Below are 57,671 nucleotides of genomic sequence, written 5' to 3'. Positions count from 1 at the left end.
CTTCTACAAACAGAAAGCTCCTCCGGAGCTAAATGCCCGGCCGCGGAGCGGCCACCTGTTTATAGCGATAATCAATGAAGTGCTAAATGTAGATTTGATGAAATCTCCTCATACATGTAAGAAACCAGGCGGCTCCTCCGGAGCCAAAAAATCATTGCACCACCCCTGTTTTCTACAAACAGAAAGCTCCTCCGGAGCTGGATGCCCGGCCGCGGAGCGGCCACCTGTTTATAGCGAAAATCAATGAAGTGCTATACGAGGCCCCTCCAGGGCCTCATACGATTTTGAAAAGAAAATACCTATTTGTTTAGAAGGCACAATCTTATTTTAGTCTCGCTTTCAGTCAGATGCGCCAGATAAATAATCATATAATTGCAAGTCACTTCTATAAAATCAATAATCCAGTCCTTCTTCAAAATCAGAAGTGCAGCACGGTATTCCTTTGCGTTCCTTGTATACCAGAAATCCCGGGCTTGGTAAATTTCGGTTAATTCCAGGTCGATAATGTTACCTGCGTCCGGGGCAAGTTCCTTATCAAGTGCAATGTATGGTTCTAAAAGATCGGCAACATGCTCTTTGAAAGGTACTGAAGTAGGCTCATATTCATAAATCAGATCAAGGTACATGCGTATAGAGTCCATTTTTAGGTAGTATTATTTACGTATAATAATAACGTATTTTACTATATCTTAAATGCACGGATTCCTAAACTTGTAAAGTATTTGGACAAAATTCAATAAAATTACTAATGCGTTCCATAAGATGAGCAGGTAGGTCCGTTGTATCCTTTTTTCCTCAATGGCTTATTGCAGCAAAACAACAAACTGCATTGACAGAAGGTTTTTGTTTCAGTTTAACTCAGGCATAATTATTTATCAACCGATAAAAAAGCCATTCAAATAATTGGCTGATAATGTCTTACAATATTTTTTTGGGTGCATAAAAGTTTTTATATACCAAAATTTAAGATCGGAATAAAAAAGAACAATAACTGCGTTCATCAACAGCAGCCGCTTTGATTACTGCAAATTGATGGATGGCTGATGGAAGATCTTGAAGTGATTTTTCCCATGGACATAGATACCATAACCCTCTCGTAAAAGCCGACAGAAAATTTATAGTAGAATTGTTTTTATATTGTTACAAACAAATTTTGATAATAACTTCAAGTTAATTTGTAATTTTAGTATTTGCACTGTAACTATTTGTGGTAATAGCAGAACAAATGGCCTGATAAGTAATGTGCCTGTTTTAATACAATTGAATACTAATAATTTATCCTCTATATCCAAATGAAACAAACACTACATTTCCAACCGCTGCATTGCATTTGCCGCAACATGCTATTCGGGTTAATGATGCTCTGTATGGGCATGCAACCCTTGTTTGCACAATCAGAACAGGTCCTTTTAAGAGATGATTTCAATGGAAACGTACTCGGTACAAACTGGAATGCCGATGAAACCTGGTCTGTTTTAAATGGCGCTGCCTACAATCCGTTCGATGCCGGCTCTCTGATCACGGCCGAGAAGCACAATGCAGAATCATACGTTATAGAAACAGCTGCGATGGGCTTGAATGGAAGCTACTGGCGTGAATTCAGGCTTATTTTCGGACAGGCAGATGCAACGGAGCAAAAAGCGTATGTGCTCAGTTACAGTCCGGATACGGGCGGACAACTGGTATTGGGTCTGGCTACGGATAATGTTTATCACCCCAAAGTCCTGGATGAGATCAGTATTTACCCTGAACTTACCAAGACCCAATGGTATAAGTTTAAAATAGCCCATTACAAAAGCGGATTGATCCAGGTTTTCCTCAACCGGGGTGCCGGATACCGTTCCAAACCGGATCTGGAAACCATTGACATTACCTTCAAGCAGCTCGGGCACTTTGGCTGGATGGTATCCACACAAACTGCCGGCGATCAATTTTATGTAGACTGGATAGAAGTGCGTGTTCCTCAGGGCATCAAACCGCCGGTTCCGGAAAAAACGGAAGAAGACAATCTGATCACGCAGGTTTCCAACGCCAGGGAAATACCTTATCAGGTTACCAAAATGCGCACCGGAAGCATCATGTATACAGATCGTGACTACCGCATTACTTCGGCTCCCTCCTATTTACAAGGTGCATCCTTCATCCAGATGGCTAATCAGGACAAAAATGAAACACAAACGGCATGGCTGACCACTTTCATTAAAAAGTCGGCCATCGTTTACATTGCCTATGATAAAAGGGCCGCCGCCTTGCCGTCGTGGTTAAGAAGCTGGCACAAAACAGGCGATTTGATCCGCACGACTGATCCCGGGTCCAATGAAATGGAAATTTACAGCAAGTCGGTTGATTACTGGCACCAGTATCCGCGCCCATTTATTCTGGGGGCCAATATGGAAGCGCCAGCCGAAGGTTCCAGAATGAATTATCTTGTGTTTGCCGTGGCGCAGCCGGAAATCCGGAACCAGGAAGCAGAAGAAGCCAAACTCTATGGCGCACAGCCAGCAAGAGACCATAACGGATATAGCGGCAAAAGTTATGTTGACTTTATCAATCCGAAGCATGATTATATCGAATGGACCATCCGGACGGAGTTACCCGGCACCTATACATTGGGTTTTCAGTTTTCCAACGGAAGCAATGGTGCACGCTCCATGCGCCTGACTGCGGACAATGAACTTGTTGAAATAACTACTTTTATTCCTACAAACAGCTGGAACAACTGGGCATTTTACTCCGGAGCCAAAGTGTATCTACAGCCGGGAACCCACAAAATCAGGCTTACTGCGATCGGTGACAGCGGCCCGAACATAGATTACCTTTCCGTCAGTTTCAGGTCGGAATACCCGGAACTTCCAAGAGCAAACAGCCTGGCACGAAATGGAGAAAAGGAACCTGAAACAATCTACTCCAAAGCCGATTATCCTGCTGTTGCTTACCCGAATCCTTTTCAGCAGAGCACAACCATTGCCTACGAGCTGCCGGAAACCACAATCGTAAACCTGACCGTGTACACAATCCATGGGCAAAAGCAAGCTGTTCTGGTAGACCAAATTCAGTCTGCCGGAACTTACCGGATCGAGTTTAACGGCCATCATCTGGCAGCCGGAACATACATTTACCACTTAAAACAGGGAAATACGTTCCGCTTCGGCAAAATCGTAAAGCAGTAATGATCAACCCGGACTGAATTGCATTTTAAAAAAACCCTGCGGGTTTTACTGTCCACTTTTCACATGCTATATCTCACATGCAGCCAATTTCCACCGGCTGCATGTGAAACTTTTGATTCAGCCATTCACCAGCGTCATCATACCTGCGTCATAACGGTTTCCTGCCGTTGTCCCGACTTCGACAATGGATTCCAGTGCGGCCAGCTCTTCCGTTGAAAAGGTAATTTCTCCAGCAGATGCATTTTCCTCGATATATCTGATCCGTTTTGTTCCGGGTATGGAAACCACACCTTTCACCATTACCCATGCAAGTGCAAGCTGTGAAGGCGTAACCTGTTTTCTTTCAGCTATCTTGTTGATTTCTTTCAGCAATTCCAGGTTTTTGTAAAAATTTTCTCCCTGAAAGCGCGGTATGCCGCGTCGAAAATCATTTTCTTCAAAATCATCCGGTGATTTCAACTGACCGCTGAGAAATCCGCGGCCCAGCGGCGAATAAGCAACAAAACCAACGCCCAGTTCTTCTGTTGCATCCATGATGCCATTCACTTCCGGCTCGCGTTCAAAAAGCGAATACTCGGTTTGAACGGCTGTGATGGGGTGAACCGCATGTGCCTTGCGCAGCGTTTCTGCAGATACTTCCGAAAGGCCGATGTATTTTACTTTTCCGGATTTCACCAGTTCGCCCATTGCTCCCACTGTCTCTTCAATCGGAGTCTGCGGGTCAACGCGGTGCAGGTAATATAGATCAATGTAATCTGTTCCCAGGTTCCGCAATGAACGATCTATTGATTTGGCAACATATTCCGGACGGCCGTTTATGGCCCATGTCAGCTGTTCGTGATCGTCAATTTCAAATCCGAACTTGGTCGCAACGGTAAATGCATCGCGATTGCCCCGGATTGCTTTTGCAACAAGCCGTTCATTCAGCAGCGGTCCGTAGAGATCGGCCGTGTCCAGGAAATCAATTCCCAGTTCAAGTGCGCGGTGGATGGTGGCAATGGATTCTTTTTCGTCGGCAAGTCCGTAAATGTTTCCGCCTGCAATGGTGGTCATGCCCATACAGCCCAGTCCCTGTACAGGCACTTCAAGGCCCTGACTTCCTAATCTGGTTCTTTTCATTTTACTTCTGTTTTTTGTTTTTGACAGGAGCAAATGTAGGCGGATGATTGAGTCAGGCGGCTAAACGTTTCAAACGGATTTTTATACTTTTCAAAGTGATTTGCGAAAAGCCAAAGGTGTGATGCCGGAATGCTTTTTAAAGAAGTTGTTGAAGTAGGATGCATATTCAAAACCGAGGCTGAAAGCAATATCGCCCACGCTCCACTCGGTATAGATGAGCAGCGACTTGGCCTCCGCAAGCAGACGTTCGTTGATATGCATCGTTGTAGACTTGCCCGTTACTTCCTGCACGGCCGCATTCAGATGATTGACATGTACAGAAAGCTGGGCCGCGTAATCGCCGGCACGTTTCAGAGGCAGCATTTTGTCGGATGAATCCACGGGAAATTGTTTTTCCAACAGATTCAGAAAAAGCTGCGCAATGCGTTCGGAAGCGTTTGCGGGTACAAAATAAGCCATGGCCGGCTGCATCTTGATCGCCTCGTGAATAATCAGGCTCAGCTGGTTACGGATAATATCATTCTTGAAAACATACTCTCCGTCCGCTTCCAGTTTCATCCTTTCAAAAATACTTTGCAGGTAATCGGTCTGATGCTGGTTCAGCAGATAAATGGGTTCTCCCCCGACTTTGAAGAGCGGGGATTCCTGAAGATTTTCCATTCTGCCGCCTGTATGCAGGAACGTATCGCTGAAAATGCAAAAGAACCCGGCCGGGCTTTCGTCACCGCTTTCCCACGAATAAGGAATCAGCGGATTGGTAAAAACCAACGCCGGCGCCGGAATGTCAATGCCCCGGTGTGCATACAGCAGGCGGCTGCGACCTTTGAGCACGAGGGAAATCTTGTAGTAATCACGACGGTTGTACGACGCCAGCGTGCACTGGTTATCCCCGATAACAGAGAAGCGGAACTGGGTTGGCGATATCAGCAGTTCCGGCATGCTTCGGTCGCCCCGGGTTATCATTTCAAATTGCTCCATCCTCAAAATTAAGGATTTCAAAGGATTCAGCAAAGCGTTGTATCATATGCAAATAATGAAATGCTTCCGGAATTCACATAAACGCATGCCGCATTGACTTACATCATCCGAGATGCAGCTTACTCTTTTGCAGCAGCTGTATCCGTTTTGTCCGGATCGACGCCTAGCTTTTTCAGAATCAGGCCGGTCACATTGTTTTCTTCCGAAGCTGTAAATAAAATGAACGGAATGGTGCCTTGCCCGGCATCCATATTAAAGATGTAAACAAAACCGTTTTCCTTGCCAACTTCCTGAATGGCAGCATTAATCTTTTTAAAAATAGGCTCAATCAACTGCTGCTGCTTGTGATGCAGCGATTGCTCCGCACTGGCCCTTGATTCCTGAACCCTGGCTTGCAGACTTTCCAGTTCTTTTTCCTTGTCGGCACGGATAACGTCGCTCATTTGCGCTCCGTCTTTCTGGTATGCAGCCAGTTTTTCCTGAAATTCCTTTACCGTTTCATTTATGGCTTTTTCAAGCTGTGCTTTGTTTACTTCAAGCTCACTTTGCATGACTTTGCTTTCCGGCAGCCGGCTCAGTACTACATCGACATTAGTATAACCAATCCTGAATGGACCGGTTGGAAGGTTGGCTTGTGCATGAACAGCGGCATTCATAAACAAAGCTGCGAAAATGAAATGAAACAGGGTACGGTTTTTCATCTTAAAAGTACATGACTGTTGAAATGTGGTTCTTTATCTTTTTTGCAGGAAAAGTCTGGGTTCGCGGCCCGGATGGTGCTCAATAAATGCAGGATGATCAAAAAACAACAAATCCACGGACCTGTTTTTTTCTTCCAGCCTGACGATCATCCTGCGCTCTTCCCTGACTCTTTTCGCATGTTCGAACATCTGAAGCAGCGGCGCAAGGGTATCATGCGGCGGAGGAACGACTGCTTCCAAAGCCGGCTCCTTTTCCAGAATTCCGGCATCCGCAAATACATGCACTGAATCAATTCCGGACGGATTTACGTTAATTTCCGGCTTGTTTACAATTTTATGTGCACTTCCGGTACGTTTTTGCCGGATAGCCTTGTGTATCGTTCTACTTCTTTCCTCGTGTTCGGCTACAAAACTTTTACCATCGGCCGAGTCAGCGGCATTGCCTTTTAATAGCTTCTGATTCTGAGGCGGATATGCTTTATGACCTGTTGCCGCGATGTTGTTTTTATGAATATTTGCCCGTGAATCTTCTTTCAGATGAATGAAAATCAATGCCGCCAAGCCAAGAATAAAAACGGCGGAGGCTGCTGCGTATGGCATCCACCGGCTGAACGGATTGTTCTGCTGGCGCTGTTCTATTTTCGCCCAGATCTTTTCAGCATTCCAGTCCTCGGGTGCAGCGGACGGGCGCTCAGCTGTTTGCTTGATTTTTTTAAACAACCTTTCGTTTTGCATAAACCGGGTCCAGTTCAATAATCCTCTTTTGTAACAGACTTTTTGCCTTGCTCAGCTGCGACTTGGAAGTTCCGGTGCTGATTCCCAGCAACTCGGCTATTTCCGCATGCGAGTATCCTTCGATCTCGTAAAGGTTGAAAACCGTACGGTAACCGACAGGCAACGCTTCGATAACCCTGAAAATCTCTTCAGCTGACAAGTTGTCAATAGTTGCATCATCGACGTAACCGGACTCTTCTTCGGCATCCGTGATGATTTTAAACCGCTTTTCCTTTTTCAGGACTTTCAGACATTCATTCACAACAATTCTTTTCATCCACATTTCAAAAGGCGGAATGGCAACAAAACGGCAGGTATGCATTTTCTGAAAAATAACAAACACGGCTTCTGCCACTGCATCTTCTGCCTTCACGGTGTCCGGAATATACCTTCGGGCCAGCCTGTACAGCATCTTTCCATAGCAATCGAACAATATCCGTTGTGCACAAACATTTTTGTTCTGGGCTTCATGAATGATGGAAAGTGTAATCAAGGTCTTTATGGATAAACTATGGTAATAATATTCCGGAAGACCAAACGGTTGCCTGTCATCAAAAACTTTTATGGACTTCTGTCTATAACAGTCGCAAGAAGGGATGGGATTTGTTGCAGGAAATCAGGATTTGATGCATTCGGAAATGCAAACCGATACAAATTTGCTATGTTTGTAACCGGCAGTTAAATGAGGATCAGACTGCTTCATTTTATGTCTCCCATTCTATTTTCAAATCCATGAAAACCATCAAACTGCTGTTGTTCTTTCTGGCTGCATGCTTTCTGAATGCATGTATTTCCAACAACATAGCCTGGAAAACAAACGAAAATATGAGACTTGTAAAGATTGGAATGACCAAAGAGGAAGTCATTCATTTACTCGGCAATAAATACATGATTACTTCTTCGTCCAATGATGCTTACGGAAATCCGGTGGAAGTACTGGGTTACAAAAGTGATGCGGATGAGGAATACAAGCTTAAATTCGTCAGCAACCAACTGAAGGAATGGAACCGGGAACATGTAAATAAATACACCGTCAAAGATCCTTCCATTTTGAATTGAAAAGAATGAGACCATCTGTGTTCTAGTCAAATGCGTCGGCATGCGAACAATGCGGCCGTAATAATTTCGCTGCCGGTCAGTTTGCCCGGCTAACGCAAAACTCCCAATTCACGGAATTTATTTTCAAGTTTTTCTTTATGCAGATTTTTTGCAACGATCCTGCCATCCGGCCCGATGATAAAGTTGGACGGGAACATATCTATATTATAAGTCTCTATGATTTTGTTAATGCTGTCGGAAAGAACCAGTGGCCATGGAACCAGCCTTTTCTTCAGAAAACGGCCCAGACTTTCAGGTGTATCCTCGCTGGCAATTCCCAGAAACGCAATCTCTTCCTTGTTGATCTGCTGGTATAAGCTGGTCAATGCAGGAAATTCCTCGACACAAGGCTTGCACCACGTTCCCCAGAAATCAACAAAGAGGTATTTACCTTTAAAATCTTCCAAGGAAACGGGTTTGCCGCTTGTAAATTCATTTCCGGAAAAAGATCTGAACAGAAATCCGGGCTGTGTCGAATAGCTGCTGGCTGCTATAGATCCGCCTTGTAACTGCAAAACACCCCGTTGCGGATTGTACCCAAGGTTCTTGTATCTTTTCTTACTATTGCCGGTTCCAAAATCGATGAACTCGCCAACGGCAATCCCATGCCCGAGACTTACTTTCTCCGTTGACTTTTCCGGCTGGTTCCTGTCAACCAGCAGCAGTTCTGTATCTTCATCTGTAGCCGGAGCAGTAAAGCCATTGTTAAAAGCTATCGGATACTCCTGACCTGAAACCTTTATGACCGCTTCGGCATATTGCGGAAAAGAATAAAGAAAAGTTGTCTGGGACGGATTCTCCGGCAAATGCTTGATCACCATCGGAACATGCGAAACCAGTACTTTGCCATCTCTGAAAACGTCGAACTCGATGCGATGCGATTTTTTGTAATACCTTAATGTATCCTGCTTGGACGCAGTTTCAGGATAAAAAGGGACTTCATCCGCAAAATCGAGATTGTTATTGGAATCGATCATGACGGCTGTTTTTCCGGATTCATCCATGCCTCTGATTACATATACATAACAACGCACAGGAAGTCTGGATAAACGTGTGGAGTCCGGCTCCCAATCCCAGCTTTTCTGCAAATCAAAATACATACTCGAATCAATATTTCCCTGAAAAAAGTTCTGGTAAACCAGTTGCTTATAATCCAGCACGACCATCGACCTGACAACCTTTTTCCACTTTTCCGGAATGCCACGAACCGGCAAGTATGTTTTCACCCAGCCCGCACCGCCTGCATTGTCGAGCGTGTATTCTGCCGCAAGCACTCCGTAGCTGGAACCGAAAGGCCCGAACCCCTCCACAAATGTAACCGGAAGCTCCACTACATTCCCGGCAAGTTCATTGCTGTTTTGCCGGCATGCGTACAAGCCAATCAGCATGCAGATCATTATTGAGATAGGTTTCATGAGGATGTTGTGAAATATGTTTTTCGTGCAATGGAAAGGGTATGGATCAATCTTTGTTTTCACCGATCAAAAAAAATGCTTTATGCACCAGCAGATTTGATTTTCACTGATGCGTAAAGCATTTTTTGTTTACTCGGTTACAATATGCTGCGTTTTTCAGAAAGCTGGATAAACAAGCTAATCCTGAACGAGTGCTTTATTCCACAATAACAATCTTCTGCGTTTCCGTTCTTGCATCATCACCTGTCAACTGAAGAATATAGCTGCCCGGTGTCATTCCTTGTACGGATACGCTGATGATGCCGTTGTCTGCGCCTGCACTCAATTGCTTTGCAACGGTGCCGTCCATTCGAATCAGTTGTACATCATACCGGCTTGCTTCCCTGGTCACAATATTCAGCTGATCTTTGACCGGATTCGGATAAACCATCATGCCTTGTATGCTGCTGGATGCGTTTGCACTTTCTGCAGTTTCAGTAAATTCAGCCAGCCGGCTCCGCTCATTCTTTTGTTTTCCGGCGTCCACATTCATGTAGGCAATGCCATTTACACTGAACTTTGCCCTTCGGTACATCAGCGTGCCTTTGTATTTGAACGATCCGCTCATTCCGAAGTCTTCATCCCAGCCATTTGCGCCAACACCTAGCTGAAAGCCTGTACTCCGGTTGGTTGGTGAATGCGCAATAAAAAGTTTACCGGAAAGATCGCCTGTGCCTTTCAGGTAACTTTCGTTGCTCAGCTCCCAGAACAGCCAGTCTTTGTGGTTTTTGGCGGCTGACTCAATGGAAGCCTTACTCAGTGCCGTATACGTTCTTCCTTTGGCACTCCAGCTTTTCCAGTCATGCTTATAAATCAGCTTGAAGTACACGTCAAAACCAATATCCTTGTTTTCGCGATGAACGATTCTTCCTGTTATGACGGCCGTTTTTCCGTTATCCACCAACTGTGCTTTTCCTTCCCAGACAAATTTCTGAAGTACTTTTTCATTAAACAGAAATGCCCACGGACAATTCAGGCAGACCGGCTTGCTTGGCCGCCAGTCTTTAAGCCAGTATTTGACAGGATAGTTGCTGACAACTCCGGCACGTTCATAAGCGCCCATATCAACTTTACTGCCCTGTATTCTCGCTGCACCGGCATAATCCGTGGCAATACCCACCAGGCCATCTGCTGCATTATTGCCTTTGTCCACCGGAGCTGCCGCTGCATTCAGCCGCAGGCCGTCATCCGAAGTCCCTGCAACATTATCTGCTCCGTCCGGATCGGCAGCATTCACAAATCCCGGATCGGTATCGATGTTACCGCCTTGATCGGTTCCGGCAGTGCCGTTCCATGCGCCGCTTCCGCCCGAACCCTGAACAAGTGAGTAAGATACATCTATAATGCCCGTCGATGAAATCTGTGCCCCGCTTACACCTGCAGTATTTCCCCATAATATAGAATTTTCAACATAAGTATGCAGGAATTCCAGTTTATCAATAATGTATCCCTGATTGTAAATGGCACCTCCGTTTTTGCCTGCATTGTTTCCGGTAAAAGTACAGTTGGTGATTGCCGGCGTCAGTTCCGGCATGTAGCTTCCGTCTCCTTCCAAGCCCATGACCCGGACAAAATTGGCTATCGCGCCGCCTTGATCCGCAGCCTGATTGCCTGAAAAAACACAGCCCACATAACTTGGTTGCAGCTTGCCCGCATCGCTCAGGTGTACGGCGGCACCGCCCCATGCCGTAACATTGCCGCTCGCACTGTTGCCATAAAAGCCGCAGTTAACGAATTTAGGCGCTGAAACACCAAGTATTTCTGTCTGAGATCGGTTTGAAGTCATGTACACGGCTCCGCCTCCGCCGCCTTCAAATGCACCGGTCGGATTGCCTGTAGTTGTATTGCCAAAAAAGAAACAGTTTGTAAAACCGGCGTTGGATGCCACCATACCTACGCCTCCGCCTGATCCCGGAAGCGTACTGTTGTCCGGCGAAACAGCTGTCACTTTGTTGGAGCGGAAACAGACGGAGTCAAGTACTGCATGGTCGCCAACCAGGTAAATGGCCCCGCCGCGCCTGTACGCTTCATTTTCCTTGAATTCCGATTTCCTGATCTGTGGCTGGTAATTGCCGGCATTGAACGAGCCGATATTGATAGCACCGCCTGCAACATTCGATTTGTTGGCAATGAATTTGCAATTTTCGATCAGCGAGGTGACAGTTCCGCCGGTGGGTGCGCCGTTGCAGAAAAAAGCCCCGCCTTCGGAAGCTGCATAGTTCCCCCGGAATGTGGAATTGACAAGGGTCGGGCTGCTGGCGTTTATGGCTCCGCTCAGCTGATTGTACCAGCCGCCGCCATCCTGATTGGCATCGGTGATCGCGGCGGCGCTCATGGCCTGCCCAGCAGTCACCACAAAGCCATCCAGCCTTGTAGCGGCGTCGACATTATTGGTATAAATAACATGATAGGCATTACTGCCAACGATCTGGCCTGTATTTTCAGCGATGGAATTTTCGTCCGCATTCAGATCATTATTGTCAATGTCGCCGCTCAGAACGGTGACATTCGTCAGGAAATTCCGATCATTTCTATTGACTTCAGTGCCGGCAAAGCCGCCGTACAAGGCAACGCCAGAAGGAATTCTGAAAGTGGCTTCGCGTGGTTCCGTGGCGCCGTTTCCATTTACATCAAACAAAGTAACTGGCTTGTATACTCCTTTTTTTACCCAGATTTCATTTCCGTTTACCGCAGAAGCAAGTGCTGTGGACAAACTGGTGTAGGCGTTGGCCCAGCTGCTGCCATTATTGCTGCCAGCGGCAGAAGGATTCACATAAATGATCGTGGCTGCGGATAACAGTTCAGGAAAAAGACAAAGTAAAATGAGGCGGAAGTAAAAGTTGATTTTCATCACTGATAATTAGAAATGAGTGAATTGTTTAACAACATACAGTAATTCTTAAAACCAATTGGTTACCGGAACATTCTGTAATTTTTCGCCAAAAATAAAGTGTTTGATGTGTTACCTGATTACGAAGGATATTGTAATATTCCAAAATTTTATTAAACGGCAACAAGAAGGAATTTGCATCTGAAACGACGCGTGGAATTAATCTATTTGAATGTGATTTCAGGAACCGGCAAGTATTTTATCTGCCGGTTCCATCAGTCATTCGCGGGCAAAAACAACACTTTTATTTAAGCTTCAGTTACTGCTGCAAAGCGGGCAGATTCAGCTATTTATTCCAGGAACTACCCGAATTGTCTTTCACAAGATAAGCACCTGCAATGGCCATCAACCCGAAATAAAAAGGCAATGCTGTTGTATAAGCAGCCTGGCCGGACTCGGCAACAAATCCGTTCCATACACCAATCCGGACAACATTCCTCAGCAGGTTTTTATCAAGAAATATTTCAATCATGAAAGCTAAGACGCTGATTACCGGCGGGGTTAACAATATATATCCAATAATTTTACTGACATTAATCTGCTTCTTGCCATCCATACTGTTTCTTTTAAAGACTGGTTGAGTTTTACCTTCATACTTTCTGGTACCTGAAAACGGCCGTTTTCAGACTGTATATTACGTATTTTATTTACATGCCAAAACAAAACCTGCTTTAACTTTTCCGATTAATTGAATTCGGCATTCAGCATTGTATACGCTGAGGGTTTGTAATAAAGATTCAAGGCAATGTATTAAGCCCGTTATTCCGGTTTTCATTTTTTTATTCAACTGTATTGCAAATACTGCATTCAATTAAATTTAAAACATCAAAACATGGCATTAACACAAAGCCGTAGAACAGAAATAATAGCTGTTTAAAACTCTTGATTCCGGTTTTAATTAAAGTAACCAAGTGTTGACATTACCTGGATTTTAATACAATCCAATTTTATTGTCATCACAATACCTTGTTCCTAAAACAATGCTGGAAAATCGTTTCGTTTCTGCATAGTCCAGCCTGTTAAAACACCAAACAAATAAAAAACCAAGGATTGAAAACGGGATTTATTATGGATATTTTACCAGCAGAAAATCCGCCTTGACCGGTTTGCACGCTTTTTGTGCAGGCAATAGCATTTTACACCAGGAAAACAAACCATGAAAATGTTGAAATTACTGTTGCGGATCATTCCTTTTATGCTGCTTGTACTTACTTTCACAACCAGCTCCCGGGCGCAGCTGAGTGCCGGCCTGCGCGGCGGCGTTCATTTTGCACATATGGGTACTCAAAATACGGTTCCTGATTATAAGACAACCACAGCCCCGGGCTTTGCCGTGTTGTTCCATTATGCCGTTAATCCTTTGTTCAGTATTCAGGTCGAGCCCGGCTATGCGCAATGGAGCACCCGGATTTCAGAAACACAAACCGCACCCAATTACATACGGGATTATACGTCCAGAATATTCCTGAATTATATTGAAATCCCTGCGCTGCTTCAGTACAAACCGCATCTGAGAAAACTGCGGGCCCTGTTTTCCTTCGGGCCGGAAGCAAGGTTTCTTGCAAAACCGATGCATGCAAAGACAAAAGTGATCCAGTATTACAATGGCCAGATTACGGATCAGCTTGAAACAGAAGAGCGTTACACGGGTGATTTGGGAGTGAGAAAATGGGACATCGGGCTTGTGGCGGGTGCGGGTGTTGCATATCCGGCAGGCAGTTTTACCATCCTTGCAGAAGGACGATACCATTATGGCTTTACAGATATATACGGCCATCGTAGCGGCAATTCATCTTCCATTTATGTGCGCGGAATTTCGGCTCATGCAGGATTTCTTGTCCCGATTGGTAAAAAACAGAATTGAAAACATTGCCTGCAAAACGCCTTCTATCATCCGGTTCCCTGTAAATATTTGTATAAATGATTGGGTAAAATTCAGAACGGGAGCCTTTTGGGTAAAGGATCAGAAGCAAGAACTGAAATCAATTTCCCAGCGCATGTTTATTATCGAAAGTTATACGTCCGCCGTTATTTTCTGTGTGATTACCATGATTTGCTGGGGTTCCTGGGCAAATACCCAAAAACTGGCAGCGGGAACGTGGCGTTTCGAGCTTTTTTACTGGGATTATGTTGCCGGAATTTTGATCATTGCAACTTTGATGGGCCTGACTTTCGGCAGCAGCGGAGATCAGGGACGTCCCTTTCTGGAAGATATCAGTCAGGCAAGTCTGGAATCCGTCGGGCATGCCATGCTGGGCGGGATTATTTTCAATGCTGCCAATATTCTGCTGGTCACGGCCATTGCAGTGGCAGGCATGTCGGTCGCTTTTCCGGTGGGTATTGGCATTGCGCTGGTTTGGGGCGTGATTGTCAATTATATGGATAACCCGGTCGGTAATTCGTCGCTGCTTTTTACTGGCGTTGCACTGATCGTTGCCGCCATCATCCTGAACGCTTATGCATACCGCCGGAATACAGGCCGGGCAAAAGGCATGTCGGTACGCGGATTGCTTTTTTCGGTTGCTGCGGGCATATTGATGGGATTTTTTTACAAATACGTTGCCGCCTCCATGTTTGCCGATTTTACTGTTCCGCAGGCTGGCAAGCTCAGTCCGTATTCGGCTGTTTTCTTTTTTGCCGCCGGTGTTTTCCTGAGCAACTTTCTGTTTAATTCCATCATTATGAAAAAGTCCGTGGAAGGTTCACCCGTATATTACCGACAGTACTTCGCAGGAACTTTCCGGAACCATCTGATGGGCATGCTGGGCGGCGCCATCTGGTGTATTGGCATGAGCTGTAATATTCTTGCTTCCGGGCAGGCGGGACCGGCAATTTCCTACGGCCTCGGACAGGGTGCCACGGTAATCGCTGCGATCTGGGGTATTGCAGTCTGGAAAGAATTCCGGAATGCGCCGAAAGGAACCTCGCTGATCCTGAATGCCATGCTGATTTGTTACATGACCGGGCTGGGAATTTTGATTGCCGCCAGATAAATAATCCTTCATAACCTTGCTATTTCAATGCATTACTTATTACTCGGCATACTGTTTTTTGTAAATGTCCGTTCGTCATCAGAAAACCGTTCAGCATCTACTGACTTTTCGGAGAAACCGGAAAAGATCCGCCTCATCATTGACTCGGATGCCAACAATGAACTCGACGATCAGCATGCACTTGCCTATGCTTTTTTCAGCCGTGATCAATTTGATCTGGAAGGCATCACGATTAACAATACAAGAAACGGAGGCACGCTGAAAGGCCATTACGACGAAGCAGTAAGAGTAGCAAAACTATGCAATGCATACCATGATGTTCCAATCTACAAAGGTGCGTCGGGGAATTATGCTGATATCCAAAACCACGTCAATGAAGCGGATTATGACGGAAAAGAGGCTGTTGACTTCATCATAAAAAGCGCAAAATCCAGCGATACCCGTCCGCTTGTGCTCTTACCGATCGGAAAGCTGACCAACATTGCTCTGGCTTTGAAAAAAGCACCTGAAATCGCTGGTAAAATCCGGATCGTATGGCTGGGCTCCAACTATCCGGATGCCGGTGAATACAATCTGGATAACGATACTACATCCGTTTACCCGGTTATTCAATCCGAAGCGCCTTTTGAAATGGCCGTTGTCAGAAACGGAAAACCTTCAGGAACGGCAGCGGTTTGGGTTACACCTGCAGAAATCAGTGCGCGGCTGAAAGGCAAAGGTATAAAAGTGGCTGATGCAGTGCCAGGGCGTCATGGAAACAGTTTCGTGACGTTTGGCGATTACTCTGCTGATCTCTTTGCACATGCCGATCTGCATGGCAACCCGCCTTCCCGCGCTTTGTATGATATGGCTGCGGTAGCCATTGTAAAAAATCCGGACTGGGCTGCTAAAACGATCATCGGTGCGCCTGTTCTATCCGGTAACAAATGGACTGGCCAGACCCAGAGCAGCAAAAAAATAGGAATCTGGGAAAATTTTAAGAGAGACGAAATACTTTCTGATTTTTATAAGACCATAGAAAAAAGCGCTAGGTAAATTACGCTCCTTGTACATAAGAAAAACCCTGCAGAATTGTTTTGCAGGGTTTTTCTTGTGCATATATCTTTCCTTTCTACTTCGGATACACTCCCGGACGACGTTGCACAAACCAAATTGTTCAATAATATATATTCTACTTATTTATAAAAAAATTAGAAATATTACTACATTTCAAAGGAAAATTATTCAAATTTTGCATTTCTTCTGATTATTTTAACGTACAATCCAAACATTGATTGATTATCAAATCATTACCGACTCTGCTTATTTCTGAACGGTCTTTTGTTTCCGAACGACAATCCTTTTTATATCTATTAACCTTTACTACAAAGTATATGAAATTTTTACTCAAAATAGCTTATGTATGCGGCCTGCTCGGCCTTGTTGCGGCTAAATCGGATAACAAGCTTTCTGAAAACCAGACTGCTGTGGCTTCACAGGTCATCTGCGGCGGAAGAACCTGGACCCATGATGAATTTCTTGGCAATTTTATGGGAAAAGGCGTATATACAATCATTCATGAAAACAGGATTTATATCCGGTGGAATGGAAACAGCGATCCTTCGCGGATCAATTCTGCATTTGACAATACAGCCATATTGCTGCATCTGGACACCAACCGGTTCCCGAACAATACTCAGGGAAATGATGTCATAAACCATTGCGTCAATGCAATTGATCCGAGCACCATGTCAACCGGTTATCTGAAACCGGCCATTGGCAATGCAATTCCTTGCAACAACAAGCTGATTACCGACAATCTGCTCCTTGGAACTTATATCGGCACTGACCGCGTAAAAACCTACCAGTATGCAAGAATTATTGATGGCCTGCTGCGGATCAATTTTCGCAGGGAAAACTCCAATTATGATCCGAATGCACTTTCCATGGGGCTTATCCAACAAACCCTTGCAGGTGAAAACGGCAGTTTTATGAACCCGAATCTGGGTTTTCAGTTAAACTATCTGGAAATCCAAAGCTGCTTCTGGGGCGATGCGCCGAAATACCCGGATTCGATTGTAGGCGAAACGCCAGACTGTGCATCCGGCCCGACCCTTGGAACGATCAGCAATATTTCACAAACGGCATTGCGCTTTACCTATTCCGGAAGCGGCGTTCCCAACATAGACTGGAGAATCAAATCCAATGGTACCGTGGTCCGTTCGGCAAAAACCGGCCAGCTCGCCAGCAATACCGTTGACATCCGTTTTGCTTCGCTTGCAGGCGGCAATTACGTACTGGAAATCGAGGGCGGGGATTGTGTCTCCAGCGTCAGTACCAAGTCATTTACAATCAGTACAGGGCCGGTTAACTGTCTGGCCGGTCCCAGTCTTCTGTCTATTTCCAATATTACCCAGACTTCCCTGCGCTTTTCTTTTCACGGAAACGGCGTTCCTATCATTGACTGGAGAATCAAATCCAACGGTACCACGGTGAGGTCCGCAAGAACACCGCAGCTGACAAGCGCAAACGTAGACGTCAACTTTGCTTCCCTGGCACCAGGGAATTATACCATGGAAATACAGGGCGGCGATTGCATATCCAGCGTAAGCAGCCAGAGCTTCAGCGTAGCTGAACCGCTGCCGATCCATATCGTAAGCTTTCAGGGAACTGCATTGGAAAAAGGAGTTGAGCTTTCCTGGACGGTCGTTTCCGAGCAGAATGGCGAAGGCTTTGAAATTTTACGCCTGGATGAACTGGCAAAAACTTCCGAAGTAATCGGAAAACTGGCACTGACCGAACAGCGTGCCGGCGAATACAAGTTTGTGGACGCCAACCCACGCGCGGGCATCAATTATTACCAGTTAAAACAGGTGGATGCAGATGGCACATTCAGCAAAAGCAGGATCATTTCTGTTGAGTTCAGCTACATTTACAAAATGGTTGTTGCGCCAAACCCGGCAAAGGATTACATGGATGTATCTTACAACTCGCGGGTAGCCGGCCATGCTGATTTTGATATTTACAACATGGCCGGCATTCGGGTGTCTTCGGCGCAGCAAAGCCTGAAAAAAGGCCAGAACAGCAGTAAAATCAATATTTCCGGTCTTGCGGACGGGCATTACATTCTCAAAATAACTTCCGGAGACCAGAGCCGGAACCTGCGTTTCATAAAAGTGCGCTGACACTGATTCGGAACTGCTGTAAAAAAGGTAGTCAGCTGGTACCGGCCTTTCTGATCTCGCCGGCTTTCTGAATGGAAGCGGCATGATCAGAAAGGTTTTTTGTTGTCCGATCCATTACAAATCTGAAATACATGATGTAAGATGCTGGTTGGTCAAGTCATTGGCGTATAACTATTAAACCGTTTTGGATATGCTGGCCGCCGGTTCCAGAACCGATCCGGTTAGATTTGGGGCTTTATGTCCTTTTGTTAAACCTTGTTCCTGCTATTTTACAACCTTATTTTAACCGACGTCATTCAGCAATTCAGCCAATTCATGAAAAAGTGGAAATTTTCACTCGTCCTTTTATCTCTGTTGTCCGTATGTTCCGGAAAAATTTTTGCCCAGCAGTCCGGCCACAGCCCCGTTTCCACATACAAAAACCCGGTGATTCCCGGCGACTTTGCAGACCCTTCCGTTATCCGCGTCGGCGACACGTACTATGCCTGCGGAACCTCTTCGGAATGGGGCCCGGCCTACCCTGTGTACAGCTCGAAGAACCTGACTGACTGGCAATACGTCGGACCCGTATTTGCCGACTTGCCGGAATGGACGATGGGAAGCTACTGGGCTCCCGAGCTGTTTTTCCGCAACGGTACTTTCTATGTTTACTATACTGCCCGCCGCAAAGCGGACAAACAGTCGTTTATAGGTGTTGCCAGCACAAAAGATCTGAAAAAAGGATTTCAGGATCACGGTGTCATTATTGAATGGACAAAAGAAGCCATTGATGCATTTGTTGTTGAAGACAATGGAAAATTGTACATCACATGGAAAGCATACGGGCTGGACAAAGGCCGGGAAATTGAAATCCTGGGCGCCGAACTCTCGGATGACGGCCTGAAAGTCACAGGCAAGGAATTCAGTTTGATAAAGGCCGACCCCGAAGGCTGGGAATCCGGCGGAGCAGAAGGACAGGCCATTCTCAAAAGAGGAAAATACTGGTACATGCTTTATTCCGGAAATGCCTGCTGCGGGGACAAATGTGATTATCAGGTCGGGTTTGCAAGGGCTGAAAAGCTCACCGGACCCTGGACGAAATACGAAGGAAATCCGGTTCTTTCTGGCGATTCATCCTGGAAATGTCCGGGACATGGAACGGTGGTGACGACGCCGGATAACCGGTATTTTTATCTGCATCATGCATACAGCGGAACCGATTTTACATTTACCGGCAGACAGGGCTTACTAAGTGAACTTACATGGGACGACGCCACCGGATGGCCGGTATTCAGATACGGTAAAACGCCTCCGGTTCAGGCGGAAATGCCGGTTACTGCACGAGTCGTGGCCAGTTCAAAACCGATGGACAAGGCTGATAAAAAAAGGGTTGGATTTCCCTGGGTTTATGATGTAAGTTTCCCGAAACCGGTATTTTCCGAGCAAAACGGTTCCATTCAGATTGAAAACAGCAACCCGATTCCAGCCGGTAATTTTATTGGGTTAACGGTAAAAAAAGGGGATTACACTTTCTCCGCAGAAGTAAAAACCAGTAAAGACCTGAAGCAGAACATTGTTATTTACGGAGACGCAAACAATGCTTTGGGTTATGGAATCCAAAATCATGAAATTACATTATGGCAGGTAAAAGAAGGCGTTTTTGAAGTGATCAAAACACAGGAAATTCCAGAGAAATACGATCATGTTCGGCTGAAACTGCAAAGCCGCAAAGGCCGTTTTTATGAATTAAGCTGGAATATAACAGGCGAAAAAACAAGCGCTGCGGCACATACCGTTTCAATCCAGGCGCCCTGGCTGCCGCGTTGGGACAGAGCACCTCGAGTCGGCATGAATGTATCGGGAAACAAAGCCGGCAGAAGTGAAATAAGTGCCGTCGAAATGGAATATGATGAATCAAATTCAAACAAATAAAGGTATAAACCCATAAGCGGTTACAGATTGTCTGACATGAAAAAAATCCTTTGGCATTTAAGCGTGCCAAAGGATTTTTCCTTTTTTGAATGTGTAAAAATGACTTTTAAAAACAGTGGAACTCACAAGCTTAACGTATTTGCCACGCAGCAACTGTTCATCTTTCCATACCATTAATTGCTAGCCAACCCGCTTAAAACTGATTTCGGGCAGCACGCATCAGGGATTCATTTGTTCAAACAAAGCTTCCCGTTTAACCCGGAGCCCCGCAGCCTGGCCGATTGCCGCTTCCAGTTCATCCTTTTTTATCGCCTCCATGGCACCGGCAATAAATTCCTGAACCGAAATGCCGCCATGCGACTGGCTTTTATCCTCACGCCTGTCGTGTCCGAGCTCCGTATCCACGGCCGGCGGAGCAATTTCAAATACTTTGATTCCGGTATGTTTCAACTGATGTCTGAGCGATAAGGACAGCGAATGCATGGCCGCTTTTGTGGCACAGTAAACAGGCATAAAAGCCAGCGGAGCAAAGGCCAGTCCGGATGTTATATTAATGATTGCTGCCTCTTCCTTTTCAGCAAAATGCGGCGTAAATAACGAGGCCAGATGGAGTGGCGCAATAAAATTGGTTTCGGTTTCGGAACGCACTCTTTCCAGATCAACCGGTGATTTCAAATCCGTAACCAGCTGTATGCCGGCATTGTTGATAAGCACATTGGTCTCCGGATAATTTTGCAGAATCCATTCTGCGAGACCGGTTCTTTGCGCTGCATCCGAAACGTCTGAAACCCTGGTGATAATACCGGGTAATCTTTTTTTGATCGCTTCAAGCCTGTCTGCTCGTCTGCCGGTTATGATTACACGACTGCCTTCTTTTATCCATTCTTCTGCAAATGCCAGACCAATTCCGGAGGTACCGCCGGTGATTAAAACTGTGTTTCCTGTTACGTTCATTTCAATTTAAATTTATATGAAACCAATTGCTGCAAACTGGTTTATTTAAAATGTAATGCCATGACAGTTGACAACTTCATTTAAGTACAGGTTCTATTTTGCAGTATCATGTTTTCCGGCTTTCGTTCCGTTTACGAGATCAAAAAAACCGAGAGTTAATCCCATTTATTTTCTTCAATATCGCTTTTCAGAATCTTGTTGATGGAAACTCTGGCATCCAGCAAAACATATACGCTTGTGCCGCTTTCCCGTGCATAGGAATTCCTTATTTTACCAACAAAAGCTATTTTACCAAACAACGGCTTTTCCTTTTCTCTGTTTTTATCATCGTCATCCGCAGATTGGATCAGGATTATATTTTTAACTTCTTCCTGTAACGGAAACCAGTTGATGTAATCGGCATTCAACGTGACGGCACCAATATCTTTAAACCTGGAATAGTAATTGATTGCACCGGCCTGACCATAATTGTCGCAAAGTACAAGCGTATGTTTCTTGTCATTTATTTTGGCATAACTGGAATCCACTAGTTGCGCCAGTTCGCGCCATCCCAGCATATCCGCATAATCCTGAGGAAGTTTATGATCTTTTCCATCTTCCCATCGCAGCAAACCAAGTTTTTTGAACACTGCGGAATCCTTTGCAATCACAGACGGATTTTTAATTGGAAATGCAACACGGAACATGGGAATGAAAAAAACTAAAATGAATATAACCGACACAGGGCGCAACCAGAATAATCTTTTTGTAAACACTTTTTCCAGGTAAACCGATCCGAATGCAATGAAAACCGGATATAGTCCGACCGCATAATAACTCTTCGCCCTTAAGTATATAAAAAGCACCAAAGTGAATACAAAAGACCAGAAAAATACCTGATATTTTTTAAATGCCGGATATACAAAAAAAGAAACGAATGCCGCCAGCAGAACAAACAGGGACGTGATGAAAAACAATAATTGTTCCTTCAGAAACCCCCATCTGCTTACGTTGACAAGCTGCGTTTCAGCCAGCAGTTTCATGTGATGCAAAACAGGAAAATGATGCTGATATTGCCAAATCAGATTTGGGGAAATGATCAAAAATGCTGCAAGTGCAGCGATATATAAATGTTTATTGTAAAAAATTTTACGATGTTCTGTCAGCAAAAGTGCCGGCACAAGCCCGGCTACAAGGAAGACAATATTGTACTTATTTAAAAAACTGAATCCGAACACAATTGCAGCAATATAAAGTCCTTTATTCCGGTTAGTCCTGAGATAATAAAGTATCGAATAATACATCAAAGTCCAGCCAAGTATATCCGCTGAATTTGGCTGAAAGAGCATGTTCATTCTTAATAACGTGGAAAATGTTATGGCAGTTGCACCCAGAATAAGTGCAAATACATTTCCATCAAGCAACTCGATTGTTTTCCAGATAACCAGCAATGTCAATGCTCCGTACAGCGCCGGAAAAAACTTTACCCAGAATTCGGAATTCCCTAATTGCAGGATAATAAAAGAATTCCAGGATGTAAAGGGCGGAACAGACAAATATCCCCATGCAAGGTGTTTTCCCTGATCAAGATGCAGGTATTCGTCACGGTGCAAATCATAGCCTGGTGCAATGATCAGGTAATGCAGCACAAACTTTACAATAATAAAAAAGCTGAGGATCAGGGTTCTGTTAATCAAGGCAAACCGTTTTTGGGAATCCGTACGATTTAGTAAGCGGCACAGGGCCGAACTTTACTTGTTGAAACAGTGGAATGAAATGATAATCCGGTTTTCAGGTCGCATGTTACAAAAGAAACAGCAGCATTGTGTCTAATTGAAATGCTTCATAAATTCATTCTGCTTTTCAAATTGTTCAGCATGCAAATATTTTATTAACCGGTATTTATATGCCGGATACCACCGATTTTTATACATAATATTTATCTGAATTGACAAGTTTGAACATGCTGATTTTTGCATGACTTATTATACGGCAATGTATCTGAACAAGCATTTTACATATATTTGATTTGATTGGTTTGGAAGCAGGAATTATTCATTAAACATCAACTAATTAATTTTATATTCAAATATACATTTTGGTTCTGCCCATTCAATATTAAACTATTTACATTCATATATGTACTACAAATCCATCAATTGTTAGCGAACCTGAATTAGCCGAATGTAAACTAATTTTACAAAATTTTTGGTGCTCTATAATTTTTGATGTAGTTATTGCATAAAGTACATTTCAGACGCCTTATTTGTAAAAATAATCATATTTTTTATTTGTATGTTATAGTAAAATAATAAAAATTTGTTTGGCATTTACTTACCATATTTTAATTCTTAATTAGTAAATTTGCAAGCAGTCCAGATTACAACCGCTAATTTGATTGATCATTTCTTCTGTTAAATCATTAGAATAAAGTAAACAGTTTTTATCTATTACTTAATTCTAAAATCATAACCCATATCCATAATTATTATAAATTAATCGTTGCAGTGCATTGTGTTTATCACAATTCCTGTATAGTTCGTTAACTATGTCCATGAACTTAATTTTAAAATTCTGAATTGATAGTAAGCTTATGTTGGTTTATCATTTCAGATCACCATAAAAACCTGATTTATATTTTGATTTTTCAAGTACCATTTAATTATATCTACTCACGTTCTCTTAATTCTTTTCACAATACTCATCCAATTAGTTATGAAAGATTTCTTCTATTTTTTTACTAAACAGAGATACCTGTTTCTTCGGAGCCGGTCTTTGTTTATGTTCATTGGATTAATGGTAAGCATGCAATCTGTTGCATGGAGTACTGCTTCCGATGTCACAAAAAAAGAGGTAAAAAAAGCAATTACACCCAGCCTTGCACCATGCTCTCCCATCAGCAGTCTTACGTGCCAAGAAATTAATGTTCCACTTCCTTATGTACTGAATTTTACCGGTACAGAAGGCGGATTGACGGATGTAAACAATGCGGGTACGGGCTTCAAGATGGCCGACTCGTACTCCGGCTCCAGGAATGCTTCGGACGGCACGCCTTCGTCCCCCGGTGTTATCGGTTACGAACCTTCCCGGCTCACCATTGCGCAGGGCAGGCTGACTATCGCTGCCAACAGAGGGCTTGGTTTTACAACCAGCAACAATCAGATTAATGCCTTGGGTGTTGGATTTCAAGCAAATGGAAAACTGACCTTTGAGACGGCAATCATCAACCCGTTCAATGGCACCGGCTCGGAACAAGCCGGTTTATGGGCCGGACTGAACGATAAAACTTTCTTGAAACTTTCGGTTTCAGCCAATAAAGTAGAACTGCGCAAGGAAGTAAACGACGTTACTTCCTCCAACTCCCCTTCTACCAACCCTGACCAGCGTATTACGAGCACGATTTCCGGGCTAAACAACCAGACGGTCCGCCTGCGGATCATTCTGGATTTCAATACCAATACGGCTGAAGGTTTTTATTCAACGGACGGTATTACTTACCAGAACGTCGGTGCAACGTACACAAGCGCATCCAACCCGGCTGCTATCAATGTAGAGAATATGGCTTTGTCGGGGAATACCATGTACGCAGGTATTTACGCATCAAAACGAAACACTACATTTTCGGGTTCGGTTGATTATACCTTTGAAAACTTTTCTGTCAACAAGCAAATTTACCCGACAGTCTCTGCGCCTTACCGGATTAACGCAGGCGGGATCAAACGCACGGTCGGAACGGATGTTTACAATGCAGATGATACATATGCGGTTGTTCCGGGAGTTGTTGCCAACAGCAGCTTTACATTGAGCGGCGTTGCTGTCCCCGAGCTTTATTACGAGCGTCGTCTGGGAACAAAACTCAGCTATGCCATTCCGATTGCAAACGGCAGGTATACTGTGAAGCTGCATATGGTGGAGAATTACCATTCAACCGTCGGAAAGCGGATATTTGATGTTAATCTGGAAGGTAAAACGGTTTTGGACAATCTGGATTTATTTGTTGAAGGCGGTAACAAGAATAAAGTTGTTGTTATCAAATCTCTGGAAACAAATATTGCAGACGGCGCCCTGAACATTGATTTTAACGCTTCGGTTGACAACGCCATGGTTAATGCTATAGAAATTCTGCCCAGTGTTTCTGCAAATCAGCCGCCGGTTATCACAGTTATTGAGAACAAAATTACACCTGTCGGCAGCCCGTTTACCTTTATAGTTCCGGCCAATACATTCATTGATCCCGAAAACGATCCTTTGACATTGAGCGCTACTTTGACAGATGGCAAACCCTTGCCATCGTGGCTGACGTTCAATGCTTCTTCACGCACTTTCAGCGGCACGCCGGTTTCAGCAGCTGTTTACCCGATACGTCTGACAGCTAACGACGGCAAGTCGCCGGCCGTAAGCACCGAGTTCACCATTACTGCTTCCGCCATGAACCGTGCGCCGGTTGTGGTAACGGCACCAGAAACTCAGGCCTTGATAGCCGGCCAGCTCTTCTCGTTTATGACCGGCAGCTTTTCAGACCCTGACCAAGGCGATGCTTTGACCTACACGGCGGCGCTTGGTTCAGGCGCAAGCCTTCCGGCTTGGCTTCTTTTTGATGCCCAGACCCAGACTTTCAGCGGTACAGCTCCACAGCAGACTGCCAGCCTTTCTGTACGCATCACTGCTACGGACAAGGCGATGGCCACGGCTTCCAGCATCTTTACGGTAACTGTCTCTGCAGCGCCGGTAATTGTGGCCTGCGCACCCATCAGCACACTGCCTTGTGAAGAGGTTGCGGTGAGCCTTCCATTCATGCTCAATTTTGATGGACAGGAAGGTGGTCTGGCAGATAAAAACAAGCTGGGTACCGGCTTTACGATGGCGGATGCCTACTCCGGTACCCGCAATACAGCCGACGGCACGGCTTCCTCCGCACAAGTATGGGGTTATGAGCCATCCAGACTGACAGTGGCAAACGGCAGGCTGACGATCCAGACTCACAAAGGCATCGGTTTTACAACCAGCAACAACCAGATCAATGCGCTGGGCGTGGGCATCCCGTCCAACGGCAAACTGACCTTTGAGACCACGGTTATTAACCCCTTCAACGGCACGGGTTCCGAGCAGGGCGGCATTTGGGCAGGCCTTAACGACAAGACTTTTGTTAAACTGGCTGTTACCGGCAACAAGGTCGAGATGCGTAAGGAAGTCAATGACGTGTCTTCTACAGCATCAGCATCCAGCAATACGGATCAGCGTGTTACCGCAACTATTTCAGGACTAAACACCAAAACAGTAAGGCTTCGGCTGGTAGTGGATCTTGTTACCAATAAAATGGAAGGCTTCTACTCCACTGACGGGGTCAATTACCTGAACGCAGGTGCAAGCTATGCCACACCTGCTGTTGACATTGCAAGTATGTCTTTGGCCGGAAAACCATTGTATGCAGGTCTTTATGCCACGCACCGCAATGCAACCACATCGGTCAGTTTCACTTTTGATAACTTTTCAATCACACAAGATGGCTCGACTGCCAAATTACTGACATTCAAGCCAACTGCTCTTGACTTTTCAGCTGTGCAGGGACAGGCTGTTACCGGCAAGTCCACGATACTTTCTGCGAGTGAAGGCTCACCTGCCATTACTTTAAGCAGCACAGCCGGCAGCTGGCTGACCTTGCCTTCGGCATCTGCGGGCACCATCAGCTTCGGACCTTCGAACTTTTCGACGACCATGGCGCCGGGCATTTATGAAGCCATTGTAACTGCCTCTGCAAATGGTTACCAGCCTGCCACGCTGCTGATCAACCTCACGATTACCACTCCAAGTGTGACTCAGCAACAGATCCAGGTCAACTTCCAGAATGCCGGCACCGTGCCGCCTGCGGGTTGGGTCAGGGATTATGGTCAGCCGCTGGGAGCGAGAACAGGGGCCAATCAGGGTACAGGCCTTGAATACGGATGGCGCAGGCGCTCAAACGGCACACTGCTGGATCTTTCAGGAGACGGGGCGTCCAACCTGGGAAATGGCCGCAGGCGCAGTAATCCGGATGACGTATTGCTGGCCAGTCTGATGCACATGCAGGCGGATGACATCAGCGGTGAATTCAACGGTACCAAAATAGAAGGTTACTGGGAAATCAAAGTTCCGAACGGTTCCTATGAAGTGACGGTTACATCGGGTGACGGCGATATCGGCGTGTATCCAGAAAGCCACACGATCAATGTGGAAGGTGTCAATGCGATCAAGAACTTTGTGCCAAGCGGCTCGGCCGGCAGCAGCACGCGTTTTAAAACCGGCAAAGTGCAGGTAAAAGTAAGCGACGGTTATCTGACGATCAATGCCGACGGCGGTACCAATGCCAAAATCAATACGGCTGTCATTACACCGGTAAATGTTTCGCCTTACCTGATCTGGTCGGCCAGCGAATACAGTCTGGCAGTAGAAAAAGCGACAACTTCTACCGGAAAAACTTTCTCGCTGGACTTAAATCATTCAACGAGTCAGGATAACCTTCCTATTACGCTTACAGCTGATTACGGTCCGGGCGCATCTAACTGGCTGAGCTTTGATGCCAGTCACAACGGTAACGAGCCCAATGTAACGTTTGACTACAAAGCGGCTATGTCGCTGGCAGTAGGCACCTATACGGCGACCATTACGGCTTCTGCACAAGGCTATACGAGTGCCAGCACGCTCGTGCAGGTTACAGTGATTGCATCGGGTGCCAACCAGCCGTATGTAATTTCTTCCACGCCTGTCAACGGTGCCACCAATGTCAGCGTGAACACTGCCAGCATTGCGGCCAATAATATTTATGTTCCTATTGTGGATGGATTCAAAGGCGGTGTGGACAACAGCACCATTTCATTGAATACGGTTAAGCTTTACAAAGTTGTCGGTACTGCCACAGCTGAGATTCTTGGTACAACTCAGGGCACAGGCGGCGGAGATGCCATCAGCTTCTCGCCACGTTATGCACTTGAAGCGAATACCAAATACAGATTCGTGGTTACGGATCAGGTAAAATCGTACAGCGGTGCAGCTTTCAAGCCTTACGAGGCTACCTTCACCACCGGCAGCACCACGACGGGTACCACAAACCCGGTAGCCGCGGAATTTGCCCCCAAACAGGTTATTCCTGGAACAGTCGGCAAGAAATATACGTGTCTGACCTTTGGCCCGGATGGCAAGTTCTATGCTCTTCGCCTAGACGGGGTCATCGAGCGCTTCACAGTCGATCACCAGACCGGCATGCTCTCCGAGCAGCAGGAGATCAAGTCGCTGACAGCCAAATATGGCCTGCGCTCCTCGGTGGGTCTGACCTTTGACCCGGCCTCGACGGCGACCAACCTGATTGCCTGGGTATCGCACTGCAGCGCAGGACTGACCAATGCGCCCGAGTTTGACGGCAACATCTCCAAGCTGACCGGCGCTAACCTTCAGACCGAACAACTGGTGCTGACCAAGCTGCCGCGCTCCAAAGCGGATCACCTTGTAAACAGCATCGCCTTCGGACCGGACGGCGCACTGTATTTCAATCAGGGCAGCCTGAGCTCGATGGGTAATTTTGACCGTAGCTGGCAGCGCGACGAAAGCCTTCTGGCAGCAACTGTGCTCAGACTGGATCTTAAAAAACTTACCGGCATTACTTTGCCATTAGACGTGAGAACGACCTCCAATCAGGCGCTGATCAATGCTGCACCGTCCAGCAGCTACCGCATGTCAGATGGTACTTACAACCCTTATGCAAGCAACTCGCCTTTGACCATTTATGCTTCCGGTGTTCGCAACGCTGTGGATCTTGTTTGGCATACAAACGGACAACTTTATGTTCCTACAAATGGCTCGGCTGCCGGCGGCAATTCACCTGCTTCGGTAATTGGCACCAGAAGACCGGACGGAACTTTCTACAACGGACCTTTTGTCGATACGACCGGTAGTATTAAAGTGCAGAATGACTGGCTTTTCCGGGTGAATCCTTTAAAGAAAGTAGGCTACTATGGCCATCCCAACCCGCTTCGCGGTGAGTACGTGGCCAACCGCGGTTATCTGGACAATCCCAAGTACCCTGCCAGCCAGGGACCTGATGCCAACTACCGGGGCGCAGCCTACAACTTTGAGCTCAACAAATCGCCTAATGGAGCTATCGAATACAAGAGCAATACCTTTAACGGTGCTCTGAAAGGAAGATTGCTGGTTTGCCGTTTCAGCGGCGGAAGTGACATTATTGTTCTCGAACCCGGTTCCAAAGTCAAAAGCCCGTCCGTTACATCGGCCAGCAGTGATGACCGCATTTATGACATTGTCGGTGCGCAGACCGGCTCGGGAACTGAGGGTATTTCAGGTCTTTCCGGCTTTACCAATCCACTCGACCTGACAGAAGACGTGGAGACTGGAAACCTGTATGTCATTGAATACAACTGGAACAATACAAAAGGAAAGACTTCGCAGATCGTACTGCTAAAAGCAATATCAACCACGGTTCAGGCAGGAATTGCCGAAGTAAGTCCTTCGAAAGTCGTTGATAACGATGTTGTAGGCGGAGCAGCCGGAAAGCCACACGCCATTACGCTGGCCAACATCGGAAACAGCAACCTTACTGTAACAGGCATTGCGCTGAGCGGTACGGACAGAAGTCAGTTTCAACTTTCACTGGCACCAACGGCGACAGTTTCTTCGCCGGTTACCATTGCCCGCGGAAGTGCTGTCACTTTTAACGTCGCATTCAATCCTACAACTGCCGGTATGAAAACGGCCAGCATTCAGGTTACAAGCACGGGCAACCCGGTGCAGACTGTGATACTGAAAGGATTGGGTACAAGCGGACTGTCAGGCACCAACGAACCTTCCTTGCAAATGGTTTTGGACGCGCATGACATCAAAGTGAACGTTGGCGATGATAACAAAAGCACGAACGTCATTCACAGCAATACAACCACGGCCAAAGCACCTTTGCTGGGCGAGGAAGTTCCTGTTCAGGCTTTCCTGCGTGCATCGGATGGGCCTGTGATTATTGAACCTTTATCCGTGTTCGGACCGCAGGGTCCTTCGGGAACAGTCACGGGCTTCGGCTGGTACAGTTCCGGTGACGGTAATGCCAAAACCGAGCTGTTTACAGTTGCCAACAGTAATTACCAGACCATAGACGTGCAGATCAACGGAGCATCTTCCTTTGATCCGGGTATCAACTCTTTTGGCTTCTATTCGCGCTGGCCGTACTTTGCCAACCGCCATCTGTACAGTGAGGACGCGCTCAATACCTTTACCGGCGCTTTGCCGCACCATGTCCGCGTGTACCCGCTGAAAGATGCAGCCGGCCAGACGGTAGAGCATGCTTATGTAATCGCCTTTGAAGAGACTACCAGCGGACTGGATTACCAGGATATTGTTGTCATTGCACGCAACATCAAACCGTACGAAGCATCTGTAAAAGAACTGACCTTGTCGGAATCACCAATGAATTTTACGTATGCATTGGGCACTTCGGCGCCAGCAGCGCAGACGGTTACATTGTCTGCCAACCTGGGTTCACCGGCTATCAGCATCAGCAAAACGGCCAACAGCAGCTGGCTGGTACTGCCCTCTTCTCCTACATTAGGCAACCTTTCATTCGGTATCAATCCGACAGGCCTTGCGCTCGGAACATACAATGCAACCGTTACTTTTGCAGCTGACGGCTACACAAGTGCCAACCTGCCCGTTACGCTGACGGTTACAAATGGAAATGATGCACCTGTCCTAACGCCTATCGGCAATAAAACGGTGGCAGTAAGCCAGACTCTGAGCTTTACTGCAACAGCCACGGACGATGCCAGCCAGACACACACCTATTCGTTGATAAAAGCGCCTGCTGGTGCCACCATCGATGCAGCAACGGGTGTATTCACATGGACACCAGCTGCAACGGGGACTTTCATCTTTACGGTGAAAGTAACGGATAACGGATCACCAGCCCTGTCTGATGTTGAAGATATTACCGTAACGGTAAGCAATTCGCCATCCGCATCGGCAATCCGGATCAATGCGGGAGGAGCAGCATTTACTGCTTCCGGCAGCCGGCAGTTTATGGGAGACAATTATTTTGGCGGAACAAACCGGACCGGAACACTTGCAAGTTCAGTAGATATCCTGAACACGACGGACGATGTACTTTACCGTTCAGAGCGCTCTTCGGAAGCTTTCAATTACAGCATTCCTGTTTCCAACGGAACCATGAACGTAGTGCTGCACTTTGCAGAAACATGGTTTGGTGCTCCGGGCGGAGGTACAGGCGGATCAGGCAAACGCAGGTTTAACGTAGACATTGAAGGCAGCCGCAAACTGACCAACTATGATATCTACGCCAAGGCAGGCGGCGCTCTCCGGCCGGTGGTGGAAACTTTTACAGTAACCGTTACCGACGGCATCCTGAATATCAATTTTATTGTCGGGTCGGTTAACATTCCGAAAATATCGGCTATCGAAGTCATACCGCAAACGACGACCTCTAACACAGCGCCGGTTCTGGCTGCCATTGGTAACAAAACAGTTACGGTCGGTCAAGCGATGAGCTTTACGGCAACAGCAACGGACGCGAATGCAGGCCAGAGCAAAACGTTCTCGCTTGTTAATTCTCCAAGCGGTGCTGCGATCAATGCAACGACGGGTGTGTTTACATGGACTCCATCCACGACGGGAACTTATACTTTTGCAGTGAAAGTAACCGATAACGGCTCGCCTGTTTTGTCCGATGACGAAACCATAACGGTAACTGTAAACGGCACTGCTTCTACTTCGGCAACCTTGTCGCCATTAGCGGATTCGTATGTTCGCAACGGCAGCTATGCGGGTGCAAATTACGGAAGTGCCACAAGTCTGGTTGTGAAGTCCGGAAGCGGAGACGGCATTACACGTTCGGCTTATCTGAAATTCTCGCTCAGCAATGTGAGTCAGGTCAATTCGGCCAAGCTGCGCATTTACGGCAGCAATACAGAAAATACGACAACCGTCAATTTGTCTGCATACGGTGTTGACAACGATAGCTGGACCGAAGGCGGAATCAACCTGAACAATGCCCCGGCAAGTTCATCAACGGTCTTGGGTTTGGTGGGCGTTACCAATACAAAAAAGTACTACGAGATTGATGTAACCGCTTATGTTCAGGCGCAGCTTGCAGCAGACAAAGTAGTGAGCATTGCGTTGAAGAACCCGAGCAACCAGAACCGGAACCTTACTTTCAACAGCAGGGAAAATACGTCCAATAAGCCGCAGCTGCTGATTACTGGCACCGTAAATTCTGGTGCACGGACAAGTGCAGAGGAAATATGGAGTCTGGAATCGAAAGCGGCATTTGAAAATTCCACGATTTATCCGAACCCGATCCAGAAGCGCTTCACGGTTGAGATTTCACGTCAGCATGCAGGGAATGTTTCTCTTGAACTCATCAATCCGAATGGCAGATCGTTTGACATCAGAACGCCAAAACAGATTACGGCGGGTTCAAAGGCCGACATAGATGTTTCCGATCTTTCTTTAAGTTCAGGAATTTATTTAATCCGGATACAATCGGCAGCGGCAACGGAAACTTTAAAGGTTCTGGTTACCGACTGACACGGGTTAAAAACAGCCCTTTTACAAAAGACCATCTCAGCTGTTTGGCTGGATGGTCTTTTTTCTTGCAAACAGTACCGGATTTAAACTCCTGCGGCAGATGAAAATCAGGAATTATAGTGATAATAAAAGGGAATTGAAGTAACTTAATAAAAAATCAGAAATCGAAATCCTTCTGAGCCAGACAGATGTATTTCAGTAGAAAATAAAAATAACAGGCATTGAAAAATCATTCAGAAACGGATTAAAAAGTTGGCATAACTCAGATACTTTTGCAGCAACCGCAGGCTTTGGAACGATCTCTCCGGCTGTAAACCGGAATATACAAGGTCAGCACTGGTCAAGTAATTTTCTCATTATTCCGGCTTATGAATTGTTGCCGTTTTGCTGATTCCGGCTGTTTACAAAATACAGGTACCGGGAACAACCGGTTTGGAACTTTCTTGAAAATCCTTTTTTAACTTGAATATGAAAATTAACTCTACCCGATTTAAATGCATTTGGCTGCTCACTTTGCTTACCTTGCCTTTATCCCTGCAGGCACAGGTAATTTTCAGAGATGATTTTACCCGGGCTTCCCTGGGCAAAGACTGGCTGACGACAGGTTACGCAAAATGGTCCATTGTCAATGGTTTGGCCTACAATTACATCGACGGCGCCGGCGGAACACTCACGAGCAGCAAAAAACACACTGCCACAAGCTATGTGCTGGAAACCAAAGTTTATCCGCTGAAGAACGGTTACTGGCGGGAATACGGCATTGTATTTGGCAAACCGTCGCCGGATGCCGATTATGGCTATATTCTGAAATACCATCCATACTACAATCTCGGATTGATGCTGGGCCGGTCAGATGGCAATGAATTTTATCCTGTTATTCTGGACTGGGAGCACATAACGCTTGATCCCGACAAACAGTACTCCATCAAAATTGTAAAAAGCGCAGATGGAAAAATAGAGGTATATCTCAACAGCGGAAGCGGGTACAGCAAGGATCCGGTGCTGGAAGCAAGAGACAAAACATATCCGGCACTCGGGCATCTGGGTTTGCGGGTAGATACGCAGACCGCCGCAGAACCTTATTACGTGGACTGGATTGAAGCACGTTCCCTTCCGTCACTGATCACAAATCCGGAAATTAAAGGCACAGAAGCATACGAAGTGGCAAACATGGGCGTAAATGTGCCTTTGTACATCGACAGAGATTATAATTTTGTATCCGTGCCGGCATTTCTGCAAGGAGCAGCGTTTATCCAGACGGGAAATGCGAACAAAAAAGATACACACTACTCGTTTCTGAAATTCAATCTGGACCAGGAAGCTATCGTGTATGTGGCTTATGATCCGAGAGCAAAGGTTTTACCGGCATGGCTGAACGGATGGCAAAAGCTTGCGGACAAAATCTACACCACGGACCCGGGCACGTCGTATCTTCATGTTTACAGCAAGGTATTCCCTGCCGGAACGGTTTCGTTGGGCGGCAACCTGGCCGCACCTGCTGCCGGCGCACTGACCAATTACCTCGTTGCAGCCCTTCCATCCCGGCCATCACCGGGGCGTGAAGGTATTTTTCCGGAAATAACAAGCAAATTCCAAGCAGCCGGACCCGAAGGATTTTCAGATGAAATTACGGCAAACGGCTTTTACCCGAACCCTGCCCGCGACAAAACAGCGATTCGTTACACCTTACAGCAAGCCGCAGATGTAACCCTGACCATTTCGGACAAGCAGGGACGCAGCATGGCAACCTTTGTAAACGAGCGCAGGCAAGCCGGAACACATGAAGAAGTAATGGATGTTCAGCAAATGGCCGAGGGGATTTACTTATATCAGCTTCGTACCGGTGATCAAATTCAATCGGGTAAATTACTGATTAAACATTAGATGGCATTTATTAAAAAAAACGGGCTTTGCAGTCCATAACATAACTGCAAAGCCCGTTTTTTTCATTAAAGTTTCAGAATGGAAAAGTGATAAGTCCTGCTTTCCGGCAATCCTGATTTTGCAGTCATCACAACCTGGTATATGCCGGCAGGCAACTTGCCTAAATCCATGGCAAATGCGTTGTTCTTTTTACCGGCATTCATTTTTGTCAGCACAACATGCCCGGAGGAATTGATGATGTTTATGTCTGCTGTCTGTATCGATCTATCCGGCACTTCCAGCGTAAGCTGCGACTGGACGGGATTGGGATAAAAGTTCAAGTCGCGGGCAGTCAGTGCATCCATGGAAATAATCCGGCTTAATGCAGATTTCCCATCCGTATCGACTTGCCGCAGCCTGTAATAACTGATGCCCGCCGGATAGCTGCTGTCCATAAACCTGTATTGGTTTTCCACCTCCGCATTGCCGCGGCCTTCTACCCTGCCCAACGTTTTGAAATCTTTTCCGTCTGAACTTCTTTCAACTTCAAAATAAGCATTGCTGCGTTCCATTGCAGTAATCCAGCTCAGCAGGTTTCCTTCGGCAGTATGTTTGCCTTCAAAACCGGAAAGCGTTACGGGAAGCGGCCCGACGGGTGCATCCGAAAGACCAAAGCCGGAAAATCCGGTATGAAAAGTGGATGTAAATGCATTGCCGGAACCATACGCCGTTACATTAACCAGTTCTACCTGCGAAGTGGCGGCTGTGTTGGCCGGCGAAATTCCGCCCTCACTTTTACCCATGGATTTGATCCTCGAATTGTTGAAAGCCGGCAGTTCGGAGGCATCGTAATACAAAGTGATTTCAAAGGAGCCGTAAAGGTTGTTATGCGCCGGAATGACGTTATAGGTTTTATTGGTAATGTGATAATCCCCGATCCAGTCGGTTTCGTCCGATCCTTCCCGGTCAATCCGGACCGTAGTACAGCCGTAATCATGGTCGCTGAGGTTTTTTATTTTAGCCATCAGATCGCCCGTTTCCGGATCATGGAAATACACCGTCGCATGGGGCCCGAGGTATGCTGACGGTGGTTCGGGAGTAACGGCGGAAGCAATCTCAGGCAGTTTCCTGGTTCCAGTAATTTTGATGTTGTCAATGCCCCAGTAAGTCCAATCCTTGTTTTCGTACGTAAAACGGATCTTCATATTGTGGTTAGCGTACGATTCCGGTATGGGAATATTAACCGTGGCAGGACTTTCCGATGTGCCCATATCTTTTGTGTGTGTCAGAAGATTTTGCCATGTTTCTCCGTCCCATACATCCATCTTTGCCTTGGAACTGCTTGAATGCCGGTACTCCTGAAGAAAAGTAACCAGCAGATCCTTGTATCCGACAGCATCAAAGGTTGCAGACTCAAAGGAAGTTTTTACAGGCTGCTCTTCCGGCAGAATGATACCGCCTATGTCCTCAAACATGCCATAAATAAACAGATGCGGAATGCCAGCCGAATCCAGCGGGCTGCCTTTGGACACATACCATGTAAACGGAATTCTCGGCCCGTCAATAATTTTCCAGCCAAGCGGAATTTCTTCATTGTTAAAGTCGGCGGAGGGCAGTTCCCCGGGTGTTTCATCCGGTGCAAAGTCATCGTCCAGGATTGTCAGGGTTAACTCCTGATTGTAATTTTCATACAGCGCACCTCCGCCCGTTGCCGTAAACCTGAACTTGAATGTTTCATCCTCTTCCGCATTCGGATCATTGTAAACCCTTAACGATACATCATGCGAAAGTTTGCCCGGCTGAAGAGTAAAGTCCAGCGGACCGGTTGTGAAATCCGCATTGCTCCCGATCGTGGCATTTCCCGATACCGGAATCAGTTTTACCGTGACCGGCGCAGTGGGTGCTTCGTTGATTTTCAAAGTTATCTTCTTTTCAACATAGTCAAGGCATGGAAATGTACTGGAAGCGTTTCCTGCTGCCGCTTCATGCTCCCGGACTGTAAGCGATGCGGTTGCAAACTGCACCGCCGGAACGGCACATGAATAAATTCTTACATCATCAATATACCATGCATTGGTCCAGCCACAACCATTTGTACCCAATACCCATTGAATCTGGATATTGTCGCCTGCATCCAGTCCGAGAGCTGTAAGATTGATACGGCTTTGTCCCCAGGTATTATTTTGATCTCCTATATTATTCCCGATGAACGCCGGCTCACCGTACAACGGATGTTCATTCGAGAAGTATGTCTCGCTTTCAGGAACATTATACGGGTTGTCGGTCAAAGCGGATGCCGGAATCAAAAGCCAGGCTCCACCATTGATACGGTACCTGAGATTACAGCCGTCATCATAACGCGAAACTTTAAAATAATGATCAAATGCCATATAGTACGGCCCTTGCTTTTGTGCCGGAATGTCAATGACCGGGCTTGTCAGCATAATGGTACCATATGCCCCGCACTCATCTGTCAGGGAAGTACCGTAGGCAACATGGCCGGTTCTGTCCAGAGGAGGTTTGCTTTCGTTGATCCAGTTATTCGGAATCCAGTTTTTGCTTTCGGAATTGCTGGCTGAAATCCAGCCATCCATTCCGGATTCAAAATCTTCGTAAAACAACGCATATTCCGCCGAGCCGCCGACGCACATAGCGGATACGGGCGAAAACAGCGGATAGGGATATTGACAGTTAATCGGGCCTCTCAATTCAACCGCCGCAATCACTTTAAGCAATTCCGCAATATCCGAAGGCTGAATGATTTGCCCGGAAAGCCCGGAAACCGAATTTGCGGTGGAGAGCTTTTTCAGGTTTTTGCCAACCAGATCATTGGCAGCCGCTTCCAGGTCATCCGCCAGTTCTGCAAAGGTGGTGGTCTGGGTAAGGTAATTAGCCTGTGTCTGCCAGAATATATGCGCGGCTTTGGTCAGCCCGATTCCTTTAATGGCCTGCCCGTTGTAATATCCGCCGTCCACAAGCAAGGCATAGGCATGGTTAACAATGCCCGAGTTCACATAATCCAGAAATTCCGTTGCGGTAAAGCATAAATATTCCTGATCCGAGATCTTGCCGGGATAACCGGTACAGTTCGGGTCCCACATATCATGCAGGTAATGAAACATGGTAGTACGTTCACCCACCATCCAGCGCGTGGAGCTTTTACATCCCGTCCGTATGGCATTGTCCTCTTTTTCATCCATGTAATTATTGATCTGATCCAGCGTTTCGCCCCAGATATCCGAAAAAGACTCATTGATATTTCCGGATTGGCCGGAAGCAACAAGCCCGCTGGTACTTTCTATATAGCCATGTGCCCATTCGTGCCCAACGATGTCATCCGATGCACTGAACGGGTAAAGAATGACGGATTCGCCATTCCAGTATGCCTGATAACCTTCTATTTCTTCCGTGCTGACGATGTTCATTGCGCCATCCTTGTTGTCATACGAGGTATAATCAAATGCATTTTTCATCATGTTATACATTTGCTTCGTAATTTCCACCTGATATTGCTGGTGCTCATTCAGCTTACCGGGAAATTTGTCGCCTTCTTGCCATATCAGATTGGATTCATAAACAGAACCGTCATATACCGCGCGGTGCAGGCGATGAATGCCGGTATACTGCTCCACGCTGGCTTTGGAATGCGCATCGATGTATACAAACTCCCGGATGTCTGCATGGTTCCGGACTTCTACTTCATAAACCAGATGTTTACGCCCGGGCTTGCCTTGCAACAGCCCTTTCTGGAAAATCATCAAGGTCGATTTAAATACTTCCAGCGGTTTTTCCGGTCTGATTCTCTTCTGCCCGGTCACAATCCGGATCGCTTCCTTTGACGCATCTTCCTGCGAAATCCGTGGTATGGTGTTCAGTTTGTCTATTCTGATAAAATTGCCGTTAACCGAAGCGAGTTCGGCATTGTCGTTGAAATGAAACTTCAGAGAACCGTCAAATACCGGAATTCCCTGAAAATACTGCTGTAAAGTAACATGCTTCAATCCGTAACCATCCGTTTCGTCCTTTTTCAGCAGGTAAGCATCCTTGTCCTGCCGGATTGCAAATACGCCGGGATTCTGTTTTAGGAACGTAAACGCCATTTCCTCTGCAGTGGCGCCGCCCAGCCTGAAACCTCTTCCCGCCGGAAACCGAAGCATGCCCGGAGAATTGGTGGCCGGATCCAGCGTGGCCGTTGCTCCGGAACGGGCAGCGAACATTTTGAGATTATCACTTTGCATCGGCTGGCACATGGCGGTTGCAGCAATCAGCAGAAAATAGAAAGTAAATAGGCTGGATTTCATAACGGACGGTTTTGAAGTGTAAGGATATACAGTGAAAACTGACCGGTTATGTTCAAGCAGAAATCAACCATTCCACTTACATCGAATCAGTTAATCCTTATAAAGATGCTATCATTCACACGCCTTCCCAAACCGTAAACTAAGTAATGAGAGGAAATAACATTACTTCGTTTTAACCGCATGATCCGGTTTATTGCTGAATATCCGTCTCTTCATTTTTTCCGCTCCGCGCTCATCTTACTTGATGAAAGTCATCCTGAACGATCGCTGCAATGGCAAACAGAATGTGTCTGTACAATCAAAAATTAATTACTCTTGCCTATATACGTACATTCAAAAAAACGCCACATTTTACAAATGGCACTTGTGCAAACCGCATTACTTTTTAGCCCGCAGATCCAGGTTATGAAATACAAACACCCGCAATACATTGTTGCTGTTGAAATGATTGCCCGACGGCAGTTGCTGGAACTGGTTCATGTAACCCACCTGCATGTTCAACCCTTTGGTAAACTGATAGCCAAGTCCGACAAAAAACCGGTTCTGATCAAACAGATTATACGTAATCTGCTTGCCTGCATTGATATGGACTTCGTCGTTAAAGGCAAAAAACAAGGTATTCGGTTCTATAAAATCCCGGTTTAAAGGCACCATCAGATTCAGGAGATAACGAAAGCGGAAGTTGAAATTATTCCCGTCCAGCAACTGGTCATTTGCAATTTTTCTGTTAAACCGTTCTTCCAGACGCACCCATTGCTGCGTCTGCAGTCTGCGCTGGCGGCTTGTCCAGAGGATTTGCTGCCACAAACGGTTTTCCGGGCGAACGGTATGCAGCCCGGCGGCAGGAAAACTTCTTGCAAAAGCATAACCGGCGGTAAAGCGCAAATGATCATTCGCATAATACGTGATGCCCGGACGAACGATCTGCGTAGACCAGCGATCCAGAAAGTCGGTTCTTCTGGCATGCAGATCCAGCCAGATACCCCATTTGTTTGTCAACCGGGTCTGGTTAAAATAGCCCAGCCACGCCTGACTTTGCACATTCACCTGTTTCTGGCCTATTGCAGGAAAAGCAAAAAGCATACTGAACAGAAGTACATATTTTTTCATTTCTGTTTTCATTTATGGTTAATGTGGATAATTGAATAGTCCGTGCAAACAGGTTTTCCAGAGAGTGTATGCGCAGATCCGCTTTACAGACTGGCTCGATAAACAGTACAGCACGGACTTTCCTGCAATATTAGGCAGCAGCTGCTATTTAAAATAGAACGGAAATGACCATTTGTATACAATTTACCTTTTAAGTAGATTTTTCCTGTAATCCGATGGATTCTGCCCGGTATGTGCTTTAAAAATCCTTGTAAAATGACTTTGATCCGAAAATCCGGTGAGGTAGGCGATTTCGGACAAAGTATGCCCGGTATGATCCAGTAATTCAATGGCTTTCTCAATCCTTAATTTGCGGATGTATTCACCGAAAGAAAGGTTGCTGAAATACTTGGAAAACTCCCTAGATACGTAAGTCGGATGAATCTGAAGACCTTCGGCAATTTCCTTCAGGCTTAAACTCAGATTGGTATCCATCTGGTCCTGAATGATTTCTTTCAGCTCTTTTGCCCATTTCGGTGTTTTCAGGTTTTCCGGTTTCTTTTTTTCAAGGTAAGTATGAAAAACAGTCAGCAACATCTTTTCGGCAGGACTTTGCGTATGCTTTTCCTTCTGCAGATATTTGGCCCAGCTGTAAAGCGCATCATAAACAAGCATTCCTTTTTCAAGCAGTTCATGATCATTTGAAAAATTGAAAGCCAGGCCCGCAGAAATGGCCCACAAACCGGACGACTGGCCCGTAAGGGAATGATCATCCGTATCAGCACCACGAACAATCGGGGCCATATCCTTTAAAGCCTGATCTTCAAGCTTGTACTTTTCCAGAAAGTAATCAAACGTGCAGCGGTCTTCATAATGGGTGAACTCGGTATCCGGAATGTCAAAAGGAATGGCATTCAGTTCCGAAGCTTTTGCAAGCACCTCATCAAAAGGCACAAAGTAAAAACTGGCATCCGGATCAATAAACCGTTTGATTAACCACGGGCAGGCGATTCTGTCGATTTTTGGTCTTTCACGGGTAATCCAGTTCATTTTAAAAAATGCAGTTTAAATGATTTATGCAAAAATAAGCAACAAACAAACGGGCAAACAAAATGATGCGTACAGGCTCTAATTGACTTTCAGCTGTCAGCCCATGAGCCGTTAGCAATTTTTACAGGAATCTAAATTTCCGGATTTTTCTGCTAAAATGCAGACAGGCAAGTTTCAGGCATTCCGTTTTCGCAGGACTGAATGCACCGGATGCAGCGACGCTGCTTGAATCAATCAATCGAAACTCCTTGTACATGGCATCGTATACCTTGTGTAGATCCGCTGTCGATAGTGCCATGCCTGTGCACTTGACCATAGAAATTTCTTGTTATGCCGGATACAGTTTGTAAAATATTTCATGCGTGAAAATGAGTATATTAGGTAACTTAACCCGGTTATCATTACCAACAATCGTCATTTGATTTCCTTAAACTTCGGGATTTATGCGTTCATGGTATATTAATGGTATGTTATTTGATAAAAGCGATGCTTAGTAAATTACAATGGCTATGAATGCAGAAATTTATATTGTAGATGATTGCCCGGACCAGCATTTTCTGCTTTATCAAATAATTAAACAGTTACCGGAATCTTATTCAGTGAAGTTTTTTGAAGACGGGAAAATTTTGCACCGGCATTTGGGTACATTATCCATGCAGGGACAACATGATAAATTTCCAAAGTTAATCATTCTGGACCTGAACATGCCGGGGATGAGCGGATTACAACTTCTTAAACTGATCAAAAAACCTGCGCTGGAATCTCATGAACAGTTAAGGGCTATTCCCGTCGTGGTAATGAGCAGTGACATACGCGAGGACCGAATCATCAAATGCTATCAGGAAGGTGCGGACGCATACATCATAAAATCAATGGAATTCGACAAAGTAAAAAGCACCATGCAATCCATCTGCAGATTCTGGCTGGGGCGTGAAGTTCAGCCTGCGGAGTGAATTCCGGCATATGTGATTTTACTGGTCATGCCAGTTTGTCAGAGAAAGCCCGACTTACAAAAGCCGTCCGGATTCAGCACCGGACGGCATTTGTAATGTTTTCATACCTTGTAACTCGCTCCGTTTGCAACAAATCCTTTTCCAGATCATGCATTCTTTAAGATCGGCGCTACTTTGCTTCCGATCAGTTCCATGGACTGCATCAATTGTTCGTGTGTTAGTCCGGCGTTGTCCATCTGAAAAGTTACACGGGAAATACCGCCGAGCGATTCGCTGTGCGCCAGTATCTTTTCGGCAACCTGCTCCGGACCGCCGACCATCAAAACGCCTTTGGGCGCAACCTGCATGTCAAACTGCTGCCGTGTCACCGGAGGCCAGCCGCGCTGCCTTCCAAGTTTCGTCCAGATTTCAGCATATCCCGGATAGTATTCAGCAATGGCTTCCTTGGTGCTTTTGCCGACATAACCCGGTGAATGCAGGCCTACTTTCAACTCCTCCGGCTTGTAGCCTGCTCTTCTGCCGGCTTCGCGGTAAATATCCACCAACGGCCGGAAACGGTACGTTTCCCCTCCTATTACCGCCACCATCAGCGGCAATCCGAGTGCGCCTGCGCGTGCAAACGACTCCGGCGTCCCGCCTACGCCCAGCCACACAGGAAGTTTTTCCTGAAAAGGCCGTGGGTATACCGGCTGATTGTTCAACGCTGGACGAAATTTGCCCGACCAAGTTATGAATTCCGTATCTCTGATTTTAAGCAGCAAATCCAGTTTTTCTGTAAACAGCTGATCGTAATCGTTCAGGCTGAAACCGAACAATGGAAAAGCCTCCACCGAAGAACCTCTTCCCACAACCAGTTCTGCCCTGCCTCTGGAAATAAGGTCCAGCGTAGCAAAACTCTGAAATACCCGCACCGGATCGGCGGCGCTCAGTACGGTGACGGCACTGGCCAGACGAATATTTCTGGTGCGCGCTGCGGCAGCGGAAAGGATAACAGCCGTGGCCGAATCCAGGAACTCCTTTTTATGATGCTCTCCGATTCCGTATACATCCAGTCCCACCTGATCGGCATGCTCAATCCTGTCGAGCAGCTGGCTCATTGCATCCACGCTGCTGATTGCATTGCTTTCATTTGTACCGAACATGGCCGAAGCAAAGCTGTCAATTCCAATTTCCATCCGTTTTGTCCTGTTTATGATTTCAAACCAAAATTTCTATCACTAAAAACATCTCACATTTTCGCGTCCCGCAATGTTCAGATTTCCGAAAACGTATACAAATAATAATTCTCATCCTCCACAATCGCTCCTGCATACACTTTCACGCATGTAACTTTGTAGTTCCGGCCGTTCAGCTTCATGAGCTGCACTTGTCCTTCTCTGGCCGCATCGTTCAATGTATACGGATCAAGCGTATAGCTCATAATCAGCACATTGCTTTTGCGCACATCCACTGTTTCAACAAACTTGCTGAACAACTCGGCCTGGCTGAGATGGGTTGCCTTGTAATTCCAGTATTTTTCTCTCCATATTACATAATCCGAATATCTTCCGTCGTTCAGAAAAAAAATTTCCTTCTGCAGATAGCCGGCTACCGGCGTGGACAAATAATTAAATGCGCCCGCAATCCGGACATTTTCGGGCATGTTCTTTTCAATATAATCTGCTGCATGGACTGCATTGGAAAAGGGATTTTTCCAGTCCGTAAAAGCGGCAAAAAGGCCGACCGGAAGCTGAACGAGAAAAACAGAATTAAAAATAAAACTGGTCATCCGCGGCTGTTCCGACCGGTACGCATTAATCCAGTATGCAAACAGCAAAGCCATTGAAAAATGTCCGTAATGCCGGTAAGTCCCGACGGGTTTCAGGTAAAGGAACAGCAGCATCAGTCCGAACGATGCCAAGGTAAAAACAAAAACAGGCGTGTTTTTTCGCAGCGACCAAAGCAGCGCAGTCCCAACCGGAACGGCAATCAGGGCGTTTACAATGCTGTTTTCAATCAGTCTGGTTCCCCAGAAAGCGGTTTTGAATTCCGGGACCGGCAACAATCCGGCCGTTATTTTCCCGATTGTCGTAACGGCGAGCCCGGGCCAGAAATGAAGGTTCCAGATGGGCGCATAAGAGTTATCCGGCGGCGGAACAATCGTTATCAGAAAAAGCACTCCTCCGGCCATTGCAAAAACGACTGGCAACAGGTTTTGCGGCTTAAAAAGTACTTGATTATGAAACAGTTCCAGCATGAGCATCAGCAAAACCGCAGCCGCAATCAGCGCCATAAATGCATTGCTCTGAAAAAGCAGAAAAAGGAGGATACCGATTGACCAACTGTTTTTCCGGTCATTTTTCCATAAAACGGCAATGCCAAGTAAAAGCGCAATGCCGATCAGGTAATTTCTGCTGATCAGCCCGTATTCAAAGAATAGAAAATAACTGAAAAGCACTGCAATCTGCTGATAAAACCGCAGCGGACTCTTGTAAATGACCAGAAAGGCCACAAACGCGGCCATGCAGAAATGAACAACCTGAATGGTATGCGGATCGTGGCCGAACTTTGAAAACGGCCACAGCACCAGAAACCACAAAACCGGATGGCCTTCATACCGGATAGTACGGAAAAGGTCGGGAATGGACGCACTGTCATGCACAAGGTTCCATGCCTGGATTTCGTCCCGCCACATTTCATGCTGATGCAATCCGAAAGCAACAAGAATGATATAAACAAGGAACAGTAACGTTGAGCGCATCTGAGCTGGATAAAGGTGTTCTGCAGCAAACCCGCAGGTCGGCAGCTGCGGCTTACGGCACGGATGACCGGCCCTGCAAATTAAAACAGGAAACATTCGCTTTCCAACAAATCGGGCTGTATGCCTGCGTTATCCCTGTTTATACCTATAATAATCTTAATTAGTTATATTTCAAGAATCCAAGGCATATACACCGGCAAATGCCTGAAAAACGGTTTTTTTCTTGTTATGCAACCAAGGTTAACTTATTTTAGTAGCTTGAAAAGGTTTTTTCTACATATTATCCTCACCATTGTCATCCTGGATACAACTTCCTTGTACCAGGTGCTGAAATTCCCGTCCCTGATCCGGCATTTTACCGAACACAAGGCGCTTGATGAACGCATAAGCTTCACTGATTTCCTTTCCATGCACTACTGGGGCGAGGATCTTGACGACAATGATGACGAGAAAGACATGCAGCTGCCTTTTAAAAAATTTGAAATCCAGCATGCGCATTTCCTCTTTGTCCCTTTTACAAACACGTTTACTTTTAAAAATACCTTTTCACCGTTCAAAACGGATTACGGCTCTTACCGGCCTCAGGTTTACTGCAATACGACCCTAGGCGCCCTTTTCCGCCCGCCGCAAGCTTAAATACATATTTTCTGACGGATTGCTTCAGTCCGGATTTTCCATGCGTGCACGCTGCTGCACTCGCATGGCTTATGGGCTATGTATTTATTTAAAAGTTTGTTATGCTTAATAAAATCATCCGGTTCTCTGTAGAGAACAAACTGGTGATCGGCATTTTCATGCTGCTGTGGATTGCCCTCGGCGCATATGAAGTAAGCCGGTTGCCCATCGATGCCGTTCCCGACATTACCAATAATCAGGTCCAGATCATCACCACCGCACCCGCACTCGGTGCTGAAGATGTGGAACGCCTGATCACTTTCCCGATTGAACAGGCCATCAGCAATATTCCCGGACTCAAGGAAAGCCGGAGCCTTTCCCGGTTCGGCCTTTCCTTGATCACCATTGTGTTTGATGACAATTCAGACGTTTACTGGGCCAGACAACAGGTTACCGAACGGCTTTCGCAGGTTGAAATCAATGAAAATGCCAGTGTGCCGCAGCTTGCGCCGGTTACGACCGGACTTGGTGAAATATATCAGTATGTGATCAAACCGAAAGACGGCTACGAGAAAAAGTACTCACTCGCCGATCTCCGCACCACGCAGGACTGGATCGTGCGAAGGCAGCTGCTCGGGACAGAAGGCGTCGCGGACGTAGCGACGTTCGGCGGAAAACTCAAACAGTATGAAGTCGCCATTGTTCCGTCCAGTCTGAAAGCGCTTGGCCTGACGATCAGCGATGTATTCACCGCATTGAACCGGAACAATCAGAACACGGGCGGCGCTTACATTGAAAAAGGGCCTTCCGTACTTTACATCCGCAGCGTAGGGCTTGCCGGTTCCATGGACGACATCCGGAATATGGTGGTCAAAAACAGCAGCAACGGAACGCCTGTTCTGATCAGCCATGTGGCCGAAGTCCGGCTTGGTGCGGCCATTCGCTATGGTGCATTGACGATGGCCGGAAAAGGGGAACTTTCCGGCGGGATTGTCCTGATGCTTAAAGGCGGAAATTCTTCAAAAGTCATTGAAAATGTAAAAACACGCATTGCCGAAATCCAGAAAACGCTTCCGGAAGGTCTGGAAATCGAGCCCTTTCTGGACCGTACCAAAATGGTCGACAATGCCATCGGGACCGTAGAACATAATTTGCTCGAAGGCGCACTGATCGTGGTGCTGATTCTTGTGCTGTTTCTCGGCAACCTCCGCGCCGGCCTTATCGTGGCTTCCGTTATTCCGTTGTCCATGCTTTTTGCCATTACGATGATGAACCTTTTCGGCGTGAGCGGCAATCTGATGAGCCTCGGCGCGCTGGATTTCGGACTCATCGTGGACGGGGCCGTTATCATCGTGGAAGCCATTCTGCATCACATGCATTTTTCCCAGAAGTATGCGGTTGTGAATAAAGTGTCCCAAAAGGAAATAGACGAGGAAGTAGCCGGCTCTGCATCACGCATGATGAATGCAGCCGTATTCGGCCAGATTATTATTCTCATTGTTTATCTGCCGATCCTTTCACTTTCGGGCATTGAAGGAAAAATGTTCCGGCCGATGGCCCAGACGGTTGCCTTTGCCGTTACCGGTGCTTTTATATTATCGCTGACGTACGTTCCGATGATCAGTTCTTTGTTTATCAGTAAAAAAATCACCCATGAACCCAACTTTTCAGACCGTGTAATGACGCGCATTGAAAATGGTTATGAGAAAATGCTGACGCATGCATTGCGGATCAAAAAAGGGATCGTGCTTGCTGCTTTTACGCTGTTTGCGGTTGCCGTTCTGATGTTTATGCAAATGGGCGGCGAATTTATCCCGCAACTGGAAGAAGGCGATTTTGCTACGGAAACCCGCCTGCTGGTGGGCACAAACCTGAGTACAACGATAGATACTTTTACCCGCATCTCAGAAAATTTGAAACAAAAATATCCCGAAGTCGAAAAGATCGTTTCCAGGATCGGCAGTGCGGAAATCCCGACCGACCCGATGCCGATTGAAGGCGGGGATATGATCATTGTTTTGAAGGATAAAGCGGAATGGAAAAATGCAGAAAGTTTTCCGGAACTGGCGGAAAAAATGGCTTCCACCGTACAGGAAGTCATGCCCGGCGTCACAACGGGATTCCAGTATCCCGTACAAATGCGTTTCAATGAACTGATGACCGGCGCCAAACAGGATGTTGTCTGCAAGATTTTCGGGGAAGACCTGGACAAACTGGCTTCCTATGCGGAACAGCTCGGCAGCATTTCCAGAACGGTAAAAGGTACGGCCGACTGGTATGTGGAAAAAGTAACGGGCATGCCGCAGATCGTTATTGATTTCAACCGGAGCGAAATTGCAAAGTACGGATTGAACATTGATGACATCAACCGCACGATCAACGCCGCATTTGCCGGAGCCGCCGCCGGACAGATTTACGAAGGTGAGAAAAAATTCGACCTCGTGGTGCGTGTCGGCGACGAAGGCCGCAGGAACATCAGCGACGTACAGAACCTGCCGGTTTCAACGCCCGGCGGCATCCAGATTCCGCTTTATCAGGTGGCAAGCATCCGGGAAGTGGAAGGCCCGAACCAGATCCAGCGCGAAAATACCCGCAGAAGGATTATCGTCGGATTCAACGTAAGAGGCCGTGACGTGCAGTCTATCGTGGAGGAATTGCAGCAGAAAGTGGATTCAAAAATGAAGTTTGAAGCCGGTTACACCGTCAGCTACGGCGGTGCGTTTGAAAATCTTCAGCAGGCCAAGTCGCGGTTGAGCATTGCGGTTCCGGTGGCGTTGCTGCTCATTTTTATCATGTTGTACTTTGCTTTTTCTTCTGCAAAAGACGGAGCGCTTATCTATACTGCAATCCCGCTTTCTGCAATCGGCGGCATTTTTGCGCTGGCTTTGCGCGGTATGCCGTTCAGTATTTCGGCGGGTGTGGGTTTTATCGCGCTGTTCGGCGTGGCCGTTCTGAACGGGATTGTGCTGCTTTCAGAATTTAACCGGATCAGAAAAGAAGGAAAAATCCATGATCCGTTACAGCTTGTGCTGGCGGGCACACGAAACAGGCTCCGCCCCGTTCTGATGACTGCTGCCGTGGCTTCGCTCGGGTTTTTACCGATGGCGCTCAGCAACGGCGCCGGTGCAGAAGTTCAGCGGCCGTTGGCTACGGTTGTGATCGGCGGGCTGATAACGGCTACGCTGCTCACCTTGTTCGTACTTCCAGCACTTTACCTTTTGTTCGATAAAAAGCCGAAACCAACCGTTCCGGGCAAAAAAATGGCTGTTACCATGATGCTGCTGGCATTGTTCCATGTCAGCCACGCACAATCGCAGAATGCCGTGCCTGTTGATCTGAATACGGCCATCGGCATTGCCTTGAAAAAAAACCGGGTTGCGCAAAGTGCTCGGCTGAATGAAAAAGCCAGCGAACAAATGCAGTCTGCTTCTTTTGACATCGCCAAAACCAGCATCAATGCCGATTACGGAAAAGTGAACAGCCTGCATAACGACACGCGGTTCGGCATGAGTCAGACTTTCAGTTTTCCTGCGGTTTATTCCAGCCAGCGCAAGTTGCTGCAAGCCGGATTCAGGATTTCACAAGCCCGTACCCGCCTTGCAGAGCAGGAAATACGAAGCGGTATCCGGCAGCTTTTTTACGAGTATGCGGCTTTGAACGAAAGAAAAAAGCTGCTGACATACGCCGACAGCATTTACCGGCTTTTTGAGGAAAAATCAAATCTGCGTTTTGAAAAAGGCGAAGCAAACGTGCTGGAAAAAACAGCGGCGGAATCGCACCGCCAGCAGATCACCAACCAGCTGAATATGCTGAACAAGGATATGTCCATTGTGGCCAGCCAGTTCAATTTGCTGGTTCAGGATACACAGCAGTACATTCCGCAGATCGAAAACCCGGTTATCAAAAACGTATTCACCGAAGCAGATTCCGTCCTTGCATTGGAGCAGCTTCCGGCCACGGAACTCGCGAGACAGCAGCAGAACGAAGCGCATTTCCGCTGGAAAAATGAAAAATCAAGACTGCTTCCCGACCTGACCTTTGGCTACAACAATCAAAGTCTTGTCGGATCACAGATACTGGGCGATCGGGAATTGTTTTTCAGCAGCAAAGACCGTTTCAGTTATTTCAGTGCAGGAATCGGGATTCCGCTGTTTTTCAAAGCGCAGTCGGCACGTGTGGCGGCAGCGAAACTGAACCTTGAAAAAGAACGGAAGCAAACGGAATACGTGAGCATGCAGCTGCAGAACGAGCATACTGTCACAAGGCAGCAAATGGAGAAATTCAGGGAAAGTTTACGCTATTACCAGGAAAAAGGACTCAAAAATGCCGATCTCATCCTCCTGACAGCCGATCAGCAGTTTCAGGCCGGGGAAATTGATTTTCTCCGCTGGACGATTCTTGCCGATCAGGCCATTACCATCAAAAACGAATACATCCATGCACTGGACAGCTATAATCAGGCTGTCATTCAATTCATGAAACTAAACAATCTGTAAAATCATATGACACGATATATCATGGTTTGTTCGGGTTTGCTGTTCCTGTTTTCCTGCGAGAGCGAACTGAAAAAAGAAGCGGTTGAAACGTCCGCAAACAAGACCGCTGCGGCTCCGGAACAAACGGTTTCCTTTACGCCCGCACAATTGAAAAGCGTCGGCATTGAAGTCGCCACGCCAAAGCTTGAGAACATCAGCGGTGAAATTGTTCTTCAGGGAAAAATCGACGTTCCGCCGCAAAGTACCGTCAGCCTGAGCTTTCCGCTTGGCGGCTATCTGAAATCGACCGGAATGCTGCCCGGTATGCAGGTAAAAAAAGGTCAGGTGCTTGCCGAGCTGGAAGATATGCAGTTTATTCAGCTTCAGCAGGATTATCTTACTGCGCGGGAAAATTTTATTCTTGCCGAATCCGAGTTCAACCGCCAGCGCGACCTGAATGCCAGCAAAGCGAGCAGCGATAAAGTTTTCCAGCAGGCAAGGGCCGAAATGGAAACGCAGAAGATTCTGAGAAATGCGCTGGAACAAAAACTTCAGGTTATCGGCATCAATCCTTCGAAGCTGAAACCGGACAATATTTCCAAAAGCGTTGCCATTGTTTCGCCGATCAACGGATATGTATCCAAAGTGAATGTCAATGTGGGCAAGTACACTTCGCCAACGGACATGCTGTTCGAGCTCGTCGATCCGGGCGATATCCACCTGGCACTGCATGTATTTGAAAAAGACCTCGGCTCCTTGTCCATCGGCCAGCGTGTTACCGCTTTTACCAACAGTGATCCGGATAAAAAATTCAGTGCCAAAATCATTCTGATCAGTAAAAACCTGGATCAGGACCGAATGGCGGAGGTACATTGCCATTTTGAAAAATACAGCCCTGCACTTGTTCCCGGCATGTTTATGAACGGAACGGTTTCGGTAAATAACAAAAAGGCACTCACAGTCCCGGAAGAAGCCGTTGTACGCTGGGAAAACAGGCATTACATCTTTACAGAAAATACTGATGGCCAGTTTCAGATGACAGAAGTAAAACCCGGCGTTGTCCATAGCGGCAAGCAGCAGATCGAGGCTGAAAATATCACCGCAAACACCAGAACGGTTGTCAAAAACGCCTATGCCCTGCTGATGAAAATCAAGAACAGCGAAGAAGAAGGTTGATGTCAACAGCATTCCGCGTACTTGTCCGGACTGTTTCGAAAGGAGCCGGACAAGTACGCATAACTGAAAAGCAGAAGGGTAAACAACAATCTCCGTATGCTTTCTTTTTATTCTGAAATTCCGAACTTTGCATTGCTGTACTGCAATTGCAAGGCATTTTTACACACACACGATGAAGTATTTGATTCTACTGAGCACACTTTGTACCCTTTCATTTCATTCCGCCGCGCAACCTGCGAAATCGCATTTCAGTGCCTATGCGCAGTCTGAAGCATCGCAGCAGACGTTCAATCACTATGTTGATTTTATTAATGAATCGGTAAATGTGCTGACGAGCCGCTTCAAGATGCTCAGTGCGTATCAGTCGGAAATGGAAAGATTCCGTAAAAGGCCGGATTTTCCGTTGAGATTGCAGTCTTCAGGGCCGCTGGAAGAATTTTACTTTCAAAAAGCAGTTAACGGCAAAGGAATCAAAGTTGCTGATAGAGAAGTGCTTGTTGCAAATGCCACAACGTTATGGAATATCCTGGAACGGCTTGATCAAACGGGAAAATCACTGGAAACCTACGTGCAATTACAGGCTTACAAAGCAGATGATTTTAGAAAATCCGATGAGCTTGTTACCGAAATGCAGATGATTTTCAGACAGTTTGGTCAGGAAAAAGCAAAGTTTTACAGCCATATTCAACAGATTTATCGTCAGTATCAGCCCTATAAAGCAGCAGACCCGTATCTGAATATGGAAAAGGAAATGGGACAGGTACTGCAAATCCAGCAGCAACTTCTTGATTCCCTGCCGTTTTACCTGCATGCAGACAGCCGTTCGGAATGGCCTTTGGAACTTGTCCGTAAAAGCATGCTGGCGGATGAAAAGCTGCTTCCGGGTTTCGGGAAAGCACATGCCGGCATTGCTTACCCGGCTTCGGATGCTGTAAAATCGTTCCGTTCAGCCATTGTCGCCATGCAAACGCTGAAACGCCATGCGCTGGATGATCATAATTATGCCGCCCGGCAGTCTGCGGAGCACGGCAATGACGTTTATAGGTGGCTGCTGAATTACTTCAACAATGATTTGCTGATCAGTTACAAATCTTTCGTGGATTACAGCAAACCCGTCCGGCGCTTGCTTTACTTTCCTGCATGCAGTCCGGTATTTGCCATGGAACAGGAAAACGCCAAACCGGAAACAACTGCCGGAACTCCGCCGTTTGAAGAAAAGCCATTGCTCCCATTCCACACGAAGGCGTCCGCTTTACCCGCTCCGCCGCTTATGCTCCGGGCACTGAACGGATACGTTGAATATATCAATGAATCGCTGCGTCAGATGCATGCTTTGCAGCTCATGCTCAGGAATTATCAGTCAACGGCGGAATATTACCGTGATCCGGAACAGATCAAATCAAGAGGAAAGCTCACTTACGAACATGAAAAGTTCAAGGTTCCGGTTTCGGCTTATGAACTGCTTAGAAATGCCAGTTTGGTGATTCCAGAAGCGTACCGCACTTCGGTAAACGGTCAGGCGGAAGTACTTTTCAGTATGTTGAAGGAAATGGATGCATTAAGTATTGAACTCATCCGTTATACGGCAGACAAAACATATATACAGGATCGTTTGCAGCGTTCCGACGCCATTCTGGACCGCTATGCGTTGCTTTTTGATCTTTTTGACCAAAAAAAAGAACAGCTTTACAACGATATAAGGCGCATTCATGAAAGTTACCCGCCTGAAAATCCGGCGGGTTCCTGGAACGTTGCGGGAAACGCATTGCTGCAAACCCTCGATGCCGACAAGCAGATTTTGTTTGCGGTAAAGGATTACATAATTCAAAAAAGGACATTATTGCCGGAAACCGAAGAAGTAAAAGAATTTTCCACAAAACTGATCAGGGATGAATATGCCAATCTGAAAGGATTAAAGCGTTATGGACGAAATAACGGCTTATGCCCGTATGCGCCGTATGAGGATCTTGCAGGCAATTCCGTACAATTTGCAGAAATGGCCACCAGCTTAAACCCGAGGGCGTCCAAAACATCCCAAACTCCGTATGAGCCCTTCTATTATTTTTACAATAACGAACTGGTTTATCAGTACAACAAATTTGTGGAACTCGCTGCTTCGGGATTGCTTAAAGCGGTCAATCAGCCGGATGTTTATGCATTCAGAAGATTGCCTTTGCCGGAATTGCCGGCACTGCAAACGGATAAAAACAATACATCCGATAAAAATCAGGACATAAGTCTTAAGCCGGAATTTAAAAATAAAAACCCCTCTTCCATCCGGCCCGACAAACAGGAACCGGCGGATAGCCAAGGAAATTCACAATTCATGCATGATACCGTTTATGTGGAGCGCGTCAGAGTTGATACGGTTTTTGCGGATCAAAACGCCGGGCAGAACACAGGCAATCTTTCGCTGAATGGCTACGCAGACAACAATATGGTGCTTTTGCTGGATGTTTCGTCGTCGATGAATTCACCTTACAAAATGCCGTTGCTGAAAAAATCGATCAAGTCGCTGCTTGCGCTGCTGCGTGAATCCGACAGGATTTCAATTGTCACCTATTCGGGTAAAGCGCGCATTGCACTGAAACCGACTTCGGGCGCAAAGGCGGCTGAAATTGCAAAACAAATTGATTTGCTGCAATCGGACGGCGATACAGACGGAAATGAAGGCATCAGGCTGGCCTGTAAAGTTGCGGACAAACACTACATCCGCGGCGGCAATAACCGGATTATTCTGGCAACAGACGGTGAATTTCCGGTCAGTGAAGAAGTGCAGCAACTGATCAGCAAAAGTGCAAAGAATGATGTTTACCTCAGCATCTTGACATTCGGAAGAAACCAGCATCACAGTCCGTTTCTGAAAAAGTTAAGCAAACTGGGCAACGGAACGTATGCACATGTTACCGCAGAAAGCGCCGCAACGCAGCTGATCCTTGAAGCACAGGCCAAAAAAGCAGCGCAGCCGTAAAAACCAGCCGCCGTGAAACCCGTTTGCAAGCCGATTTCAGGGCGACAGTTCACCATTCTGGATCACCAGGGCGTTTCGCCGTAATCGCTGAAAAATTTCCCGTTTGGACCGTCTGCACCGATTATAGCATACCGGACAACTACTTCTGCTGCTTCTTCCACTTTCTTGTAACCGGTATGGCCATTGAAATCCGTTGCCGTGTAGCCGGGATTGACGCTGTTTATCTTGAATTTTGAATCCCTGAACTCGTAAGCAAGCATGACGGTAAATGCATTCAGCGCCGTTTTGGACGAACAGTAACCGGTTACTTTCACATCAAAGTGCGCATAATCCGGATTGGTATGGTTGCCCAGAGAACCCAGATCGCTGGAAACATTGACAATGCGCGGCTCATCCGACTTTTTCAGCAGCGGGATAAATGCCTGCGTCGTTTGCACCACACCGAAAAAGTTGGTATCAAATATGTTCCTGAGATTTTCCTGCGTGATTTCGGAAGCGTTCTGAGGCATGACGCCCGGAATTCCGGCATTGTTGACCAGTACATCCAGCTGAGCGACTTTGCCAGTCAATTCAGCAGCCGCAGCATGGATGGACGCGGCGTCCGTTACGTCGATCTGCAGCATATCCACATCTTCAAATCCTTCCGATTTCAGTTGTTCAACCGCTTTCAGGCCTTTTTCGGCATCGCGGCTCCCGATATAAACGGAATAGTTGAGGCTTAGTAGTTGTCTGGCCGTTTCAAAGCCGATGCTTTTGTTTGCACCTGTAATCAATGCTGTTCTTTTCATAATGTTCTGTTTTAAATACAGCAGCAAAGCTCGGATATCCAGGCTCATTATTTTTTGTCATTTGGCAAATAATATTATGAAATGTTTTTTCGGATCCGGCTCAGTGATGATTGCGTGATTCCCAGATAGGAAGCCAGCGCGGAAAGCGGAATCCGGTTGGAAAGTCCCGGATAAATTTCCAGAAAGCTCAGGTAACGCGTTGTGGCATCTTCACTGAGCATACGGCTGCTCTCGTACACTTTCCGCATCAATGCACTCGACGACATTTTTGCGAACAGCGGGTTCCAGTCGGCGATGATTCCGGAAAGTTCGGTAAATGCCGGTTTGCTCAGGACAAACATCCGGCAGTCCGTCAGCGCCTCTACGTATTCCGAGCAGGGAATTTCATTATAAAAACTGTTCAAATCTACTGCAAACTGATTTTCCCTGACAAAACAACGGGTAAATTCTTCTCCTTTGATGCCGTAATAACAAACCCGGAGCACGCCTTCACTCAGAAATCCGACTTGCCTGGCTATTTTGCCGGCTTCCGAAAAGTAGGCTCCTTTTTTAAGCGTAATTTCATGCAACCTGGTTTTAATCAGTTTCGTCTGCTGTGCATCAAGCTGGCCGAACTGAAGCATATAACTGATAATTTCTTCCATGCGTCCAAGGTATGACGGCCTGAGCAGATATTTTCTGTTTTCCCGGAATTTAAAACCGGCTTCAGGTTTCCGCTGCTTGCTTTCATATAGCCTGATACACGAATAAATATGATATACACTATCAACTTTATTTGAACTTATTTACATATTTGCATTAAATTAAACTACATAACTTAGCAAACAAGTTATTTTTATTTCATTCAACCATCTGCATTTTGAAGCCTTCGCCTGTTTCCGATCCTGACAGTGAACTGGGTACCCTTATATGCGGGCGGAATGGCGTTGCCAGTAATCAGGAGGCGTCATTTGGTGAGCAGTTCTCCGAATTTTTCAGTGGTATACTCCATACTGAAGACTGGCCGCCACGCTGGTATTGCGGCAATTGGTCAGACTTTCACGGCTGGCTTTACATCCTTTCGGATCTTGGGATCTGGGCTGCGTATTTTGCCATTCCGCTGCTAATGCTGAATGTTCTATACAAAAGAAAAGACATTCCGTTTCATGGTATTTACTTATTGTTCGTTGCATTTATCCTGCTGTGCGGAATCACGCATCTGATGGATGCCGTCATTTTCTGGTGGCCGGCATACCGGCTCAGTGCGCTGATCCGGCTGGTAACGGCTGTTGTATCGGTTTTTACCATTTATGCACTTTATAAAATTCTTCCTTCCGTTTTCTCGCTACGGTCTGTGAGTGAACTGGAAGCTGAAATCAGAAAAAGGCATATTGTAGAAGAAAAACTGGCAGCCAGCGAGTTCCTGCTTTCCGAAGCAGGAAAAATCAGCCGGGTCGGAGGCTGGGAAATTGATTTGATCACGCGTGCAAAAACCTGGTCACAAACCGTTTATGATATTTTTGAACTTCCTTACGAATATTCCATTGATCATTACAATCCGATCAAACAGGTTCAACCGCCTTATCGCGACACGTTGAAAAAAGCCATACGCGCCGCAATCCTTACGGGTTTGGACTGGGACATGGAGCTCACGATTGTAACTGCGGAAGGCAAGACGATCTGGGTTCGCTCCACCGGCAAGGTGCTTTATGACCCGAATGGAAAAAAGGTTAAGATTCTGGGCACCTTAATGGATATTGACCGTTACAAAACCAACGAAATCGCGCTGAGCCAGTCGCTTGAACTTACCACGCAGCACATTCAGCAACTGAAGAATTTTACGCATATCCTTTCGCACAACATCCGGAACCATGCCAGTAACATGGTCCTGATTTCATCGCTGGTGGAAACCGAAGCGCTGGATGAATATAACGCCGCGCTTTTTTTCAAAATGAAAAACGTATCGGACGGATTGAATGCAACGCTGGAAGATCTGTCACAAGCTATTAAAATCAAAGAAAATCCGGTTCGTTCCGAGGTAATCAGTTTCAGGGAAATTACGGAAAAAGTTCTGGATATTTTTGAATCGGACCTTAAAGTGAACAACGTGAAAGTGGAACAGATTTATGAAACGGAACGGATCAGCTTTCCGCATATTTATCTCGAAAGCATTCTCACAAACCTGATTTCAAACGCAATCAAATACAGGAATCCGGATAAAAATGCAACCATCGTTTTAAGGACTTACCGGAATGAGCAGCTGAAAACGGTAATGGAATGCCGCGATAACGGCCTTGGCATTGACCTGGAACTGCATGGAAACAAAATCTTCGGCTTGTACAAAACCTTTCACGAACGGAAAGATGCCCACGGCGTCGGCCTCTTCCTGACCAAAACCCAGATCGAATCGCAGGGCGGACAAATACAGGTTGAAAGCCAGCCTGGAAAAGGTTCGGTATTTAAAATTATTTTCAATGAATAGAATAAACACAACCTGGGTAATCGATGATGACGAGATTTACAGATTTGCCATCAAGCTCATCATGAAACGTGCGGACATTACGGAGAAAACGCTTTTTTTTCACAATGGGAAAACCGCAATCGACTGTTTTACAGAAAACCTGCAAAACCCGGACGAACTGCCGGACCTGATATTGCTCGACCTGAATATGCCTGTGCTGGACGGCTGGCAATTTCTGGATGCCTACGAAAAACTGAAACCGCAAATCAGTAAAAACATCACCATTTACCTGGTGAGTTCCACGATTGACGAACAGGATTACAACCGTGCAAAAGCCATTTCCTGCGTGACAGAACTGATCGTAAAACCGCTTACCGTTAAAGATATTCAACGGATTCTGTCTGCATTCAATCTGGATTAATCAAAAGGATTATGCAGAAAAACAGGAAAC

At 46.4% G+C, this 57,671-nt stretch carries 34 protein-coding genes; 16 read left to right on the top strand and 18 right to left on the bottom strand.

The window, feature by feature from the left end:
• Positions 1-299 precede the first annotated feature (299 nt).
• Positions 300-641, bottom strand: coding sequence for a hypothetical protein (locus tag FEM55_RS16895; RefSeq protein WP_138282507.1), 342 nt, complete (start codon positions 639-641; stop codon positions 300-302).
• 651 nt (positions 642-1,292) lie between these two features.
• Here FEM55_RS16895 and FEM55_RS16890 point away from each other — a divergent pair.
• Positions 1,293-3,170 carry a T9SS type A sorting domain-containing protein gene (locus FEM55_RS16890; RefSeq protein WP_138282506.1) on the top strand — a complete coding sequence of 626 codons (1,878 nt, stop codon included), beginning with the start codon at positions 1,293-1,295 and terminating at the stop codon, positions 3,168-3,170.
• Between the two features lie 117 nt (positions 3,171-3,287).
• On the opposite strand, the gene FEM55_RS16885 is transcribed toward FEM55_RS16890, so the two are convergent.
• The 5 genes from FEM55_RS16885 to FEM55_RS16865 all read right to left on the bottom strand — a co-directional run bounded on the left by FEM55_RS16885 (position 3,288) and on the right by FEM55_RS16865 (position 7,235).
• Positions 3,288-4,289, bottom strand: a complete 1,002-nt coding sequence (locus FEM55_RS16885; RefSeq protein ID WP_138282505.1) for an aldo/keto reductase — start codon at positions 4,287-4,289, stop codon at positions 3,288-3,290.
• Between the two features lie 90 nt (positions 4,290-4,379).
• A complete protein-coding gene (locus FEM55_RS16880; protein WP_138282504.1) occupies positions 4,380-5,267 on the bottom strand; it encodes a helix-turn-helix domain-containing protein in 888 nt (295 codons plus the stop codon).
• Positions 5,268-5,386: 119 nt separating this feature from the next.
• On the bottom strand, positions 5,387-5,968 hold the full coding sequence (locus FEM55_RS16875; RefSeq protein WP_138282503.1) for an OmpH/Skp family outer membrane protein: 582 nt from the start codon (positions 5,966-5,968) through the stop codon (positions 5,387-5,389).
• Positions 5,969-6,001: 33 nt separating this feature from the next.
• Positions 6,002-6,703, bottom strand: coding sequence for a hypothetical protein (locus tag FEM55_RS16870; RefSeq protein WP_138282502.1), 702 nt, complete (start codon positions 6,701-6,703; stop codon positions 6,002-6,004).
• Positions 6,681-7,235: an RNA polymerase sigma factor gene (locus tag FEM55_RS16865; RefSeq protein WP_138282501.1), complete on the bottom strand. Its 555-nt coding sequence runs from the start codon at positions 7,233-7,235 to the stop codon at positions 6,681-6,683. Before FEM55_RS16865 ends, FEM55_RS16870 begins: the two co-directional genes overlap by 23 nt.
• A gap of 239 nt (positions 7,236-7,474) precedes the next feature.
• Between FEM55_RS16865 and FEM55_RS16860 the strand changes: the two genes are divergently transcribed.
• The gene (locus tag FEM55_RS16860) at positions 7,475-7,801 is read left to right on the top strand and encodes a hypothetical protein (RefSeq protein ID WP_138282500.1); all 327 of its coding nucleotides are present in this window, start codon (positions 7,475-7,477) and stop codon (positions 7,799-7,801) included.
• An 89-nt stretch (positions 7,802-7,890) separates the two neighbouring features.
• On the opposite strand, the gene FEM55_RS16855 is transcribed toward FEM55_RS16860, so the two are convergent.
• The 3 genes from FEM55_RS16855 to FEM55_RS16845 all read right to left on the bottom strand — a co-directional run bounded on the left by FEM55_RS16855 (position 7,891) and on the right by FEM55_RS16845 (position 12,656).
• The gene (locus FEM55_RS16855) at positions 7,891-9,255 is read right to left on the bottom strand and encodes a peroxiredoxin family protein (RefSeq protein ID WP_138282499.1); all 1,365 of its coding nucleotides are present in this window, start codon (positions 9,253-9,255) and stop codon (positions 7,891-7,893) included.
• A 196-nt stretch (positions 9,256-9,451) separates the two neighbouring features.
• Positions 9,452-12,145, bottom strand: coding sequence for an SP85-like N-terminal domain-containing protein (locus FEM55_RS16850; protein ID WP_138282498.1), 2,694 nt, complete (start codon positions 12,143-12,145; stop codon positions 9,452-9,454).
• Positions 12,146-12,470: 325 nt separating this feature from the next.
• On the bottom strand, positions 12,471-12,656 hold the full coding sequence (locus tag FEM55_RS16845; RefSeq protein WP_138282497.1) for a hypothetical protein: 186 nt from the start codon (positions 12,654-12,656) through the stop codon (positions 12,471-12,473).
• A gap of 690 nt (positions 12,657-13,346) precedes the next feature.
• Here FEM55_RS16845 and FEM55_RS16840 point away from each other — a divergent pair.
• The 5 genes from FEM55_RS16840 to FEM55_RS16820 all read left to right on the top strand — a co-directional run bounded on the left by FEM55_RS16840 (position 13,347) and on the right by FEM55_RS16820 (position 20,252).
• Positions 13,347-14,048 (top strand): porin family protein, encoded by a 702-nt coding sequence (locus FEM55_RS16840; RefSeq protein WP_171036588.1) that lies wholly within the window; start codon positions 13,347-13,349, stop codon positions 14,046-14,048.
• Between the two features lie 133 nt (positions 14,049-14,181).
• Entirely contained in the window at positions 14,182-15,177 is a 996-nt protein-coding gene (locus tag FEM55_RS16835; protein ID WP_138282495.1) for a GRP family sugar transporter, read from the top strand.
• A gap of 27 nt (positions 15,178-15,204) precedes the next feature.
• Positions 15,205-16,212: a nucleoside hydrolase gene (locus FEM55_RS16830; protein ID WP_138282494.1), complete on the top strand. Its 1,008-nt coding sequence runs from the start codon at positions 15,205-15,207 to the stop codon at positions 16,210-16,212.
• Between the two features lie 338 nt (positions 16,213-16,550).
• On the top strand, positions 16,551-18,341 hold the full coding sequence (locus FEM55_RS16825) for a T9SS type A sorting domain-containing protein (protein ID WP_138282493.1): 1,791 nt from the start codon (positions 16,551-16,553) through the stop codon (positions 18,339-18,341).
• 315 nt (positions 18,342-18,656) lie between these two features.
• Positions 18,657-20,252: a glycoside hydrolase family 43 protein gene (locus FEM55_RS16820; RefSeq protein WP_138282492.1), complete on the top strand. Its 1,596-nt coding sequence runs from the start codon at positions 18,657-18,659 to the stop codon at positions 20,250-20,252.
• Positions 20,253-20,471: 219 nt separating this feature from the next.
• On the opposite strand, the gene FEM55_RS16815 is transcribed toward FEM55_RS16820, so the two are convergent.
• Together FEM55_RS16815 and FEM55_RS16810 are read right to left on the bottom strand one after the other, a co-directional pair.
• Positions 20,472-21,206, bottom strand: coding sequence for an SDR family oxidoreductase (locus FEM55_RS16815; protein WP_138282491.1), 735 nt, complete (start codon positions 21,204-21,206; stop codon positions 20,472-20,474).
• Positions 21,207-21,361: 155 nt separating this feature from the next.
• A complete protein-coding gene (locus FEM55_RS16810) occupies positions 21,362-22,882 on the bottom strand; it encodes a glycosyltransferase family 39 protein (RefSeq protein WP_138282490.1) in 1,521 nt (506 codons plus the stop codon).
• Between the two features lie 1,084 nt (positions 22,883-23,966).
• Between FEM55_RS16810 and FEM55_RS16805 the strand changes: the two genes are divergently transcribed.
• Together FEM55_RS16805 and FEM55_RS16800 are read left to right on the top strand one after the other, a co-directional pair.
• Positions 23,967-32,759, top strand: a complete 8,793-nt coding sequence (locus tag FEM55_RS16805; RefSeq protein WP_171036587.1) for a malectin domain-containing carbohydrate-binding protein — start codon at positions 23,967-23,969, stop codon at positions 32,757-32,759.
• A gap of 468 nt (positions 32,760-33,227) precedes the next feature.
• Positions 33,228-34,643 (top strand): T9SS type A sorting domain-containing protein, encoded by a 1,416-nt coding sequence (locus tag FEM55_RS16800; protein WP_138282488.1) that lies wholly within the window; start codon positions 33,228-33,230, stop codon positions 34,641-34,643.
• A 65-nt stretch (positions 34,644-34,708) separates the two neighbouring features.
• Here FEM55_RS16800 and FEM55_RS16795 read toward each other — a convergent pair whose 3' ends face one another.
• The 3 genes from FEM55_RS16795 to FEM55_RS16785 all read right to left on the bottom strand — a co-directional run bounded on the left by FEM55_RS16795 (position 34,709) and on the right by FEM55_RS16785 (position 41,062).
• Positions 34,709-38,923, bottom strand: coding sequence for a M4 family metallopeptidase (locus FEM55_RS16795; protein WP_138282487.1), 4,215 nt, complete (start codon positions 38,921-38,923; stop codon positions 34,709-34,711).
• Between the two features lie 378 nt (positions 38,924-39,301).
• Positions 39,302-40,033, bottom strand: coding sequence for a DUF2490 domain-containing protein (locus tag FEM55_RS16790; RefSeq protein ID WP_138282486.1), 732 nt, complete (start codon positions 40,031-40,033; stop codon positions 39,302-39,304).
• A 183-nt stretch (positions 40,034-40,216) separates the two neighbouring features.
• On the bottom strand, positions 40,217-41,062 hold the full coding sequence (locus FEM55_RS16785; protein WP_138282485.1) for a chromate resistance protein ChrB domain-containing protein: 846 nt from the start codon (positions 41,060-41,062) through the stop codon (positions 40,217-40,219).
• A 503-nt stretch (positions 41,063-41,565) separates the two neighbouring features.
• Here FEM55_RS16785 and FEM55_RS16780 point away from each other — a divergent pair.
• The gene (locus tag FEM55_RS16780) at positions 41,566-42,015 is read left to right on the top strand and encodes a response regulator (RefSeq protein ID WP_138282484.1); all 450 of its coding nucleotides are present in this window, start codon (positions 41,566-41,568) and stop codon (positions 42,013-42,015) included.
• A gap of 146 nt (positions 42,016-42,161) precedes the next feature.
• On the opposite strand, the gene FEM55_RS16775 is transcribed toward FEM55_RS16780, so the two are convergent.
• The gene (locus FEM55_RS16775) at positions 42,162-43,190 is read right to left on the bottom strand and encodes an LLM class flavin-dependent oxidoreductase (protein ID WP_138282483.1); all 1,029 of its coding nucleotides are present in this window, start codon (positions 43,188-43,190) and stop codon (positions 42,162-42,164) included.
• Between the two features lie 77 nt (positions 43,191-43,267).
• Positions 43,268-44,755 carry a hypothetical protein gene (locus FEM55_RS16770; protein ID WP_138282482.1) on the bottom strand — a complete coding sequence of 496 codons (1,488 nt, stop codon included), beginning with the start codon at positions 44,753-44,755 and terminating at the stop codon, positions 43,268-43,270.
• A gap of 258 nt (positions 44,756-45,013) precedes the next feature.
• Here FEM55_RS16770 and FEM55_RS16765 point away from each other — a divergent pair, with 258 nt between their 5' ends.
• The 4 genes from FEM55_RS16765 to FEM55_RS16750 all read left to right on the top strand — a co-directional run bounded on the left by FEM55_RS16765 (position 45,014) and on the right by FEM55_RS16750 (position 53,992).
• Positions 45,014-45,391 carry a hypothetical protein gene (locus FEM55_RS16765; RefSeq protein WP_138282481.1) on the top strand — a complete coding sequence of 126 codons (378 nt, stop codon included), beginning with the start codon at positions 45,014-45,016 and terminating at the stop codon, positions 45,389-45,391.
• 101 nt (positions 45,392-45,492) lie between these two features.
• The gene (locus FEM55_RS16760) at positions 45,493-49,866 is read left to right on the top strand and encodes a CusA/CzcA family heavy metal efflux RND transporter (protein WP_138282480.1); all 4,374 of its coding nucleotides are present in this window, start codon (positions 45,493-45,495) and stop codon (positions 49,864-49,866) included.
• Positions 49,867-49,872: 6 nt separating this feature from the next.
• The gene (locus tag FEM55_RS16755; protein ID WP_138282479.1) at positions 49,873-51,021 is read left to right on the top strand and encodes an efflux RND transporter periplasmic adaptor subunit; all 1,149 of its coding nucleotides are present in this window, start codon (positions 49,873-49,875) and stop codon (positions 51,019-51,021) included.
• A gap of 172 nt (positions 51,022-51,193) precedes the next feature.
• Positions 51,194-53,992: a VWA domain-containing protein gene (locus FEM55_RS16750; RefSeq protein ID WP_138282478.1), complete on the top strand. Its 2,799-nt coding sequence runs from the start codon at positions 51,194-51,196 to the stop codon at positions 53,990-53,992.
• 62 nt (positions 53,993-54,054) lie between these two features.
• Here the strand turns inward: FEM55_RS16750 and FEM55_RS16745 are convergent, their stop codons facing one another.
• Together FEM55_RS16745 and FEM55_RS16740 are read right to left on the bottom strand one after the other, a co-directional pair.
• Positions 54,055-54,780: an SDR family oxidoreductase gene (locus tag FEM55_RS16745; RefSeq protein WP_138282477.1), complete on the bottom strand. Its 726-nt coding sequence runs from the start codon at positions 54,778-54,780 to the stop codon at positions 54,055-54,057.
• A gap of 74 nt (positions 54,781-54,854) precedes the next feature.
• Positions 54,855-55,424, bottom strand: a complete 570-nt coding sequence (locus tag FEM55_RS16740; RefSeq protein ID WP_138282476.1) for a Crp/Fnr family transcriptional regulator — start codon at positions 55,422-55,424, stop codon at positions 54,855-54,857.
• 215 nt (positions 55,425-55,639) lie between these two features.
• Between FEM55_RS16740 and FEM55_RS16735 the strand changes: the two genes are divergently transcribed.
• Positions 55,640-57,241, top strand: a complete 1,602-nt coding sequence (locus FEM55_RS16735) for a sensor histidine kinase (protein WP_138282475.1) — start codon at positions 55,640-55,642, stop codon at positions 57,239-57,241.
• A complete protein-coding gene (locus FEM55_RS16730; RefSeq protein ID WP_138282474.1) occupies positions 57,234-57,641 on the top strand; it encodes a response regulator in 408 nt (135 codons plus the stop codon). Before FEM55_RS16735 ends, FEM55_RS16730 begins: the two co-directional genes overlap by 8 nt.
• The last annotated feature ends 30 nt before the right edge of the window (positions 57,642-57,671 follow it).

Origin of the sequence: Dyadobacter sediminis (assembly GCF_005860765.1) — a bacterium.
GTDB lineage: Bacteria > Bacteroidota > Bacteroidia > Cytophagales > Spirosomataceae > Dyadobacter > Dyadobacter sediminis.
The sequence above is the reverse complement of the archived record's forward strand: the minus strand, read 5'-3'. Positions and strand labels throughout refer to the sequence as shown.

Excerpts from the sequence above, each read along its gene's own strand:
- FEM55_RS16895 (WP_138282507.1), bottom strand. The coding sequence starts at position 641 with ATGGACTCTATACGCATGTACCTTGATCTGATTTATGAATATGAGCCT.
- FEM55_RS16890 (WP_138282506.1), top strand. The coding sequence starts at position 1,293 with ATGAAACAAACACTACATTTCCAACCGCTGCATTGCATTTGCCGCAAC.
- FEM55_RS16885 (WP_138282505.1), bottom strand. The coding sequence starts at position 4,289 with ATGAAAAGAACCAGATTAGGAAGTCAGGGCCTTGAAGTGCCTGTACAG.
- FEM55_RS16880 (WP_138282504.1), bottom strand. The coding sequence starts at position 5,267 with ATGGAGCAATTTGAAATGATAACCCGGGGCGACCGAAGCATGCCGGAA.
- FEM55_RS16875 (WP_138282503.1), bottom strand. The coding sequence starts at position 5,968 with ATGAAAAACCGTACCCTGTTTCATTTCATTTTCGCAGCTTTGTTTATG.
- FEM55_RS16870 (WP_138282502.1), bottom strand. The coding sequence starts at position 6,703 with ATGCAAAACGAAAGGTTGTTTAAAAAAATCAAGCAAACAGCTGAGCGC.
- FEM55_RS16860 (WP_138282500.1), top strand. The coding sequence starts at position 7,475 with ATGAAAACCATCAAACTGCTGTTGTTCTTTCTGGCTGCATGCTTTCTG.
- FEM55_RS16855 (WP_138282499.1), bottom strand. The coding sequence starts at position 9,255 with ATGAAACCTATCTCAATAATGATCTGCATGCTGATTGGCTTGTACGCA.
- FEM55_RS16850 (WP_138282498.1), bottom strand. The coding sequence starts at position 12,145 with ATGAAAATCAACTTTTACTTCCGCCTCATTTTACTTTGTCTTTTTCCT.
- FEM55_RS16845 (WP_138282497.1), bottom strand. The coding sequence starts at position 12,656 with ATGATTGAAATATTTCTTGATAAAAACCTGCTGAGGAATGTTGTCCGG.
- FEM55_RS16840 (WP_171036588.1), top strand. The coding sequence starts at position 13,347 with ATGTTGAAATTACTGTTGCGGATCATTCCTTTTATGCTGCTTGTACTT.
- FEM55_RS16835 (WP_138282495.1), top strand. The coding sequence starts at position 14,182 with ATGTTTATTATCGAAAGTTATACGTCCGCCGTTATTTTCTGTGTGATT.
- FEM55_RS16830 (WP_138282494.1), top strand. The coding sequence starts at position 15,205 with ATGCATTACTTATTACTCGGCATACTGTTTTTTGTAAATGTCCGTTCG.
- FEM55_RS16825 (WP_138282493.1), top strand. The coding sequence starts at position 16,551 with ATGAAATTTTTACTCAAAATAGCTTATGTATGCGGCCTGCTCGGCCTT.
- FEM55_RS16820 (WP_138282492.1), top strand. The coding sequence starts at position 18,657 with ATGAAAAAGTGGAAATTTTCACTCGTCCTTTTATCTCTGTTGTCCGTA.
- FEM55_RS16815 (WP_138282491.1), bottom strand. The coding sequence starts at position 21,206 with ATGAACGTAACAGGAAACACAGTTTTAATCACCGGCGGTACCTCCGGA.
- FEM55_RS16805 (WP_171036587.1), top strand. The coding sequence starts at position 23,967 with ATGTTCATTGGATTAATGGTAAGCATGCAATCTGTTGCATGGAGTACT.
- FEM55_RS16800 (WP_138282488.1), top strand. The coding sequence starts at position 33,228 with ATGAAAATTAACTCTACCCGATTTAAATGCATTTGGCTGCTCACTTTG.
- FEM55_RS16795 (WP_138282487.1), bottom strand. The coding sequence starts at position 38,923 with ATGAAATCCAGCCTATTTACTTTCTATTTTCTGCTGATTGCTGCAACC.
- FEM55_RS16790 (WP_138282486.1), bottom strand. The coding sequence starts at position 40,033 with ATGAAAAAATATGTACTTCTGTTCAGTATGCTTTTTGCTTTTCCTGCA.
- FEM55_RS16785 (WP_138282485.1), bottom strand. The coding sequence starts at position 41,062 with ATGAACTGGATTACCCGTGAAAGACCAAAAATCGACAGAATCGCCTGC.
- FEM55_RS16780 (WP_138282484.1), top strand. The coding sequence starts at position 41,566 with ATGGCTATGAATGCAGAAATTTATATTGTAGATGATTGCCCGGACCAG.
- FEM55_RS16775 (WP_138282483.1), bottom strand. The coding sequence starts at position 43,190 with ATGGAAATTGGAATTGACAGCTTTGCTTCGGCCATGTTCGGTACAAAT.
- FEM55_RS16770 (WP_138282482.1), bottom strand. The coding sequence starts at position 44,755 with ATGCGCTCAACGTTACTGTTCCTTGTTTATATCATTCTTGTTGCTTTC.
- FEM55_RS16760 (WP_138282480.1), top strand. The coding sequence starts at position 45,493 with ATGCTTAATAAAATCATCCGGTTCTCTGTAGAGAACAAACTGGTGATC.
- FEM55_RS16755 (WP_138282479.1), top strand. The coding sequence starts at position 49,873 with ATGACACGATATATCATGGTTTGTTCGGGTTTGCTGTTCCTGTTTTCC.
- FEM55_RS16750 (WP_138282478.1), top strand. The coding sequence starts at position 51,194 with ATGAAGTATTTGATTCTACTGAGCACACTTTGTACCCTTTCATTTCAT.
- FEM55_RS16745 (WP_138282477.1), bottom strand. The coding sequence starts at position 54,780 with ATGAAAAGAACAGCATTGATTACAGGTGCAAACAAAAGCATCGGCTTT.
- FEM55_RS16740 (WP_138282476.1), bottom strand. The coding sequence starts at position 55,424 with ATGGAAGAAATTATCAGTTATATGCTTCAGTTCGGCCAGCTTGATGCA.
- FEM55_RS16730 (WP_138282474.1), top strand. The coding sequence starts at position 57,234 with ATGAATAGAATAAACACAACCTGGGTAATCGATGATGACGAGATTTAC.